This window comes from Ignavibacteriales bacterium, assembly GCA_015709675.1.
In the GTDB taxonomy this organism is placed as follows: domain Bacteria; phylum Bacteroidota; class Ignavibacteria; order Ignavibacteriales; family Ignavibacteriaceae; genus H2-BAC3.
The window spans coordinates 1672473-1730143 of the sequence record CP054182.1; the positions used below are offsets into that span (position 1 = coordinate 1672473).

33 protein-coding genes (2 of these 33 cut by a window edge) are annotated in these 57671 nt (G+C 45.9%); 30 read left to right on the forward strand and 3 right to left on the reverse strand.

What is annotated here, in order from left to right; translation table 11 throughout:
- On the reverse strand, window positions 1-911 hold the 5' portion of the coding sequence (locus HRU80_06230) for a sorbosone dehydrogenase family protein (GenBank protein ID QOJ28491.1). The gene continues 208 nt to the left of window position 1, outside the view; the window shows 911 of its 1119 coding nt (coding positions 1-911); it begins with the start codon at window positions 909-911; its stop codon lies beyond the left edge, outside the window.
- 104 nt (window positions 912-1015) lie between these two features.
- On the opposite strand from HRU80_06230, the gene HRU80_06235 reads away from it, so the two are divergent.
- The 21 genes from HRU80_06235 to HRU80_06335 all read left to right on the forward strand — a co-directional run bounded on the left by HRU80_06235 (window position 1016) and on the right by HRU80_06335 (window position 45166).
- A complete protein-coding gene (locus HRU80_06235; GenBank protein QOJ28492.1) occupies window positions 1016-2128 on the forward strand; it encodes a hypothetical protein in 1113 nt (370 codons plus the stop codon).
- A gap of 131 nt (window positions 2129-2259) precedes the next feature.
- Window positions 2260-2634: a VOC family protein gene (locus HRU80_06240; protein ID QOJ28493.1), complete on the forward strand. Its 375-nt coding sequence runs from the start codon at window positions 2260-2262 to the stop codon at window positions 2632-2634.
- Between the two features lie 86 nt (window positions 2635-2720).
- Window positions 2721-3275, forward strand: coding sequence for a DinB family protein (locus tag HRU80_06245; protein ID QOJ28494.1), 555 nt, complete (start codon window positions 2721-2723; stop codon window positions 3273-3275).
- A complete protein-coding gene (locus tag HRU80_06250; GenBank protein QOJ28495.1) occupies window positions 3272-3670 on the forward strand; it encodes a hypothetical protein in 399 nt (132 codons plus the stop codon). Before HRU80_06245 ends, HRU80_06250 begins: the two co-directional genes overlap by 4 nt.
- A 380-nt stretch (window positions 3671-4050) precedes the next feature.
- A complete protein-coding gene (locus HRU80_06255; protein QOJ28496.1) occupies window positions 4051-5427 on the forward strand; it encodes an efflux RND transporter periplasmic adaptor subunit in 1377 nt (458 codons plus the stop codon).
- Entirely contained in the window at window positions 5428-6735 is a 1308-nt protein-coding gene (locus HRU80_06260) for an ABC transporter permease (protein QOJ28497.1), read from the forward strand.
- Window positions 6728-8194 carry a TolC family protein gene (locus tag HRU80_06265; GenBank protein ID QOJ28498.1) on the forward strand — a complete coding sequence of 489 codons (1467 nt, stop codon included), beginning with the start codon at window positions 6728-6730 and terminating at the stop codon, window positions 8192-8194. The genes HRU80_06260 and HRU80_06265 overlap by 8 nt, the downstream gene beginning before the upstream one ends.
- Before the next feature lie 161 nt (window positions 8195-8355).
- Window positions 8356-9759, forward strand: coding sequence for a bifunctional UDP-3-O-[3-hydroxymyristoyl] N-acetylglucosamine deacetylase/3-hydroxyacyl-ACP dehydratase (locus HRU80_06270; GenBank protein QOJ28499.1), 1404 nt, complete (start codon window positions 8356-8358; stop codon window positions 9757-9759).
- A 13-nt stretch (window positions 9760-9772) separates the two neighbouring features.
- On the forward strand, window positions 9773-10570 hold the full coding sequence (gene lpxA / locus HRU80_06275; GenBank protein QOJ28500.1) for an acyl-ACP--UDP-N-acetylglucosamine O-acyltransferase: 798 nt from the start codon (window positions 9773-9775) through the stop codon (window positions 10568-10570).
- Entirely contained in the window at window positions 10557-11336 is a 780-nt protein-coding gene (locus HRU80_06280; GenBank protein ID QOJ28501.1) for a hypothetical protein, read from the forward strand. The genes lpxA and HRU80_06280 overlap by 14 nt, the downstream gene beginning before the upstream one ends.
- Before the next feature lies 1 nt (window position 11337).
- The gene (panB, locus tag HRU80_06285) at window positions 11338-12156 is read left to right on the forward strand and encodes a 3-methyl-2-oxobutanoate hydroxymethyltransferase (protein QOJ28502.1); all 819 of its coding nucleotides are present in this window, start codon (window positions 11338-11340) and stop codon (window positions 12154-12156) included.
- On the forward strand, window positions 12156-13289 hold the full coding sequence (locus HRU80_06290) for a hypothetical protein (protein QOJ28503.1): 1134 nt from the start codon (window positions 12156-12158) through the stop codon (window positions 13287-13289). Before panB ends, HRU80_06290 begins: the two co-directional genes overlap by 1 nt.
- A gap of 6 nt (window positions 13290-13295) precedes the next feature.
- Window positions 13296-14288: a D-glycero-beta-D-manno-heptose-7-phosphate kinase gene (rfaE1, locus tag HRU80_06295; protein ID QOJ28504.1), complete on the forward strand. Its 993-nt coding sequence runs from the start codon at window positions 13296-13298 to the stop codon at window positions 14286-14288.
- Window position 14289: 1 nt separating this feature from the next.
- On the forward strand, window positions 14290-14769 hold the full coding sequence (rfaE2, locus tag HRU80_06300) for a D-glycero-beta-D-manno-heptose 1-phosphate adenylyltransferase (protein ID QOJ28505.1): 480 nt from the start codon (window positions 14290-14292) through the stop codon (window positions 14767-14769).
- Complete coding sequence (locus HRU80_06305) at window positions 14766-19340, forward strand: hypothetical protein (protein QOJ28506.1); 4575 nt, start codon at window positions 14766-14768, stop codon at window positions 19338-19340. Before rfaE2 ends, HRU80_06305 begins: the two co-directional genes overlap by 4 nt.
- Window positions 19340-21457: a ribonuclease R gene (gene rnr / locus HRU80_06310; GenBank protein QOJ28507.1), complete on the forward strand. Its 2118-nt coding sequence runs from the start codon at window positions 19340-19342 to the stop codon at window positions 21455-21457. Before HRU80_06305 ends, rnr begins: the two co-directional genes overlap by 1 nt.
- Window positions 21458-21479: 22 nt before the next feature.
- Window positions 21480-24635 carry a PD40 domain-containing protein gene (locus HRU80_06315; GenBank protein ID QOJ30476.1) on the forward strand — a complete coding sequence of 1052 codons (3156 nt, stop codon included), beginning with the start codon at window positions 21480-21482 and terminating at the stop codon, window positions 24633-24635.
- 249 nt (window positions 24636-24884) lie between these two features.
- Window positions 24885-27569 carry a response regulator gene (locus HRU80_06320; protein QOJ28508.1) on the forward strand — a complete coding sequence of 895 codons (2685 nt, stop codon included), beginning with the start codon at window positions 24885-24887 and terminating at the stop codon, window positions 27567-27569.
- A gap of 89 nt (window positions 27570-27658) precedes the next feature.
- Complete coding sequence (locus HRU80_06325; GenBank protein QOJ28509.1) at window positions 27659-41710, forward strand: hypothetical protein; 14052 nt, start codon at window positions 27659-27661, stop codon at window positions 41708-41710.
- A 95-nt stretch (window positions 41711-41805) separates the two neighbouring features.
- The gene (locus HRU80_06330) at window positions 41806-42225 is read left to right on the forward strand and encodes a YjbQ family protein (GenBank protein QOJ28510.1); all 420 of its coding nucleotides are present in this window, start codon (window positions 41806-41808) and stop codon (window positions 42223-42225) included.
- A 109-nt stretch (window positions 42226-42334) separates the two neighbouring features.
- Window positions 42335-45166: a T9SS type A sorting domain-containing protein gene (locus HRU80_06335; protein QOJ28511.1), complete on the forward strand. Its 2832-nt coding sequence runs from the start codon at window positions 42335-42337 to the stop codon at window positions 45164-45166.
- A gap of 110 nt (window positions 45167-45276) precedes the next feature.
- Here HRU80_06335 and HRU80_06340 read toward each other — a convergent pair whose 3' ends face one another.
- Window positions 45277-45552 carry a zinc ribbon domain-containing protein gene (locus HRU80_06340; GenBank protein QOJ28512.1) on the reverse strand — a complete coding sequence of 92 codons (276 nt, stop codon included), beginning with the start codon at window positions 45550-45552 and terminating at the stop codon, window positions 45277-45279.
- 105 nt (window positions 45553-45657) lie between these two features.
- Between HRU80_06340 and HRU80_06345 the strand changes: the two genes are divergently transcribed.
- Window positions 45658-46317, forward strand: coding sequence for a hypothetical protein (locus tag HRU80_06345; GenBank protein QOJ28513.1), 660 nt, complete (start codon window positions 45658-45660; stop codon window positions 46315-46317).
- Window positions 46318-47259: 942 nt separating this feature from the next.
- On the opposite strand, the gene HRU80_06350 is transcribed toward HRU80_06345, so the two are convergent.
- Window positions 47260-48969 (reverse strand): VCBS repeat-containing protein, encoded by a 1710-nt coding sequence (locus HRU80_06350; protein QOJ28514.1) that lies wholly within the window; start codon window positions 48967-48969, stop codon window positions 47260-47262.
- Between the two features lie 121 nt (window positions 48970-49090).
- On the opposite strand from HRU80_06350, the gene HRU80_06355 reads away from it, so the two are divergent.
- The 8 genes from HRU80_06355 to dnaE form a co-directional block, all read left to right on the forward strand.
- Complete coding sequence (locus HRU80_06355; protein ID QOJ28515.1) at window positions 49091-49717, forward strand: L,D-transpeptidase; 627 nt, start codon at window positions 49091-49093, stop codon at window positions 49715-49717.
- Window positions 49698-50324, forward strand: a complete 627-nt coding sequence (locus HRU80_06360; protein ID QOJ28516.1) for a hypothetical protein — start codon at window positions 49698-49700, stop codon at window positions 50322-50324. Before HRU80_06355 ends, HRU80_06360 begins: the two co-directional genes overlap by 20 nt.
- Before the next feature lies 1 nt (window position 50325).
- Window positions 50326-52341, forward strand: a complete 2016-nt coding sequence (locus tag HRU80_06365) for a BamA/TamA family outer membrane protein (protein ID QOJ28517.1) — start codon at window positions 50326-50328, stop codon at window positions 52339-52341.
- Window positions 52342-52354: 13 nt separating this feature from the next.
- A complete protein-coding gene (locus HRU80_06370; protein ID QOJ28518.1) occupies window positions 52355-52765 on the forward strand; it encodes an acyl-CoA thioesterase in 411 nt (136 codons plus the stop codon).
- Window positions 52758-53615, forward strand: a complete 858-nt coding sequence (nadC, locus tag HRU80_06375; protein ID QOJ28519.1) for a carboxylating nicotinate-nucleotide diphosphorylase — start codon at window positions 52758-52760, stop codon at window positions 53613-53615. Before HRU80_06370 ends, nadC begins: the two co-directional genes overlap by 8 nt.
- Before the next feature lie 21 nt (window positions 53616-53636).
- On the forward strand, window positions 53637-55082 hold the full coding sequence (locus tag HRU80_06380) for an oligosaccharide flippase family protein (GenBank protein QOJ28520.1): 1446 nt from the start codon (window positions 53637-53639) through the stop codon (window positions 55080-55082).
- A 1-nt stretch (window position 55083) separates the two neighbouring features.
- On the forward strand, window positions 55084-55545 hold the full coding sequence (dut, locus tag HRU80_06385; protein ID QOJ28521.1) for a dUTP diphosphatase: 462 nt from the start codon (window positions 55084-55086) through the stop codon (window positions 55543-55545).
- A gap of 103 nt (window positions 55546-55648) precedes the next feature.
- Window positions 55649-57671: the 5' portion of a DNA polymerase III subunit alpha gene (gene dnaE, locus HRU80_06390; GenBank protein ID QOJ28522.1), read on the forward strand. It continues 1454 nt past the right edge of the window; the window shows 2023 of its 3477 coding nt (coding positions 1-2023); it begins with the start codon at window positions 55649-55651; its stop codon lies beyond the right edge, outside the window.

Below are 57671 nucleotides of genomic sequence, written 5' to 3' on the forward strand. Positions count from 1 at the left end.
CATGAGCCATGTTCAGCAATAAATATCTGATTCCTGTATTTTGCCGGGAACATGCTGCCTGTATAAAAACGCATGCCAAGAGCCGCCACATGAGGACCGAGCTCCTGCGCTGGTCTTATGAAGGAGTCAAAATCAGCGTTTTTCCCAAAATCAGGATCAATTATGTTGCTGCCATGCAAAAAGGGAAACCCGAAGTGCATTCCTTTTTTGGGCGCGTGGTTAAGTTCATCCGGCGGTATATCATCACCGAGCATATCTCGTCCGTTATCAGTAAACCATAGTTCGTTAGTTTCCGGGTGCCAGGAAAAACCCACGGTATTTCTTACGCCATGGGCAAAAACTTCCAGTTCGCTTCCATCCGGATTCATTCTCATAATGGAGGAATAGCGTTCATCCTCTTCAAGGCAGACATTACACGGAGCGCCTACTGGTATATACAGTTTACCGTCCGGTCCGAAAGCGATAAATTTCCAGCCGTGATGGGTTTCTTTAGGGAAATCGTCCCGGATGACCACAGGTTTATGCGGGGAGGAGAGTTTGTTTTCAATATCATCATACCGAAGGATTCTGTTCACCTCAGCCACATAGAGAGAGCCGTTCCTGAACGCCACACCGTTGGGCATAAAGAGACCGGAAGCAATCGTATATACTTTGTCTGCTTTATAATCCTTGTCTTCATCCACAAGCGCATAAACACTGCCGCCGGAACGGTTTCCCACAAAGAGCACACCCGAGGGGGAAAGTGTCATAGAGCGGGCGTTTTTTATGTTATCAGCATAGACGGAAATGGAGAATCCCTCCGGAAGTTTTATGTGGCTCAGTTCATTACCGGAGTCCACCCGGGGCTCTTCACCCCTGCAGTTAAGTGAGAGGAACATCATTAACGGAATCAGTAATCGTATCATATTCATGGCGCATCCTTACATGAGAGTTGGAAAACAGTATTTGTAAGTTATGCAATGTTTCTCTAATTTGCCAGACCAACAAACTATCAGTTAACTAAAAAGAGGCCCAAATGAGAACCGTTCTTTCGTTGTTCGTGCTGTTTGTTTTTCTGAGCGGAGAGATTTTTTCGCTGCCAAGATTTTCTGTAAGATCCGGGGGTAAGTGTATTGACTGTCATGTGAACCCGACAGGGGGTACCATGCGTAATGAGTCCGGCTGGAAATGGGGAAAAAACAATCTGGTAATGTGGAAATCTGACGGTGAGGAATCCTCCCAGGCAAGCAACATGATCGGGGAGAATGTTTCTTACGGACTCGATTTCCGTACTCAGTATCTCTACTCACAGGAGCAGGGGAAATCTGATTTTCAGAATATGACCGGTTCCCTTTACTTTAATGCCGAGCTGAATGATAAGATCAGTCTTTTCGCGCGGAATGATTTTGTATGGGGCATCTGGGAGGCCTACGGTATAGCGAATATATTCAAAAGCGGATATATCAAAGCAGGCGTGTTTACCCCTAATTACGGCATCCGGCTGGATGACCACACCGCCTACACCAGAGGCGGTGATCTGGGACTTACTCACACCAGTTCCGGTGGTCTTATATATGACCCGCGTTACCTTGAGACTGGTGTTGAATTTGGTTATAACTTCGGCGAACTGGCTTTCGCAACCATGAGCATCGGAAGACAGGGGGGATTTGCTTCAGCCGCTCCTTTTTCTAAAGACCCCAGTTATACTGCCCGCGTGGAATTTACTCCTGAAGTAAGTGATAACTTTACCTTTATGGCAGGGGCGAATTATGCCTCGCACAAGCAGACTCTGTTCCCGGGGTGGAGAGATTACAGTTATGCCGGCGGATTCCTCGGATTCGGCGCTGCAGGATTCACTCTGCTGGCTGAGTATGATATCGCAAGCAACTACCGCGCTGCAGATACCACATCAAATGTAATGATGGTGGAGCTCAGTTACAAAATAAAACGCGGACTTGATGCGGTTGTCCGTTATGACCGCTACGACAGAAATACAGACGGAGAGGGAGATGTTACCTCACACCTGATTGTGGGTCTGGAATATTTTCCTGTCAGTTTTATGGAGATCCGTCCGCAGTTCCGTCTCTTTACGGCGGATGACCCGACAAAAAAGAATTCAGTTGTGCTGCAGTTTCATTTTTGGTACTAAAATTAATTAGTAGTTAGTAATTAGTAATTAGTAATCAAAGTGATTTGAAATATATTTTATATCGTTTTGAAAATATCAATAACTAACATCTGCCGGCGTTATCCGGAGAGAAATAATTTTAAAGGATATATATGAGTGACAGAAATTTGATTAACTGGTTCGAAATTCCCGCGGTGGGTTTTGAACGCGCGTGTGGTTTTTATTCAAAGGTTTTAGGTGTTGAAATTGAAAGAACCAGCATGGGAGAGTTCAAGATGGGTATGTTCCCTATGTCCATGAGCACGGTATCAGGAGCCATAGTAACCGGCGAGGGTTATATTCCTTCGACGGAGGGTTCGTATATTTACCTGAATGCTAACCCTGATCTTAATGATGCTCTCGGACGCGTTGAGGCTGCCGGGGGCAAAATTCTGGTTCCGAAAACCCTGATTACTCCGGAACATGGATTTTTTGCCATCATTATGGATACTGAAGGGAATAAAATCCACCTCCATTCAAGCAGTTAATTTCCGTGATGCCAGGCCCCCTGTGGTTATTCCGGGGGGCTTTGCTATTTTTGCACGTTAGTTTTTGCTCACAATACAGGAATCAGATGGAACCCCGACAGTACATTCAGGGGATACTGAAAAGATTACATACAATTAAATCAGAAATTACTGAACTTGCCGCACCCCTCACCGCAGAGCAGTTAAACTTTAAACCTAATCCTAAAAGCTGGAGCATAGCCGAAGTTATGGAGCATATCATAACCGCTAATGCCACTTATTTTTCAGGAATTGCAGAGCTTATTTCCTCAAATCCCTCATCAAAAGCTTCCGGAACCTATTCCCATAATCTGATGGCAAGGATGATGGTTTATTTCCTTCGCCCGGATGGAATGAAACTCCCTGCTCCGCCTGTATTTGAGCCGGAAAGCAGTCACCTCGACCAGCATATAATCCAGCGACTCGAGCAGAATTTCAGGGAGATTGAATCATTCATCGAGGATGCAAAAGAGATGGATCTGGTCCGGCTGAAGATGCCTTCCCCGGCGCTTAGTCTTCTCTATTTTAATCTTGGCGGGGTATTCGATATTCTGGTTACCCATGCTGAAAGACACTATAAACAGATGAAGCGCGTTCTGGCTGCGGAGGGATTCCCCCGTTGAATGACCTGAATTCAAAGCTTCTATTAAATGTTACCCTGCCGGGAATGATCGCGGGAATCCTCGAACTGACAGGATATTTTGATGACTTTATCTGGCTTTTCTGGATTGCCTACTGGGTTTTTGCGGGGTATGTTATAAGCCGCCGCCTTAAAAAAGGGCAGTTCCTTCACGGTATGATTGCGGGGGCAGGGGCGTATGCTCTTGCTGTTGCAATTAAATTGCTTGGTTACGAGATGTATATCGAAAACTCCTCTGCCGCAATGGCGCTAATCAGTGCCCTGCCTGAGGATGTTAACCCCAGGATTTATATTGCTTCCATGGGGCTTATTGTATCAGTAATCAGCGGAACCGTTACAGGCTTTTTGACTTTAGCAGTTTCAAAATTGAAAGGCTGAACTTTCCCCTTAACTTGGATATCAGATAAGTGGTATAATATTCTGACAGTTTTCGAAATCACTCCTGTTTTCCGACTGTCACAAGGGTCCAAATGGCAGAGAGAGTTGCTTTTATTGGTATTCATAGGGTGTAATCATACATTCTGACATTAGTTAATCAGGCAGCGCTTACACCTGCCTGACCGGGCAGGAATTCTTCATTGTTCCTTCTTCATTTGTCGAATCATTTTGAAAACAAGATTTAAAACTCTCTTTCTGATAGATACCTGTATCCTTTCCGCATTCCACCCATCACTTTTACCCTGTTCTGAGCCCTTTTTACTTCTCAAAAACCACAAATTTGGGTAATTTTTGAGTTCATTTTCCGGCAAAATTAACTGATGACTGAAAACCAGGATAACACACAACGAAAAGTTTCGTTCCTTAAAAACATCCCCTTCCTTTCAAACCTGACACAACTTTTCTCCGGTGAAAACGGATCACGATGGCCATTTTCCAAAAGGGTGACCCTTGTGATTTCCGGAGTGCTTCTGACAGGGCTCATCCTGCTCACGGTATATATCATCTTCCCCGGAGTTGATCCCTCAGTGCCTTTATATAAGGTGAAGAAGGATAAATTCCTTGTGACGATTACCGAGAGCGGGGAACTGATCGCAAAGAATGCTGTGTCGGTTTCATCTCCCCGTGTGAGGGGAAATCTGAAAATCGTGTATCTGATTCCTGAGGGCTCGTATGTGCAGCCCGGTGATACCATTGTACAATTTGATCCTACCGAAGCGCTTAACAATCTTAGGGAGGCGGAATCACGGCTTGAGGTTGCAATTTCCAATAAGGATAAACTGGTTGCCAATCAGCTCAGTCAGATGACACGTCTGGAGTCTGACCTGAAGAGCGCTGAGCTTTCTTACGAACTCTCAAAACTGAATCTTGAGCAGCTGAAATTTGAAGCTGAGATTAAGCAGCAGGAAGGACAACTTCAGTTAAAGCGGAATGAACTCTCTTTTCTGAAAGCAAAGCAGGATCTCGCGTCGCAGAAGATTGTTCAGAAATCCGAACTGAATAATGTGGAGATTGATGTTCAGCAGAAACGCACCGATCTGCAGCGTGCTGAACGTGATCTCGCAATGCTTACTCTTACTGCACCCAAGGAAGGCCTGGTCGTATATGAAAATAACTGGGCTACAGGAAGGAAAATAGCCATCGGTGATACACCCTGGCAGGGAATGACTCTTATAACCCTGCCTGACCTGAGCGAAATGCAGAGTGTCACCTATGTAAATGAGGTTGATGTGAGCAGAATCCGAAAAGAGCTTAATGTTGAAGTGCGGCTTGATGCATTCAGGGATAGTTCATTCCCGGGATATATCGGCTCTGTTGCGGCACTCGGCAAGGCTAAAGACGGCAATTCAGCGATTAAAGTATTTGAAATTGCAGTTAATATCAGAACTCAGTCAGAAATTCTGAAGCCCGGAATGACCACATCCAACCGGATTATTATCAGTGAAGTACCTGATGTGCTATATATACCGCAGGAAGCAGTCTTCCAGAAACACGGCGGCCACGTGGTTTATCTGAAAAGAGCAACGGGATTTCTTGAGCAGGAGGTAACGCTTGGTGAACGGAATGAAGATTATATCATCGTTACAAAGGGGGTCAGGTCAGGAGATGAAGTAGCTCTCAGAGACCCGACCATAAAAGAGGATGAACCGCTTCAGCCGGCTGACGGAAAGACCTCCGCTTCAAACGGGAATGAATAGATGAACCGGACTGAACTGCTTAAACTGGGGCTCGCGGGGCTTCTTGCCAATAAAACCCGCGCGGGACTCACCATGCTTGGCATCATCTTCGGTGTTGCTTCCGTGATAGCAATGATGTCAATAGGCGAAGGTGCACGCGTTGAAACTCTGCAGCAGATTGAAATGCTCGGGACGAACAACATCATCATTAACAGAATTGACAATCCTCGGAGAACTCCGGGTGCCACAGTTGCTTATTCACCCGGACTGGTAATTAAGGATGCTGAATCAATTCAGGATATCAACCCCTTTGTTGAATCTGTAACTCCCGCACGTTTTCTTATGCTTCGTGTGCAATACGGCTCCTTTGCTGATGAGATGCAGATTATCGGCACAACAGAGGAATATCCCAATACCTTTAACACGCGATTGCTGGCAGGCAGTTTTTTCAAGGATTATGATCTTGAATCCGCTGCCAATGTCTGCGTGATCGGAAGCGGCATCAAAGAAGAAATTTTCCGGTTTGAAGACCCGCTCAAAAAAAAGATAAAAATTGCCAACTCATGGTTTACCATAATCGGAGTGGCTGCCCCAAAGAATATATCCTCAGCGGGGATGAAGAGTTTCGGACTTCGTGATTTCAATAAAGATATATATATACCCTTCAGCAGCATGGCCAGCAAACTGGAAGAGCCCGCCGAGTCAGGAGGAAGAAGCATTACCATTACGCGCGGGAGGGGACGGATGAATAATGAACAGGAAGCACCAAAAATTGACAAAAATTCAGTTGATCAGCTTACAGTTAAGGTAAAGAACTCCGATCAGCTCACCTCAGCCGCTGATCTTATCAGAAGGCAGCTTGAGCGCAGGCATTATGGAGTGCGGGATTTTGAGATGATACTTCCCGAGCAGCTCCTTGCCCAGAAGCAGAAAACCCAGCGGATATTTAATATCGTCATGGGTGCCATCGCGGGTATATCATTGCTTGTCGGGGGAATCGGCATTATGAATATCATGCTTGCGAACATCCTTGAAAGAACCAAAGAGATAGGAATCCGGCGGGCGATTGGTGCAACCAGGGATGATGTGCTGTATCAGTTCCTGTTTGAAGCTTTGCTGATCAGCATAACGGGGGGAATAGCGGGAATTGTTCTGGGTTTTGTGCTGACCAGTCTTATATCCACGTATGCTGAGTGGAAAACGGTCATATCCATGCTTTCTGTTATTATTGCTTTTATTGTATCAGCGGCAACCGGTGTGATTTTTGGTATATACCCGGCTAAAAAAGCTGCTGATAAAGATCCGATCGAGGCCCTCCGTTATGAATAAGTTTCCCCTTCCAGATATGTTCAGTTTTTCAGCCGCAAGAGTTTTATCTCTTATTGTGGTTTTTGCAGTTACTTCCGGTGCACAAACTCTGCTCACACTTGAAAAATCAATAGAAATTGCTCTTTCTCAGAGTTATGCAATCCGCTCAGCCGGGCTTTCGCTGCAGAGTTCAAAAAAGAACCTGGAAGCTATTGAGATGGGGATGATGACTTCGGTAAATCTGGAATTTGATCTGCCGCGATATTCCAATAATCTGAAAAGCCAGTTTAACTCCGTTACCGGAGCAGAGCAGTTTTATGAAGTCGGCAATACACAGCTTGAAGGACGGCTTTATTTTAATCAGCCGATTGTTTTTTCCAACGGTACATTCTCACTTATTGGTTCAATCTTCGGACGCGATCAGTTCAGCGGTGATAATCCTGTAACCCGGGATTATTATTCCAATTTTTCCCTCCGTCTGCGGCAGCCGTTATTCGGGTTTAATACACTCAGCTCTAATCTTGAGAAAGCCCAAATCAACCTTGAGAAATCAGAGCGGAATTACAACCGTTCCAAATCAGAAATCGTTTACAGTGTAACATCTGCTTTCTTTAATCTGTACCAGGCAAAAAAGCAGCTTGAAATTGCGGCTGAGAATGTAAACCAGAGCAGTGTTTCTTACACAACTGCGGAAAATAAATTCAAAGCGGGACTAATTGCAGAAGTAGAAAAACTGCAACTTGAAGTTGATCTCGCATCAGCGAAAAATGATATGCTGAGTGCTGAGAACAGTTATTCTGAACTTAAGGATAATTTCAAGTTACTGATAGGCCTTCCCCTGGATGAAGATATAGAGCCGGAAGGTGAAATTACGTACACGGAAATTCTGGTTGATGAAGAACTTGCTGTGAATTCAGCGCTCAAGAACCGCTCTGAAATCAGAAACTCTCAGCTTGATATTGAACTCAGCCGGCTTTCGGTTGAAGAAACAGAAGCACGAGGAAGAATATCCGGGCTTCTGGTTGCCAATTACGGGATAAATAAAAATGATGAGAAGTTTAATGCAATCTTCCGAAATCCGGCTGAAGACCGGGGCGTGACTTTCACTCTGTCAATACCGGTGTGGGACTGGAATCAGAATAATTTGCAAAGTGAGGCGGCTCAGGCAAATCTTGAACTTTCACGCCTAACCGCTTCAAATCAGGAGCAGTCCGTACGCAAAGAAATCACAACAGTGCTCAGTAAAATTAAAGCTGCCAAAGCCAGGGTTGAAGTTCTCAGCAGAAGCGTGGAAGTAGCTCAAAAGGGTTTTGACATTTCCATGGAGAGGTTTAAATCAGGAAATATAACCAGTTTTGATCTCTCACAGCAGCAGCTCCGTCTTACCAATGCAAAGCTGAACTCCCTGCGTGCACTGATTGACTATAAACTGACGCTGGCAGATCTGAACCGGAAGACACTGTACGATTTCGGAAAATAAACGGTTTTTCCTCCGGCATTGGTATAAATTCCTCATTTTAAGCTGTTTACACACCCCTCTGCCAGGAATCGCGTGACCGATTCAATTGGAATTCACCCCCTGCATCGCTATTTTTACGGGTTAAATTAGACTTATTATCCCCGAACTAAACGGAAATTCAAATGCTGGAACTGCAGAGAACAATTAAACATCCTGTTTCGATGGCGGGTGTTGGGCTCCATACCGGAACCAACTGCCACATGACATTTAAACCCGCTCCAATTAATTACGGAATCCGGTTTGTCAGAACCGACCTGGGAGGTAATCCGGAAATTCCTGCTCTCGCGGATCATGTTGTTGATATTTCCCGGGGCACAACGCTTGCAGTCGGGGAGGCAAAAGTTTTTACTGTGGAGCATGTTTTAGCCGCAATCGTGGGTCTGCAGATTGACAATATTATCATTGAACTTGACGGCATTGAACCTCCCATAGGAGATGGCAGTGCTCTTCCTTATGTGAACCTCCTGCAGAAAGCTGAATTTGTTGTCCAGGATGCCCCCAAGGATTATCTCATCATTGATCAGACTGTTGTATATAAAGACGAAAACAACCAGGTTGATATTGTGGGACTTCCGTTGGATGGTTACCGGCTTACCGTAATGGTTGACTATCAGAACCCCGCGCTCGGAAGTCAGCACACCGGTCTTTTTGATCTTGAAAAGGAATTCGTCAATGAATTTGCACCGGCAAGAACTTTCTGCTTCCTCAGTGAAGTTGAGTCTCTCTCAAAAGTCGGCTTAATCAAAGGCGGAGATATTGATAATGCAGTAGTGATTGTTGATAAACAGCTTAATAACAGTGAGCTGCAGGATCTTGGCAAAAAACTTGGCATTGAGCAGGAAATCTCACTTGGTGATAATGGTATCCTTAATAATAAAGCGCTCAGATTCAGAAATGAACCCGCCCGTCATAAACTGCTTGATTTGATGGGTGATCTTGCACTGATAGGTGTTCCCTTTAAGGCACAGATACTTGCCGCGCGCCCGGGACACAAATCTAACGTTGAATTTGCAAAGCAGGTCAGAAAACTTTATCAGCAGAAAAAATTAGTAAAGAAATATCAGCATGTCCGTCAGGAGGGTGTTGTATTCGATATCAACGCGATTCAGAGAATACTTCCGCATCGTTATCCTTTTCTGATGGTTGATAAAATAACCTCACTTGATCTTGATCAGAAAGTTACCGGAGTAAAATCCGTCACCGTAAATGAGCCGTTCTTTCAGGGACACTTTCCTGGAAGACCGATCATGCCGGGAGTAATGATTATAGAAGCAATGGCTCAGGTTGGCGGTATTCTTCTGCTGAACTCATTCCCGAATCCTGAAGAAAAGCTGGTTCTTTTTATGCAGATTAATAATGCAAAGTTCAGAAAGCCGGTTGTGCCCGGTGATCAGCTTGTGCTTGAAGTTGAAATGGTTCAGAAGCGAACCCGTTATGTGGTAATGGCAGGCAAGGCGATAGTTGATACAAATCTTGTTGCAGAAGCGGAGTTTGTTGCTGCAATAGTTGACAGAAATCAGGCATAAGGAGCAAAGCATCATGGCAGAGATTCATCCGTCTGCAATCGTCTCATCAGAGGCAAAACTTGGCGAAGGTGTGGTAGTTTCCCCGTTCGCTATTATTCACGGAGATGTTGAAATAGGAGACGGAACATTTATCGGTCCCGGAGTTAATATATATGACGGCGCAAGGATCGGCAGGAATGTAAAAATCTATCAGAATGCCTCCATTGCCCACAGGCCTCAGGATCTGAAGTTTGCCAATGAAGAAACGTATTTATATATAGGCGATCAAACCGTCATTCATGAATTCGTAACACTTCACCGGGGAACAAAAGAAACCGGCAAAACGGTCATAGGGAGCAATGTTCTGCTTATGGCCTACTCACATGTCGCGCATGACTGTCACATCGGCAACCGCTGCATTCTGGCAAACGGTGTGCAGATTGCCGGACATGTGCATATTGATGACTGGACGATTATCGGCGGTCTTACTCCGGTGCATCAGTTCTGCAAGGTGGGTTCACACGTAATGATCGGCGGAGGTTTCCGTGCAGTTCAGGATGTGCCGCCATTCATTCTTGCCGCAGAAGAACCGCTCAGATATGAAGGCATTAATATCGTTGGTTTAAGAAGAAGAGGATTTACCGCGAAAGATATTGAGGATATTAAAAAAATGTATGCTATTATCTATGATCCGCACAATAATGTTACTCAGGCTGTGGATATGATTAAAGAAATGTTCCCCGGCAATCAGCACGCAAAATTGATAACGGACTTTATCGCCTCAAGCACGCGCGGACTTGTCGGTAAAAAAACAGGCCGTGAAAGAAGATAACAGACTGCTTTCCCGTTTTACCTGGGCGATTTCAGATTCTCCGGCGCAGACCGGAAGAAAAAATATGGAGGAGGATGAAATTCTTTTTGCTTCAGTTAAACCGGGCGAAGCATTCCTGCGCTTGTATACGTGGACTCCCTACTGTATATCACTCGGTTATAATCAGTCTGAAGCTATACTTGATCATGAGCAGCTTGCCAAAGACGGCATCGAATATATACACCGCCCGACCGGCGGAAAAGCTGTCCTGCACGCTGAAGAACTGACCTACGCAGTGGTGCTTGGCCTGACCGAACGGATTCAGCCGGGGCTTATCTATGAAGAGATTAATCATGTGCTCGCAAGTGGACTTGCCGGTTATGATGACCGGCTGCAGGAGTGCGGGCTTGAGGAAATTCAGCCGGATCTGAGAACTCATGCACTGCTGCCCGAAGGGGATGCCTGTTTTTCTGTTCCGGCAAAAAGTGAACTGAAATTCCGCGGAAAAAAAATTTGCGGCAGTGCCCAGCGGTACGGCAGATATGCAGTGCTTCAGCATGGTTCTTTGCTGACCGGCGGATTTCATCTGCGGCTCCCGCAATACCTTAACACCTCAGATGAAGTAAAAACAAAAATATACAGCAGTCTTACGGCATCCGCTTCCGATCTTGGAACCATAATCGGAGAGGAGATAGACATGAAGCGCCTGCGTAAGGCAATTATCCAAAGTTTTATGAATGCAACGGAGCCGGCGGTTACCCGGCTGCAGGAAATAACAGAAAGTTAATATGAGCAGCACCTCAGGACAGTTCAGAAAAGTCACAACAAAAACCTTTACCCTCATGAAAAAGAAGGGTATTAAGATTTCAGCTCTTACTGCTTATGATTTTATCACGGCAAAACTACTGGACAGTGCAGGCATTGATCTTTTGCTTGTTGGTGATTCCCTCGGAAACGTATTTCAGGGGAATGAAACCACACTCCCCGTAACCATGGATGAGATGATATATCATACCAAAGCAGTGGCAAAGGGAGTGCAGCGCGCAATGGTTATTACGGATATGCCTTTCATGTCGTATCAGCTCAGTGTGGATGAAGCATTCAGAAACGCAGGCCGCATCATGAAAGAAACTCCTGCCGGCGGTGTTAAAATTGAAGGGGGAGAGCGTGTTGCAGAAACGGTAAGAAAAATCACCGAAGCGGGAATCCCGGTCATGGGACATATTGGCCTCACTCCCCAGAGTATACATCAGTTCGGAAGTTACCGTGAGCGCGGTACTTCGCAGGAGGAAGCAGATGAGATTATCAGTGATGCAAAAATCCTGGAACAGGCAGGCGCTTTCTGCATCGTGATTGAAAAGATTCCCGCAATGCTTGCTCAGAAGATATCTGAATCCATACAGATTCCTACTATCGGAATCGGGGCAGGGCCTTATTGCGACGGACAGATACTTGTTACACCGGACATGCTGGGACTGAATAAGGACTTTAAGCCGCGTTTTGTCAGGCATTATCTGCATATGGCTGACCAGATTGACGAGGCAATAAAGCAGTATATCACTGACGTGCGCGCGAAAGAATTTCCTTCGGAGTCGGAAAGCTACTGATGAAATTGTTTTTCCTCCGCTTCGCAAATCTGGCAGCAATGCTTCTTCTTTTTCTTTCCTTGCCTGTGCAGGGGAAAGAAACATTGTATGAAATTTACCGTCAGGCGGGTGAAGTCACCTCCATTGTGCAGTATGGTGACGAGATATGGATCAGCTCCTATGGAAAAGGGATTCACTACTATAATCTGAAAACAAAAGTATGGAACTCATTTTCAACCGAACAGAAAAATATTGATAATGATTTCTTCTACTGCGTGGCAGTCAGCGAATTATATATCTGGGGTGGTACCAGCGACGGGCTGATGATTTACGACCGTAAGCGGAAGGCCTGGCGTAAAAGAAAATTTGCTTCAGGGGGCGAATATGGAAACTGGATACGTTCTCTTCACTATGATAAAGAACAGGGGATTCTCTGGATCGGCAGATTCGTGAATCTGACACGTTTTGATGAGAAGAAAAACAAGTTTGACGATTTTGATCTTACGCAGAACAAACTTGCCGGTTCTAATAATATTAAAGTAATAAAACCCGAGGGGGAGAAATATCTCTGGATCGGGACGGAATCAGGTGTATTTCTCTACAATAAAGCTCTTGAACCATCCGACCGTTCAGCATTGACCTTTTATTCAAACAAGGGGAATGGTTTCAGAGGGGAGGGGGAGTCAGTCTCCATTGCTGATATACTTCCGGAAGATAAGTATGTATGGTTTGCTACCGAGGAGTTTATCACTCCGGACCAGCCCGATTTTAATCTTGGCGGTATATACCGCTTTAACCGGAGGGCAACCTGGGATAAGTTTGACAAAAGGACAGGTCTGAAAGCAAACGGTATAAGTGCGATTGCCCGGATGGGAAGAAATATGTTTGCGGCACAGTACGTCTTTGACAGTAATTCAAAACAGGGAGTGGGAAGGGGAGTTACCATGTTTGACCGGATAACCGGAAAACCGCTTCAGTTTGACCCTGAAGAAATTAAGCTTGAGACCAATGATGTTTCACATCTCTACTTTGATGGTGAACATCTCTGGATCGGAACAAAAATCGGACTGTGGAAAGTAAAGATGAACAATGCTTTTGCCAATCCCGAATTCCGTTCAGGCAGACAGATAAGCAATAATAAGAAAAATAACTGATCAGGTATGATAAAAAAAATAGAAACAAGCCGTCTGGAAGAATTACGCAAAGCATTTGACGGAAAAAAAATTGCAGTCATCGGGGATATGATGCTGGACTGTTATATAACAGGAACCACAAAAAGGATTTCTCCGGAAGCTCCCGTTCCTGTTGTTGAAATTGAAAATGAATTCAGCCGGTTCGGCGGTGCGGCAAACGTAGCGCTGAATATTGTTAAACTCGGCGGTATTGCGCTCCCGTTTGGCGTTATCGGTGAGGATACCTACGCTGATATGTTCTCGGATCTGCTTTATGCTTCAAATATCAGTTCAGACGGACTGATAAGAACCAAAAGCCGGCCGACTACTGCAAAGACCCGTATCATTGCGCATCATCAGCATGTTGTGCGCATTGATAAGGAAAGCACGGAGCCGATTGACGCGGAAACAGAAAGCCGTCTGCTTAAAGCATTTGAACAGATTGTGGCAGATGTTGACGGCGTGATTCTTCAGGATTACAACAAGGGAGTTCTTAATGAGTCGTTCATCACAAATGCAATATCGCTTGCCAGAAAACACAAAAAACTGATAACCGTTGACCCAAAGTTCAACAACTTTTTCGCTTATAAAGATGTGACCGTATTCAAGCCAAACAGAAAAGAAGCTTCGGACGTTCTTAAAATGAAAATAAAGAACCCGGAAGATGTGGAGAAAGCATGCTCGCTGCTTATGCAGAAGCTTAATGCTGAATATATACTCCTGACGCTTGGTGAAGAAGGTGTTGCAGTATTTAACAAGGAAGGTGTTGTGAAACGCATGCCGACCAAAGCAAGAAAAGTGGCAGATGTATCAGGCGCCGGTGACACGGTAATATCAACCCTTACCATGGCACTCAGTGCAGGAGCAACCATTGAAGAAGCCTGTTATCTTGCCAATTATGCCGGCGGACTGGTCTGCGAAGAGGTTGGTATCATCCCCATTGAAAAAGATAAACTATTTACCGCGGTGGAGGAAGACTGAGATGTCAGTACTGCTCAGCCGTGATGAAATTAAAAAGGTGAGGGAGGGGCTTAAGGAACAAAATAAGAAAGTTGTGTTTACCAACGGTGTGTTTGATATCCTGCACGCCGGTCATGTGGACTACCTCTCCAAGGCCAGGAAGTTCGGAGATGCACTCATCCTGGGACTGAATTCAGATGCCTCAGTAAAACGGATTAAAGGTGAGAAGCGGCCAATTGTGACGCAGGAAGAAAGGGCATTTATTCTGGCTAATCTTCGTGCGGTAGATTTTGTAACTTTGTTTGAAGAAGATACGCCGTATGAACTCATCAGTGAAATTGTCCCCGATATTCTGGTGAAGGGTGCCGACTGGGACATCTCGAAAATTGCCGGCAGGGATATAGTTGAGGCCAACGGCGGTGAGGTTAAAACGATACCTTTTATCAATTTTACCTCCACTTCGAATATTATTAAGACGATACTGGATAAATACAAGAGTTGAGTGATCATAAGATTGCCGATGATATTAAAAATACCGTTAAAGAAGGTATTGAAAAAATTGAACGGATAAGAAGCCGCTTTCATAAAAGCGTAAACTTCTTTATCGGCATCTTTGTTTTCTTTTTTACCGTTTTCCTCATACTCCTCTCAGCCAGCCAGACCTCAACGTTCAGAGAAATACTCCTCGGATATATCGTTGACGCGGTTAATGAATCCGCTAACGGAAAGCTGAGCGTGGGCAGTCTTGAGGGTTCACTGTTTACATCAATTGAACTCCGTGACGTGCTGCTGACGGAGAAAACTGATACTGCTGCTTATGCCGGGCTTGTGGCAGTCCGCATTTCTCCTTTCAGGATATTTCAGAAAAGAATTGCAATAAAAGAAATAACCGTTCAGAATGCTGATATCAGAATGAGCACTGATTCCTCTGGCACCCTGAATTTCGCGAGAATTTTTCCTCCTGCCAGCGAAGAAGATACAACAGAATCAGATTTTCCCTTCACAATCGTTCTTGAAAGACTTGATCTGAGCGGAGTGGATTTTACCTATACCGACTTCCGCTCCGGAAAATTCAGTTCAGAGTATGATACTCTCAACCTGAATGATGTAAAGATCAGGGATCTTGAGCTCTCCTTAAACAGTAAAGTTGATATTGACAGGAACTCATACGAGGCAGAAATAAAAAATCTGGCTTTCCGTTCGAACATTGCCGGACTGGATGTAGAGCATATGAGTGTGCGGGCGCGTATTGATACCAATGGCGCGGTACTGAGTGATTTCAATTTGCGGACAACCCGTTCAGATCTTTCACTTAACATGATACTTGCGGATTTTAATTTCTTTGGTGAGTTTGAACTTCCGGTATTTTCAGCGGCACCGATATATCTCGGTCTCTATGCTTCCAAATTTAACTTTGATGATCTGAGAGCCTTTCTCCCGTCCGTGGATATGCTTAAAGGGGAATTAGCCGGCGACATCATGGCTAAAGGCACACTTGACCAGCTTGAAGTAAAAAAGCTTGATCTTTCCTACCGGAATACCCTGCTTAAAACTCAGGGAATGCTTTATAACCTTACCAATCCCGATCTGCTTACCATAGATGCTGCGATAACGAATTCGTTTATCTCTGAAACGGATGTCCCTTATCTACTGCCGCTCTACCCTATCCCGAAAATGGAGTACTTTGATAACGTAGGTATTGATACCATTTCCTATAAAGGAACTCCCTGGGATTTTAAAACGTATGCGTCATTGCGGGTAAAAAAGGGAAAAGTGCGTGCTAATTTTGATCTTAATATCAACGGCCCGCAGCCAGTCTACGCGGTGAAAACAGAACTCCGTGATATGAATATTACTCCTCTGACGGGCTATCCGCTGATTTTGAATGTGAATTTGAAAGGGAATGGAAGTTCGTTTGATCCCGACTCCATGGCCGCGGCGATGGAGGGGGAATTGTTCTCATCGGTTATTGGCAGAAAGAGGTTTGAGCAGATTACTCTCAGGGGAAGCATTAAGGATCAGAGTCTTCTGATTGAAACCTCGGGCAGTGCGGATCCTGATTCGTTTAAGCTGACTCTGGGTACTTATTTTCCGGAGGATGAGGAACCCTACTACAATCTGAATCTTGATTATAAGAATCTGGATATTGCGGGATATATACCTGACTCAAGCGCGCTCTCATCCGATCTTACCTTTCAGATAGATGCCGAGGGGAGCAGTTTTGATCTGGAAAAACTTAACGGAAGTTTAAAGGTTAATCTGCAGGAGTCCGAATTCATGGATGACACGCTGCAGAATATCTATGCTTCTCTAAAGATTACTTCCAAGGAGGATTCTTACAAGAAATTAGAGCTGTTATCATCAGTCGGCAAGGTAGTGATTGAGGGGAAAGTAAACATTGCTGATGCGGGTATGGAAATTGTCAGGCATGTTGACACTCTGGTCGCAACGTTTAAGGGACTTGCTCTCCGCTATTTCCCAGATGAATTCGCGGAGATTGTTGAACAGGCAGGCACGGATATAAAGAAGAATTTTCAAAAACGGCTGACCAAACCCGATGCTGCCCCTCCTGCTGAGTACCCGGTTTTTGATGTGAAATACACCATTAATTCTGTTGACCTTCGTCCGATTGCGATATTTCTCCGAAACCGTGATGCTACCTTTGAAGGGGAAGTAACCGGGTCGATAAAAAATGAAAAGGAAGGATTCGAACTCACCTCCCGGGTTGCTCTTCCGTTCTTCAGAATGTGGAACGGAGATGAGGTTAATTTTGTATCTGATGCCGAAATTGATTTCGCCTTTAAACAGGATAACGCAAAAAGCGGAATCAGCGCGGTAAAAGCTTCGCTCGACGCCAGCGCGGGAAGAGTATATATCGGCACCGAATACAATAATCTGTTCGTAAAAGCGGGAATCAAAGATGAGAAGCTTTCTCTGGCAGCGGGTCTGCAGTCAAAGGCGCCAAAACTCTCAGCAGGGTTAGAGTCAGAAGTTGATCTTACCAATTCTATCATCAAATTTGACATCAGCCGGCTTGAATTTTCATACAATGATTTTGAAGTCCGGAATCAGCAGCCGATGAGTATCGGTATTCAGAAAAGCTCTGTGCGGTTTAATAACTTTAATCTGAGCAGAGGATATACCCGTCTCTTTGTTAACGGTCTGATGCAGATGGATGGTTATCAGGATTTAGATCTGCTTATCTCAAATTTTCGCGGTTATGACCTGAGCAACGCTATTCTGGGACTGCCGCCTGAAGAGGGAGTGGATTTTGACATGAATCTGCGCGGTTCCATTGAAGGAAGCTTTAATAATCCGCGCGCGCAGTTTACCGTAACAGCGGACAGCGTGACTTATCAGGGAAGAAATTTTGGCTCTCTCAAGTCACTCTTTGATTACTCAAATAAACTGTTAAAGGCCGATCTGCGGTTTATTGATCTGAAGAATACTTTTGAAAATGCCCGGTTAAAGATAAGCGCTTTCCTCCCGCTTGATCTGGCGCTTAATGCGGAAGGGGACCGTCTGCCAGAAAATAAACCGGTGCGCCTCCGTCTGCTTGCCGATGAGTTTAATCTTGCCGCGTTTGGTAATTCGCTGCCGTTTCTGAATGAACTGCGCGGTATCCTGAATGCTGATGTATCCATTGCCGGCAATTATGCCAATCTGGAAAAAACCGGATATTTTAATGTATCAGAAGGGTATTTCGTTCTCCAGAATAATAATCTTCCTTATGAAGCAACCGTTAAGATGAAGCTTGACGGAAATTATATATTGCTGGACAGGTTTACCCTTACCAATGCAGGAAGAGTTAAAAACAAAGGGACCATGGAAGGAAGCGGCAGGATCAATATAGATGGATACAGTGTTGACTCAATGCTGTTTACCTTTAACGGAAATCTTTCCGTCCTTTCCGAAGATTCACGTGCCGTGCTTCCTGCTGTTTACGGAGATTTATTCCTCGAGACCAAAGGGCCGGTTACCTTCACCCGCGCCGCGGGAGTATCTGCATTGTCTGCTTCCATTCTGGTGACCGAAGGAAATCTGATTTTCCCTCCAACGCAGTCAGCGTATTCAAGCTCGGCGGATAATTTTATATATAAATATTTTGATAATAACCCTGAAATCACCAGACGCGATCAGGAAATTCAGGATCTTCTTAATACACAGCGTATCAGGCGCAGAAGCACGGGTACGGTACAGCAGGCGGCGGCTGATTTTGATTTTAATGTCGGCATAGAAATTAAAACCGAGGCATCAATCAATTTCGTTTTTTCAGCGGAAGCAAACCAGAGTCTGCTTGCGCGGCTGGGCGGCGGTCTCATTATTGAACGAAGAAAAGGAATACAGAGCATTCAGGGAGAACTTGAACTGCAGGACGGCTCTAATCTGAAACTGATTAAAACCTTTAACGCAGAAGGTAAACTCAGATTCGAAAGTGAAATTACCAATCCGTATTTAGATATCACTGCGTTATATAAAGATTACTATACTCCTCCCGATACAGCATCGGCAACGGTTAAGGAGGAAGAAGTTGCGGTAAAAGTTATACTGAAGGGCCCGCTCAGTGATCTTTCTAAAACCTTCACCCAGATGGAAAATAACATAGCCGTCTACAAGGGGAAGACTAATATTGACAATAATACCCCGTCACCGGAGTATGATAAAGCTGATGCAATCTGGTTTATTGTTACCGGAAAGTTTAAGAACGATCTTACGGCGCAGGAAAAAACCAAAACAACGCAGTTTCTGGGAGTTGATGCTACCTCTGTTGCCGGCTCACTTCTTGGCGGATTGCTTACGGCTTATTTGGGGGACTATGTCCGTTCTTTTGAATTCAGAAACGTAGGAGCTGCAACTAAATTTAACCTCAGCGGAAAATACAAAGACCTGAGATATACTATTGGCGGATCAACAAATGTTTTCCAGGATTTCTCTACAGCCAATGTCCGGATCGAATACCCGATCATTCAGAATTTTCTGATACGGATAGAACGAAGGGAATCATCAACGGAAACCAATTACACAAATGAAATGATCAACGAGCTTGGTCTGAAATACAGGTTTGAATTTTAATGAAAAAACGTCTGATCGCCTTTTTTAACAGTAATCCTGGCAGGTCAATTAAAGCCAGGCAGCTTGCTGATGAACTGCATCTGCATGAAGAGCATGAATACCAGCATCTGAAAGAAGTTTTACACACTATGACAACTGAAGGGTATCTGCTCAGGGAGGGGAAACGTTTCCGCCTGAACAGAGGGGTGATTACGAACCGGCTAACAGGAACCCTTGAAATAAACCGGAGCGGTTTTGGATTTGTCATACCGGATGATAAAAATATCAAAGGTGATATTTTTATAGCCGAAAGAAATCTCCATACCGCCTTTTTTGGTGATAAGGTTGAGGTTCAGATATTGGCCCGGCAGAAGGGGAGCAGAAAAAATGTAGAGGGGGAGATTATCCGGGTAGTTAAAAGAAAGTGGCAGGAGATTGCCGGAACGCTGCATGCCGAGGGAGCTTACTTTTATGTGGTTCCGGAAATATCGCAGATAACCAGGAATATATACGTCAGCCCGGAACATCTGAACGGAGCAGCACCGGGCAGCAGAGTGGTGCTGCATGAAATCGTATGGGAAAACCCGAAGCTTAATCCGCATGGCAAAGTCCGCAGTGTTGCCACAGGAAAAGAGATCTTTCGCAGAGAACTGGAGATGGTTGCCGAGGAGTTCGGAATCCCTCATGTGTTTCCGAAATCAGTGATCTCAGAGGCGGAAGGATATCAGCCGCCAATAACGGGAGACCGGTATGAAGGGAGAGAAGATTTCCGCGATCATCTGGTACTCACCATTGACCCGGATGACGCAAAGGACTTTGATGATGCACTATCAGTGCGGCTGCTTGAAAACGGCAACTATGAAGTCGGGATCCACATTGCGGATGTGTCGCACTATGTGAATCAGGGAACTGAACTTGATAAGGAAGCTGAAAAACGGGGCAACAGCACCTATCTGGCTTCAGGAGTGATCCCGATGCTGCCGGAAAACCTCTCCAACAGCATCTGCTCACTGGTTCCTGATGAAGACCGTCTGACATTTTCAGTTGTGGTGGAAATGACCGCCTCTGCACGTCTGGTGAACTACTTCATCTCTAAATCGGTTATCAGGAGCAAGCGCCGTTTTGCATACGAGGAGGTTCAGCAAATCCTTGAAGGTGCCGAAGGAGACTGCAAAGAGGAACTGCTCATCCTGCACAAACTCGCTTCACAGATGCGGAAAAAGAGGATGAAAAACGGCAGTATTGATTTTTCCAGTACCGAAGTGAAATTCCGGCTTGACGATCAGGGGAAACCGGTTGAGGTGCTGTTGAAGGAGAGCAAGGAAAGCCATAAACTTGTTGAGGAATTTATGCTCCTTGCCAATAAACTGGTGGCGGAGTATATAAAAAAGAAAACCGGCAGGGGCAAAAAACTCCCCTTTATATACCGGGTACACGATAAGCCGAATGAAGAAAAGCTGAAAGATTTCGTGAATCTGCTTAAGGGGCTGGGTTTTAAGGTGCCCCCGTATTCTTCAGTGACTCCGAAGCTGCTGAACGAAATGATTGCTTCAGCCAAAGGAAAGCCGGAGGAAAGTCTGATTAATGAGGTTGGTATCCGTTCCATGGCCAAGGCCGAATATTCCGCTCAGAATATCGGGCATTTTGGTCTTGGATTTCAGCACTATTCGCATTTTACCTCTCCGATCAGAAGGTACTCTGACCTTGTGGCGCACAGGATGCTTTTTGATTATCTTCATGATCAGAAACCGCAGATTATGGAAAAGCGGCTTGAATCAATTTGTGAGCATATTTCCGGTACCGAGAGAACTTCTGCCGAGGCCGAGCGTCATTCAGTGAAGATCAAGCAGGTGGAATTCATGAAGGAAAAAGTCGGAATGGATTTTACTGGAATAATTTCCGGTGTTACCAATTACGGTATGTTTATTAAATTGGAAGAAACCTTCGCTGAAGGACTGCTCCGGCTCCGGGATCTTGAGGATGACCGGTATTTTTATGACGAAAAGAAATTCGCCCTGATAGGCAGGTTTAGCAAGAGGCAGTACCGCCTTGGGGACAGGGTGCAGGTTAAACTGGTGCGTGTGGATACAGAACGGATGGAAATGGATTTCCTTCCGGTAAGCAAGTTGCAGAATTAAAAGAATAAATTACTGTTATATGATGAAGATACTCCATATTAAACAGGGACTGCTTTTAAGCATTCTCTTTCATTCTCTGCTTTTCGGGCAGTTCGGCCAGAACAAAGTCCAGTATAAGGAATTTGAGTGGATATATATCCAGTCTCAGCATTTTGACGTCTATTTTTCCCCTGAAGGGGCAAAGATAGCGGAGTTTGCAGCCAAAGCTGCTGAGGATGCTCTGGCTCAGATTGAATCCAAACTCAACTTTAAGATCAATAACCGGATTACCTTTATTCTGTATAACTCACAGAATGATTTCCAGGAGACCAATGTTACTGATGAGTATCTGAGTGAAGGCATCGGCGGATTCACCGAACTTTTTAAGAATCGTGTTGTTGTGCCGTTTACCGGTTCATATAAACAGTTCCGTCATGTGATCCATCACGAACTGGTGCATGCTGTTATTAATGATATGTTCTACGGCGGTTCAATTCAGAATATTATATCAAACAATATCAGCATACGTCTGCCCCTCTGGTTTAATGAAGGACTTGCTGAATATCTCTCCCTCGGATGGGATACTGATACCGATATGTTCATCCGTGATGCAGCCAATAGTGAATATCTGCCGAATATACCTCAGCTCGACGGATATTTTGCCTACCGCGGAGGACAGAGTGTGTTTAATTATATCGCCCGGAAATATGGGGAAGAAAAAGTAGGGGAGCTGGTTAACCGTGTTAAGAGCAAAGGCAGTTTTGAAGAAGGGCTTCAGGCAACGCTCGGGCTGAAGTTCGAAGAGTTTAATGAACGGTGGCGCAAGGATGTGAAGCGTGAGTTCTGGCCGGATATCGCAAAGTATAAGGATCCGGATGAATTCGCGAAGAGGCTTACCGACCCGAGAAAAGACGGAGGCTTTTATAATACCAGTCCGGCTATTTCTCCCGACGGCAGGCAGATTGCGTTTATTTCCAACCGTGATTTCTTTTTTGATGTTTATCTGATGGAAGTCAGTGATCCGAAGAATGTAAGAAGAATCGTTAAGGGAAACCGTTCCGCTGATTTTGAAGAGCTGAATATCCTTACTCCGGGCCTTACCTGGTCGCCGGATAATAAAAGCATCGCTCTCGGCGCAAAGAGCAGCGGATATGATGTAATATATATCATTGACGCAGAGACCGGTGATACCGAGGTTCTGCCTCATAAGTTTGCTGGTGTAGCCAGCATACACTGGTCGCCGGATTCCGTTCATCTGGCTATTTCAGCTCATTCTGCTGATCAGTCTGATATTTACCTCTATAATCTGAATACGAACCAGTTAACAAATCTTACTTCTGATATTTATACGGACAACGATCCTCACTGGAGCTCGGACGGCAGGTATGTCTTCTTTGTTTCTGACCGGGGGAATGATGTTAGCACAGGCAACGGAAACTCCCTGAAGGAAAGAACCGGCTTCCAGAATGATGTTTATGCAATCGAAGTAAGCAGCAAACAGATATTCAGATTAACCGGGTACACGCTGAGCGATGAATCAAGCCCGGTTCCCTCACCCGACGGAACCCATCTTCTGTATGTTTCCGATAAAAACGGCATCAATAATATATATAAGAAAAAAGTCGCGTTCACCAATGATTCCTCCTACGTCAGTGAGGAGGGTTCGCCCCTGACCAATTCCATGAACGGTATTTATCAGCTTTCCCTTTCTGCGGACTCAAAAAAGCTGGTGTTCAGTTCCATGTATCAGGCATCGTACAATATTTTTTCAATGAATAATCCTTTTGAACTGCAGACCGATCTGACAAAACTTGAGCCGACCAATTATATGGCTGAACTCAAAGGCATACGAGTGCGTCCGGCAGAAAAAGAAAAGATTGAATTTGAAGATTCATCTGAAATAAAAAAAGATGATGTGAAAATCGTGACCGGCCAGGTGGTGGATTCAACCACGGCAGGAGACTCTCTCCGGATAGATACCAGCAGTATCATTTTTGGTGAGAATACCTATTTTAAACCGGATTCAGTTCAGAAGGAGAATAAAAATTTTCAGCTTACTGATAATCTGGATGCTGACGGTAATTACCGGGTGAATAAATATAAAATTACTTTCTCTCCTGATATAGTTTATGCAAACGCCGGTTACAGTACCTTCTACGGTTTGCTGGGAACAACGGTAATATCATTCAGTGATGTTCTGGGTAATCATCGCCTTATCGGGCAGACAAGCCTTCAGATTGATCTGAAAAACAGCGACTATGGACTTGCCTATTATTATCTTCCGAACAGGATGGATATAGGCATTGAAGCATTCCATACAGCGCGGTTTGTATATCTTGAGCGGTTCGGAACGGCGCTGAATCTTTTCCGGTTCAGAAACTATGGAATGTCAACATCATTCAGTTATCCGTTAAGCCGTTATTACCGCTTTGACGGCGGCCTGAGTCTGCTGAATGTTACGTCTGAAAACCTTGATAATCTTTTTGAGGAAAGCCAGAAACGCACATTTCTGATTCCATCATTCAGCTTTGTTCATGATAACACCATTTTCGGATATACAGCTCCAATTGAAGGAACCAGATACCGTTTTGAGACTTTCGGGAATGCACTATCTCTAGATAAATATTCATTCTTCTCTGTTACCGCTGATTACCGTAACTATATCAGATTCTGGACGGATTATTCAATTGCGCTCCGTTTTTCAGGCGCCTACTCGGATGGTAAAAATCCGCAGAGATTTTTCCTTGGGGGACTGGAAAACTGGATAAACCGTCAGTTTGCAACGGGTGAACTTCCTGTTGAGTCACCGTCAGATTTTGCTTTTCTGACCGGTGCACTTCCGCTCCGAGGATATAATTATGCTGAAAAAATAGGTACACGTTATACCCTGTTTAATTTTGAGTACCGGTTCCCTCTTATCCGCTATCTGCTGACCGGAGCGCTGCCAATACTTTTCAGAAACGTGCAGGGTGTGGCATTCTTTGATGCCGGTACTGCATGGAGCAAGGAACGGAATCTCCAATTATTTACCAAGGATGCAGGCGGGGAGACGATCACAAAAGACCTGCTCATGGGAACGGGAGTTGGTGCCAGGATGTATTTCCTTTACTTCCTTACCCGGTTTGACGTGGCCTGGGCTTATGACGTGAAGGGCTTTTCTGAGCCAAAGTTCTATTTCTCCCTGGGCGCGGATTTCTGATCTGAGCTAAAGAATTTCAGCCCCCGGCCGCCTGAAAACGGAGCAGCCGGGGGCTTTTTCTTTTTGTCAGAGGCATCACCTGACTCCTCCCTCTTTATTTGTATTTCGCCTTGTTATTATGCGATTTACCTCATTTATTCTTTAAAATACCCCCCGGCTTTCAGTTCTTATGAGTTAATATTGGCGGATTTTTTTATTTTCTATTATAAGGTAAAATATTTTTATTTTAATTTTTAAGAATGACAATCAATGTCTGTTGTCGCTAAAATCCTTCTTTTTGACGACGATCTCCGGTCGTTGAGCCTTCTAACAGATGGCCTGGCCGAGCGTGGTCTGATACCGGAAATTAAGCCGGTTAAAACCCTTACGGATTTCGTTAATGCGCTTGACGAGTTTAAACCGGAGGCGGTTTTAATCAATTACCGTCAGAGTTCTTATGAGAGCCTGACAGCCCTGGCTCTTACGCGGAAAAAGAACCCTCTTTATCCGTTTGTATTCATATTTGCGGATGAACCTGTTCATTACCATCTCAAACACCGTATATCTTCACAGCTGGCCAACGAAGAATTCCGTACCCTGAGTGAATCAGTTAAAGGCATATTCGATGACATCAGTCAGAGAAAGTCAATGGAACAGCGGCAGCATCTCGCGGATACCGAACTGGCTCTTGAAAAGGAAAAGGAAGAAGCAGCCCGCGGAATCCTGAAAAGCTCCCCTTCTCTGATTCTTCTTTACGATAAGGAGGGGAATTATATCGAACGTTATCTTTCCCCCGATTCTCCATTTGCTTATCCTGCGCCGGAATTTTTCGAAAAGAACCTGAATGATATCCTGAACAGCGGCGATGTCGTAAAAATAAAAGAATTAACAGGCAAAGGTTTTGAGTTCTATGAATTCACAACCGGATCAGGTGCTGATAAACGGGTGCTCATGCTTCAGGTGCTTACCACCAGCCAGGAGCAGCTGATTCTTTATGTAGCGGATATAACCCGTGAAAGAGCACTTGCAGGTGAACTCCGGAATCTGAAGCAGCTTATCAGCAGTTCGGCCAGTCAGTATATACTCCTGAACGGATCATGGGGCATTGAGCTGGTTTCACAGGGAATCGAGCAATTCCTTGGATGGGGAGAGGGGATTAAAAGCAGAAGTATTGATGACCTCCTTCCCGATCTGGTTCCGGGGCTGACCGCCCAGCAGGTCGCTATAGGGCTTGAACTTGATTCATCCTGGACTGAAGTGTATCAGTACCGGAGTGAAGATAAAAAAGAAAAGATGGCTGCAGTTTCAGCAAACAAAGTTGAGTCCGGCGGTAACCTTGCGGCAATCCTCATCTCTATAACCGATCTTTCGGAGTGGAAAGAACGGGAAAATGAGTTCAGGCTTGATTCCGCCAAGTACCGCGCAATTACGGAAAATCTCAATCTGGGCATTATTGCCCTGCGCGATCATCGTATATATTACGCGAATGAGTTCTTTTGCAGTCTTCTTGAGATGAAAGCAGAGGCGGTGATAGGATCCGACTTTAACGAAATACTGGTAAAGGAAGACCGCAAGCTTTTTGAAGATACCGTTCGCACTCTTCTGGCTGAAGAGAGAACCCATTCAGCGGCAGAACTCCGGCTGATGCATGCAAACGGCATTAGTGTGGTAAATACGGAAATCTCACTGAAGCTTTCAAAGTTTGACGGTGCATTTACGATATTCTGCGTCATCAAAGATCAGAGTGAAGCTAAGCTTCACGCCATGATTGTTGAAAATCAGATTTCCACATCATCCAATCTCAGCCAGACTTCAAGCACTCCTAAAGAGCATGATCTGAGAACTTCCCTTAACGGTATTATCGGATTTGCTGAAATTATCAGAGAACATTTTAAGGATAAAAGCGAAGAGGAGTTCCTCAATATCGCTGATCAGATACTGAATAACGGCAAACATCTGATGGAGGTGCTGGAACTTGGTCCTTCGCTTGAAACAGCAAAAGGCCAGCCAATGGCACTGGAGATCAACACCGTTCTTCTTTCTGAACTGCTCTCCAAAACTCTTGAAAGCGTGAAAGGGGGTAGCAGCAAAAAAGAAATCCGGCTGAACTTCCTTTACAGCACAAAAATTGAAGTTCTCGCTGATGAGAAAAAACTGTATCAGCTGATCCTTGCACTGATAAAGAATTCTTACGACAGTCCGGTTGAAAGCACCATTAACGTTGAGACGGGTTATGACGGGGCTAAAGGAAAAGCGTATATACGTATTAAGGATTCCGGAATCAGGATAGATGAAAAGTTAGTTCCGCTTCTGTTTAAGCCGATGGCAGGTGAAACTTCCAAAAGATATCCTGAACTGTACAAACTCGGTGTTATCGTATATCCCGCTCAGCATCTCATCCAGCAGATGAACGGTGAACTTTCAGTACTTTCAAAGGCGGAGACGGGTGTATCGGTCACGGTCTATCTGCCGGTCCCTGAAAAGAAGGAATCGGCCAAGGTTAATCTGGGCAATTCACTTGTTGCGGTTTCTACCGAGCTGGTGATGCTCACGGAGCTCAATCCTGTGATTCTGATCGTGGAAGATGATCCCGGATGCGCAAAGATGCTCCAGATAACATTCAGAAATCTGACAAAAACCGATATTGCGGTTAACGGTGATGAAGCTTTGGATTTTATTGCAGGCCGGGCGGCCACCGGGCAGACCTACGATCTGCTCCTGCTTGATATCGGGCTTCCTCCGCCATGGGACGGCATTCTGCTCAGGAAGGAAATTCTGACACGGTATCCTCAGTATGAGAATGTGCCGATTCTGGCTGAAACCGCTTTTGCTATGAAGGCGGATGTGAGCAGAATCACCGCGGCTGGTTTTGACGCATATATTGCAAAGCCGATAGACCGGCGCTATCTTATTAAAACGATGGTTGCCGCTCTCAAGAAATATAACCGGCTCTGATTGATTATATATCAGGTAAGGGCCGCTATTTCTTTTTCCCGGGGTTAGAAAAAAGGTTAGTGTTTAATTTTAGGTAACGGAACACAGTTATGATTAAGCGATTTTTAGTTATCGTGCTGATGATGGTGCTCTCCATCTCATGTAATGAAGACACCACCGTCGGGCCGGAAACCCCCGGGGGGGGGACAACCGTCAGTATTATCCTCCTTGCTCCTGCCGGAGGGGAATCCTATAAGGCTGGTGAATCGAGACCAATCCGCTGGACAAGCAATACCACGAATAATATAAAAATTGAGTTCAGCTCAGACGGCGGAACCACTTTTCAGACCATTGCCGCTTCAGTGGCGAATCTTGGTATATATAACTGGACCGTTCCGAACACTCCCTCAGCAATCTGCCTTATCCGTGTTTCCGATGCCTCAAATGCTTCCGTTAACGACGTAACCGATAATTTTTTCTCGATAGTTACCAATGTTCAGAAAACCCTTACGCTCATCCGGCCAAACGGCGGCGATACCCTGATTGCAGGAAGCAGTTATCAGGTACAGTGGACCTCAGCCAATGTTGCAAATGTATCCCTTTCCTGGTCTTCTGATAACGGGGTTTCCTGGAATGTTATTGCAAACAGTTACCCCGCAGACTCAGCTAAGTACACCTGGTCACCGGTGCCTAATATTATTTCCTCTGACTGCAGATTTAAGATTACTGAAACCGGAACCGATACCGTTGCCGATGTAAGTGAAAACCGGTTCACCATACGTAACTCACAGGCGGTTACGGTGCTCTCTCCCAATTCCGGTGAGACTCTCATTAAAGGTTCATCTCATATTATTTCATGGACCGCGACCGATATCAGCAGTGTTAAGATTGAATACTCAACCAATGACGGCAGTACCTGGAGCACGATAACTGCTTCGACAACCAATGACGGAAGTTTTGACTGGAATCCGATTCCGAATATATCAACAGATCAGGCAAGAATCAGAATTTCCGATGCCGCTGACGGAACGCCATTTGATTTATCAGACGGTCCTTTTTCTATTGCTGACCAGCCGTCAATTTCAGTGCTTACTCCGGGCAATGGTGAGACTCTTACCGCCGGATCAAGGGTAAGCATTACCTGGAGTTCAACCGGAAAATCTTCCCGGGGTGAGGACGAAGTACGCGTGAATAAACAGGGAAATCAGTCTCTGGTTAATAACGTATCAATTGCATATTCAACCAATAACGGAGTTTCCTGGATAAGTATCGTCTCCAGTATTCCGAATACCGGAAGTTATTCATGGGATCCGGTGCCAAATACCGTTACATCAACCGGCAAGATTCGTGTACGTGATGTATCAGACTCAACAGTATTCGGACTGTCACCCGGCAGCTTTTCCATTGTTCCGGCTCCGGTGAAATCTGTTACGGTACTTACACCAAACGGAGGTGAAGTCTGGGGTGCAGGTACAGATCAGTTTATCACGTGGAATAGTTCAAACATTACCTACGTAAGAATCGAATTAAGCACAAACGGCGGACAATCATGGTCCACGCTTGCCAGCAATATTGAGGCATCAAACGGTTCGTATGCCTGGCTCGGAATTCCGAGTACCCCTTCTCAAAACTGCAAAATCAGAATCAGCGAAAGTCCGGTTGCATCGGTAACAGATCAGAGCGATAATGCGTTTACCATCGCACCGCAGCAGTATATAACGCTTACGGCTCCAGACGGCGGTGAGGTTCTTACCACGGGAGGCAGTTCCAATATAACCTGGGTTTCAGAGAATATTGAAAATGTAAAATTAGAATACACAACCAATAACGGTTTTACCTGGAGTGTTATTACCAACTCAACCGAAAGTGACGGATTCTTTACCTGGACACCGGTACCGGAAGTGTTTTCCACGAACTGCAGAGTAAGAATCAGTGACGCTTCAGACGGAGTGCCCTCTGACGTGAGCAATGGTATATTCAGCATTCTTGCAGAACCGGAGATAAAGGTTACTGCTCCGAACGGCGGCGAGAGAATTCAGTCCGGCTCAGTATATGAAATTAAGTGGGTTACCAGCACTCCCGGCGGCAGCGCGAGAAGCAGCAGAAGAAACACCGTAAAGGAAAATGATAATCCGGGCGTGCAGAATGTCCGTATAGAGTTTTCAACCGACGGCGGCGCTGTATGGAGCAATATCACTGCATCCGTGCCGAACAACGGCGTATATATCTGGAATCCGGTCCCGAATATCAGTTCAGCCCTCTGTAAAATCAGAATCAGTGATGCTGCTGACGGATATCCGACCGATCAGTCTGACTCGGCATTTGTTGTGTTTAATCAGAGCGTACAGCAAATTACTATCACCGCGCCAAACGGCGGCGAACAGTTAACAGCCGGAGGAGTGACCGGTATATCCTGGACTTCAACCGGTGTATCTGCCGTTAACATTGAGTTTACCACTAATAACGGCGTGAACTGGTCATCAGTTGCTGCCAATATCCCAAGCACCGGTTTTTATTCATGGAATCCGGTTCCTGTTGTTTCATCCAATAACTGCCGTATCCGCATCAGTGATGCAGTTGACAGCATACCTTCGGTCACAAGCGCATCAACATTCACCATACTGCCGCAGCCGACCGTATCAGTTCTTTCTCCAGCGGGCGGTGAGGTTTTATACAGCGGAACAACACATACCATACGCTGGACAAGTGAAGGGCTGCCTAAGGTAAAACTTGAACTCACTACCAATAATGGTTCTGCATGGACGGTGATTACAGACAGCACCGAAAGTGACGGTTCCTATGAATGGACCGTTCCTTCTCTGGCTTCATCACTTTGTAAAATCCGTGTGAGCGCCCCTCAGGGAGGAATACCCTCATCAGTTTCCAATGCGGTATTTACCATCACGAATACCCTGCCTCAGAGCATTCAGGTAGTAAAGCCGAATGGCGGCGAAACATTTTATGCCGGTGTTCCTAATCAGATAACCTGGAATAGTTCAGGTGTTGATACCGTAAAGATTGAATATTCAACCAATAACGGCGTAAACTGGCTGACTGTAGTTAATAAAACCGCGAGCAGCGGATCATATATATGGTCAAATCTGCCTGCACTTACCTCCGCAAACGCGAAAATCCGCATCAGTGATGCCGCAGACGCCACTCCTTCAGATGAAAGTGATGCAGTATTCACCATAGCTGTTGAGCCTCAGTTACAGGTGACCTCGCCAAACGGCGGAGAAAGTATTCTGGCCGGTTCGGCTTATGCCATTACCTGGAGTACCATTCTTTCTAAATCAGCTGAAACGATCACTGCGGTAAATATTGAATTTTCGACTGATGCCGGGCTGAACTGGTCGCAGCTTGCCCAGTCAGTTCCGAATACAGGAACGTATAGCTGGAACCCGGTTCCGAATATCTCTAGCACAACCTGCCGTATTAAAATCAGTGATGCGGCTGACGGAGTGCCGGCGGATATGTCAGACAGCAATTTTACCGTATATAACGTATCCCTGCAGAGTATTACTGTTACCGCGCCAAACGGCGGTGAAGTTCTTCAGCCGGGTTCAAGTTTTAATATTACCTGGAACAGTTCAGGTATCTCATTTGTCAATATCGAGCTGACAACCAACAACGGACTCAACTGGAGTACAATTGCAGCCAATACAGAAAGTGACGGATTCTTCCAGTGGGTTCCTGCTTCAACTATTGCCTCAACAAACTGTAAAGTGAGAATTTATGACGCTGTTGACAGTCTACCGGTTGATGAGAGCAATGCAACGTTTACGATACTGCAGTCACCAACCGTAACGGTGCTTTCTCCAAACGGCGGTGAGCAGCTTACAGCAGGAGCTCCCTATCTGATTCAGTGGAACTCTCAGAATATCGGCGCCGTAAAGATTGCATTCTCCTCCAATAACGGTGCAACGTGGAATTCCATAATTGACAGTACCGAGAGTGACGGCCAGTATATATGGACGGTTCCGAATGTAAGTTCAGCACTCTGCAAGATCAGAATCAGCAATCAGACAGACGGATTCCCGCAGGATGAGTCGGATAACAGTTTCTCCATAACTACGGCTTCACCTCAGAGTATTACGGTCACCTCTCCGAATGGCGGTGAGAACTATTCCGCCGGTTCGGCACAGGTGATTAACTGGACCAGTTCCGGAGTTGATTCTGTCAAAATAGAATATACAACGAACAACGGTGTTAACTGGACAGTCATAGCCGGAAGTACCGAAAGTGACGGTTCGTATTTGTGGAGTCCTCTCCCTTCTGTTACATCTGCTAATATGAAGGTAAGAATCAGCGATGCATCAGACGGAGTTCCTTCAGATGAGAGTGACGCAGTATTCAGTATAGCGCCTGATCCGGTCATTGCCGTACTTTCACCGAACGGAAGTGAAATCTGGAGGACCGGTTCAGTTGAAAATATAACCTGGAATTCCTCGAATCTTGACAGTGTCAGGATAGAGTTTACCACCAATAACGGAGCAACCTGGACTCTTATTGCCGCAAAAGCTCCTTCTTCAGGTATATATCAGTGGACTATTCCGAATCTGAACTCACAGCTCTGCAAAGTGAGAATCAGTGATCCTGCTGACGGCGTACCGTCAGACATCTCTGATGATAATTTTATCATTACATCTGCAGTTCTTCAGAGTATCTCCGTAACAAAACCAAACGGCAGTGAGATAATCACCTCAGGTGTGCCTTACGAGATTACCTGGAACAACAGCGGACTTGACAGCGTAAAGATTGAGTACACCACGAACAACGGCCAGACCTGGTCAACCATAGTGAGCGGTACTCAGCCGGACGGTTCATATTTCTGGACAACTGTTCCTGCAATCAACTCATCAAACGCAAAGATCAGGGTATCTGACGCGTTTGACGGAACTCCGGTTGACGAAAGTGATGCGGTATTCACCATCCGAACAGAGCCTACCCTGACCCTTACTGCTCCGAACGGAGGAGACAGCATTCTTGCCGGGTCAGTATATACCATCACCTGGTCAACACTGCTTAATAGAAACATTGAATCAGTTACCGCGGTAAAGCTTGAGTTCTCAACTGATGCAGGCCTGACCTGGAGTCAGATAGCCGCTTCTGCTCCGAACACGGGCAGCTATAGCTGGAATCCGGTACCGAATGTATCAAGCACCACCTGCCGGATCAAGATCAGCGATGCACAGGACGGAGTGCCTGCGGATATGTCTGATAACAATTTTACGGTGTATAACGTCTCGCTACAGACCATAACGGTCAATACGCCCAACGGCGGAGAAATTATCCAGCCGGGCAGCACATTCAATATTACCTGGTCGAGCAGCGGAATTGCAAATGTAACAATCGAACTGACCACCAATAATGGACTCACCTGGTCATCCATCGTGAGCAATACCCCAAGTGACGGACTGCATCCCTGGACCCCTGCTTCGGGTATCTCTTCCACAAACTGCAAAATCAGGATTTATGATGCAGCCGACAGCATTCCTTCAGATGCAAGCAATGCCGCGTTTACAATTATCTCCTCACCAGCATTGAATATTCTTTCCCCGAATGGCGGAGAAGTATATACATCAGGAAGCCAGCAGACGGTAACCTGGACATCGCAAAATGTCGCGAATGTTAAGATTGAGTTTACTTCAAATAACGGTGCAACCTGGGATGAAGTGATTGCCTCGACACCGAGTGACGGAGTGCATCAGTGGACCGTTCCTGCCGGAATCAGTTCTGTGCTTTGCAAAATCCGGGTCACTGATGCGGTGAACGGCAGTCCCTCTGATGTTTCTGAAGAGGTGTTCACTGTTGTTCCTGCTCAGAGCGTAACAGTTACCTCGCCAAACGGAGGGGAAACGCTGATTACCGGAACCAATCAGGTAATTACCTGGACCAGCACAGAGATTGACTTTGTAAAGATTGAATATACAACCAACAACGGAGTCAACTGGACTGCCATCTCGGCAAGCACGGAAAGCGACGGATCCTATCTGTGGAGTCCGGTGCCATCAGTGATAACGACTAATGCGAAGATCAGGATTAGTGATGCCTCTGATGGAACACCAGCTGATCAGAGCGATGCTGTGTTCAGTATATCAGCAGATCCGGTGGTAGAAGTAATTTCACCAAACGGGGGTGAAACCCTTCTGACCGGAGCGGTGCAGAATATCCTCTGGAGTTCATCAAATCTTGATAATGTTAAGATTGAGTTCACCACCAACAACGGTTCAAGCTGGACGGTCATCGCTGCAACCACACCTTCAACCGGTACCTATGCATGGACCGTACCAAATGTAAACTCACTGCTCTGTAAAGTAAGAATAAGCGATCCTGCAGACGGAGAGCCGTTTGATATATCCAACGGCAGCTTTACGATAAGCAATGTTCCGGTTCAGACGGTAAGAGTAAGTTCACCAAACGGCGGTGAAACTGTTACATCAGGCATTCCATACGAGATTACCTGGAACAACAGCGGATTGGACAGCGTAAAGATAGAATACAGCACAAACAATGGCCAGACCTGGTCAACCATCGTGAGCGGAACACAGCCGGATGGTTCATACTTCTGGACAACTGTTCCAACAATCAACTCATCAAACGCAAAGATCAGAGTATCTGACGCATTTGACGGAACTCCGGTTGACGAAAGTGACGCAGTGTTCAGCATTACAACTGAACCAACACTGCAGCTGACAGCGCCAAATGGCGGTGAAAGTATTTCAGCCGGTTCTGTCTATACCATAACCTGGACAACTCTGCTCAGCAGGATGACGGAAAATGTAACAGCCGTGAAACTTGAATTCTCAACTGATGCAGGCCTGACCTGGAGCCAGATAGCTGCATCCGTACCTAATACCGGCAGCTATAGCTGGAATCCGGTACCAAATGTATCAAGCACCGCATGCCGGATTAAAATCAGTGATGCTGTTGACGGATCACCGGCGGATATGTCCGATAATAATTTTACCGTATATAATGTAGCGCAGCAGTCAGTAACCGTTACGGCACCAAACGGCGGTGAAATTATTCAGCCGGGAAGCACCTATAACATTACCTGGTCAAGCAGTGGTATATCATCGGTCGGAATACAGCTCACCACGAATAATGGTCTGACATGGAGCACCATAATTAGCAGTACCGAAAGCGACGGTTTCTATCAGTGGGTTCCGGCATCCAGCATTGCATCCACCAACTGCAAGGTTCGGATTTATGATGCTACGGACAGTCTGCCGGTAGATGAAAGCAATGCATCCTTTACTATACTTGCTTCACCTGCAGTTACGGTTCTCACCCCAAATGGCGGTGAAGCGCTGAACTCCGGTTCACAATATGCTATAACCTGGAACTCTCAGAGCATCGAAAAGGTGAAGATTGAATTTACCTCGAATAACGGTGCATCGTGGACTTTCATTGATTCTGTAACCAGCAACGGTCAGTATCTCTGGACGGTACCTGCTGTTACTTCAGTTCTTTGTAAAATACGGGTGAGCGATCTTGCCAACGGCTTCCCGCAGGATGTTTCGGATGAAGTGTTCTCCGTAACCACTGCGGCTCCGCAAAGTATTGCAATAACTTCACCAAACGGCGGAGAGGTTCTCGCTTCAGGAGCGAACCGCCTGATAAGCTGGACAAGCAGCGGTGTGGATTTCGTAGAAATCGAATATACTACAAACAATGGTGTGGACTGGAATACGATTACCGCTATAACCGAGAGTGACGGTGCTTATTTATGGAGTCCGGTACCTTCAGTTGTAACTAATAATGCACGCATCAGAATTTCTGACGCTGCTGACGGAACACCGGAAGATCTGAGTGATGCAGTATTCAGCATAGCACCTGATCCGGTGGTAGAAGTAATTTCACCAAACGGAGGTGAGACGCTTCTGACCGGAGCGGTGCAGAATATACTTTGGAGTTCCTCAAATCTTGATAATGTTAAGATTGAGTTCACCACCAACAATGGTTCAAGCTGGACTGTTATAGCAGCAACCACACCTTCAACCGGTACATACGCATGGACCATACCGAATGTTAACTCACTGTTGTGCAAGATCCGCATCAGCGATCCGGCCGATGGAGAGCCATTTGATATATCCAACGCTACATTTACGATCAGTAATGTACCTGTTCAGACAGTAAGAGTTTCCTCACCCAATGGCGGAGAGACAGTAACTTCCGGTATTCCTTATGAGATTACCTGGAACAACAGCGGCCTTGACAGCGTAAAGATTGAGTACACCACGAACAACGGCCAGACCTGGTCAACCATCGTGAGCGGAACTCAGCCGGATGGTTCCTACTTCTGGACGAACGTTCCTGCAACTAATTCTTCAAATGCAAAAATCCGCATTAGCGACGCAGCGGACGGCACACCAACCGATGAGTCTGATGCAGTATTCACCATCAGAACCGAACCGACACTTACCCTGACTGCACCAAACGGTGGTGACAGTATCCTTGCAGGATCTGTATATACTATCACCTGGTCAACAGCCCTGAGCAGAATGACCGAAAGCGTAACTGCGGTTAAGCTTGAGTTCTCTACAAACTCAGGACTGACGTGGAGCCAGATTACAAACTCAGCACCAAATACCGGCAGTTACAGCTGGAACCCGGTGCCTAATGTCTCCAGCACAACCTGCCGCATCAAGATCAGTGATGCCGAGGACGGAACACCTGCTGATATGTCCGATAATAACTTTACGGTGTATAATGCAGTCCAGCAGTCAGTAACGGTTACTGCTCCGAACGGCGGAGAGATTATTCAGCCGGGCAGTACCTTTAACATCACCTGGTCAGGCAGCAATATATCAAATGTCGCAATTCAGCTGACCACAAATAATGGCCTGAACTGGAGCACTATAGTAAGTTCAACTGAAAGTGACGGCTTCTATCAGTGGGTTCCTGCTTCTAACATAGCATCAACAAACTGTAAGATCAGAATCTATGATGCAACCGACAGTCTGCCTGTTGATGAGAGTGATGCATCATTCACAATACTTTCTTCACCTGCGGTTACGGTTATTTCACCAAACGGGGGAGAATCGCTAAACTCCGGATCTCAGTACACAATTAACTGGAATTCCCAGAGTATTGAAAAAGTAAAAATCGAGTTCACTTCTAATAATGGAGCATCATGGAGTTTTGTTGATTCTGTGACCAGCAGCGGCCAGTATCTCTGGACCGTTCCGGCAGTAAGTTCTGTTCTCTGCAAGATCAGAGTAAGTGATCTGACTGACGGATTCCCCGTGGATGTCTCAGATGAAGTATTCTCTGTTTCTACGGCCGCTCCTCAGAGCATTGCTGTTACATCACCGAACGGCGGAGAAGTTCTCTCCTCTGGTGCAAACCGACTGATAAGCTGGACCAGCAGCGGAATTGATTTTGTTCAGTTAGAATATACAACTAACAACGGTGTTGACTGGACAACGATCACCGCAAGCACTGAGAGTGACGGTGCTTATTTGTGGAGTCCTGTGCCTTCAGTTGTAACGAATAACGCACGCATCAGAATTTCTGACGCAGCGGATGGTTCGCCTGAAGATCTCAGTGATGCAGTATTCAGCATTGCTCCTGACCCGGCTGTTGAAGTTCTCTATCCTGACGGCGGTGAAACTTTCCTGTCCGGATCAGTGCAGAATATTTTATGGAGTTCATCAAATCTTGATAATGTTAAGATTGAGTTCACCACCAACAACGGTTCAAGCTGGACGGTCATTGCGGCAACCACACCATCAACCGGTACCTACGCATGGACCGTACCGAATGTAAATTCACTGCTCTGTAAGATCCGCATCAGCGATCCTGCAGACGGCGAACCGTTTGATATATCTAACGGCAGCTTTACGATAAGCAATGTTCCGGTTCAGACGGTAAGAGTAAGTTCACCAAACGGCGGTGAAACTGTTACATCAGGCATTCCATACGAGATTACCTGGAATAACAGTGGACTTGACAGCGTAAAGATTGAGTACACCACAAACAACGGCCAGACCTGGTCAACCATCGTGAGCGGTACTCAGCCGGACGGTTCATACTTCTGGACAACTGTTCCTGCAATCAACTCATCAAACGCAAAGATCAGAGTATCTGACGCGTTTGACGGAACTCCGGTTGACGAAAGTGATGAGGTATTCACCATCAGAACAGAGCCTACCCTGACCCTTACTGCTCCGAACGGAGGAGACAGCATTCTTGCCGGGTCAGTATATACCATCACCTGGTCAACACTGCTTAATAGAAACATTGAATCTGTTACCGCGGTAAAGCTTGAGTTCTCAACTGATGCAGGCTTGACCTGGAGTCAGATAGCCGCTTCTGCTCCGAACACGGGCAGCTATAGCTGGAATCCGGTGCCGAATGTATCAAGCACCACCTGCCGGATCAAGATCAGCGATGCACAGGACGGAGTTCCTGCGGATATGTCTGATAACAACTTTACGGTGTATAACGTCTCCCTTCAGACCATAACGGTTAATACACCCAACGGCGGAGAAATTATCCAGCCGGGCAGCACATTCAATATTACCTGGTCGAGCAGCGGAATTGCAAATGTAACAATCGAGCTGACCACCAATAATGGTCTCACCTGGTCATCCATCGTGAGCAATACCCCAAGTGACGGACTGCATCAGTGGGTTCCTGCTTCAGGTATTTCCTCAACAAACTGCAAGATCCGTATATATGACGCGTCTGATAATACACCGGTTGATGAAAGTAACGCGGCATTTACCATTATCTCTGCACCGGCAGTATCAGTTCTTTCACCTAACGGCGGAGAGCAATACAGCGCGGGATCAAGCCAGCTGATTACCTGGAACTCTCAGGGCATTGAAAAGGTGAAGATTGAATTCACCTCCAACAACGGTGCATCCTGGACCTTTGTGGATTCTGTTACCAGCAATGGCCAGTATCTCTGGACCGTGTCATCCGTAACTTCGTCACTTTGCAAAATCAGAATAAGCGATCTGACAAACGGATTCCCGGTTGATGAATCAGACGAGGTATTCTCCATCGCTACCTCATCACCGCAGAGCGTTACGGTAACATCTCCAAACGGTGGTGAGACCTATGCTTCCGGTTCAAATCAATTTATCGCATGGACCAGTTCCGGAGTTGATTCCGTAAAGATTGAATATACAACCAATAACGGAGTAGACTGGACAACCATTTCAGCAGGAACCGAAAGTGACGGCTCCTACCTCTGGACCCCGGTGCCGTCTGTTCAGACTAACAACGCGAAGATCAGAATTTCTGATAAATCAGACGGCGCTCCTTCTGATGAAAGTGATGCTGTCTTTAGTATAGCCCCGAATCCGTTTGTAACCGTCACCGCGCCGAATGGTGCTGAATCACTTATAGGCGGAAGTGATTATATCATCAGATGGACATCCGGTAATCTTGCAAATGTGAGAATTGAGTTTACTTCTGATAACGGAGCTTCCTGGAATACTGTTATCGCATCAACCGCCTCTACCGGCAGTTATGTCTGGACAGTGCCAAATGTGACCTCTGAACTCTGTAAAATCAGGATAAGCGATCCGGCAGACGGTGAACCCCAGGATATATCTGACAATATGTTCAGTATATCAGTAACATCACCGCAGACAATTACGGTAACCGCGCCCGATGGCGGTGAATCATTCCCGACCGGCTCAAGTCAGGTTATTACCTGGACGAGCACCGGTGTAAGCAATGTGGAGATTGAATACACTACCAATAACGGTGTAAGCTGGACAACTATTACCGCTTCTACCGAAAGTGACGGATACTACGTATGGAACTCAATTCCTGCTGTTACTTCGAATAACTGCAAAATCCGTATATCCGATGCCGCAGACGGAACTCCATCCGATGAGAGTGATGCGGTCTTCAGTATTGCGCCGGAACCAGCCATCACCGTCTTCACGCCAAATGGCGGTGAATTATGGTCGTTCGGTACATCGCAGGCTATTACCTGGTCGTCTGAGAATCTTGAGAAAGTGAAGATTGAATTCACCACCAATAACGGATTCACCTGGACGACAATCGTTGACAGCTTAGCTTCGACAGGCACCTATAGCTGGAGTATTCCGAATCTGAATTCATCACTCTGCCGTGTCAGAATCAGTGATTATGCGGACGGTGTACCTTTTGATATATCAAACAATAACTTTACGCTCACTAATCAGATTCAGCAGACGCTTACGGTTACCTCACCAAACGGCGGTGAAAGCTTTGAGTCCACCTCATCGCAGAGTATAACCTGGCTGAGCGCTGCAGTGAATAAAGTAAAAATCGAATATACCACCAATAACGGCCTGACGTGGCTGGTGATAGTTGACAGTACTGAGAGCGACGGACTTTATGAATGGAATCCGCTGCCTTCTGTAACTTCAACCCTCTGCAAAGTAAGAATCAGTGATCTTGCTGACGGTTCGCCAGTTGATGAAAGTGATGCTGCTTTCTCTATTACTCCGGTTAAGTCAATTACCGTAACATATCCTAACGGCGGTGAAAACCTTATTGCCGGAACGCTCTATAATATTACCTGGACTTCGCAGGGTGTCAGCAATGTGCGCATCGAATACCGTATAGGCAATACCGGTGATTATGAAGCGATTGTTGAAAGCACGCCAAGTGACGGAAGTTATGAATGGAGTCCGTCTATACCGGCATCGTTCTATAAACTGCGCATCAGCAATGCAGAAGGTACCATTCCTTCAGATGAGTCAAACGGTACATTCACTGTCCTTGATGAACCGTCAATTAATCTTCTGACTCCTGACGGCGGACAGTCACTGATTGCCGGTGAGCAGTATAATATAACGTGGATATCAGAAGGCCTCAGTAATGTTAGCATCGAACTAACTACCAATAACGGTGCATCATGGACTGTTATCGTTGACAGCACCGAGAGTGATGGTATATACACATGGACGGTAGATACCGTTAACTCGGCACTGTGTAAAATCAGAATAAGTGATGAAGCAGACGGCCTGCCTGCTGACCAGTCAGCAGCGGTATTCCAGATTTCACCTGCTATAACACAAAGTGTAACAGTGACCTATCCAAACGGCGGTGAAGCGCTGCCGGCGGGAAGTGCCGCGAATATTACCTGGATCAGCACCGGTATTGATTCTGTTAAGATAGAATACTCAACCAATAACGGCCAGAACTGGATTACCGTCAGTTCAGGAGTCTCAGCCAGCGGTATCTATAGCTGGAATCCTGTGCCTGCAACCATTTCTGGTAACTGCCTTATCAGAATCAGCGATAAGAATGACGGATTCCCGTTTGATATGAGTGACGGTGTGTTTAGCATTACTTCCGAGTCAGCAATCAGAGTACTTTCGCCGAACGGAGGAAATAACTTCCTTGCCGGAACCTCACAGCAGGTTCGCTGGACTTCACAGAATGTGACTAATGTGGATCTCCACTATACCACGAATAACGGCGCCTCATGGGATACGATCAGAACCGGCATCCCGAGTTCAGGTGTATATATCTGGAGCATTCCTGCCGGACTGAATACCGAGCAGGGCAGAGTTCGCGTCCGTGATGCTGCAGACGGCAGCCCGTTTGACGAATCCGACTCGAACTTTACGATTGCTTCTGATCCGTATATCAGGGTAACATTCCCGAATGGCGGGGAGTTTATCGTCTCTGATACGGTTATTACGTGGATATCCGTTGGAGTGCAGAATGTTAACATTGAGTATTCGCTGGATAACGGCGTAACCGGATGGAATACAATTGTGGCCAATACCCCATCAACCGGCGCTTACCGCTGGACATATATTGGCCAGCTTTCTGCCAATGCTCGAATAAGGATTACTTCAACGGCTGATGCTTCTATCAGTGATATGAATGATGCTCCTTTTAATATCGGATTTGACTACGGCAGACCGGTTATCCTGAATTCAGCAAGCGAAGTCTGGAATCAGAATGAATCATATAATCTGCGCTGGATGTCTGAAACCGCCGGCGCGGTGAAGATTGAATACTCATCCGATAACGGAATGAACTGGAATGTTCTTGCTGAACGCTATGACTCCAAGTCAGGCGAGAACAGCTTTGCAGCAGAGCACCGTTCGTTCAGCAGCAGGCGCGTTCTCTTCAGGATTACCAATCTTGAAAGAGGCCTTACATCAGTTAGTCCGCCTGTTGAGTTAAAATAGCCCGGCACTTAAAAAAGGGAAGACAAAGTCTTCCCTTTTTTTATTCAGAATGAGCATTCAGATTTGGATATGGTGAAAGAAAGAAGAGGAAATAGATGAAAATACACACCGAGATACTTTCCGTTAAGTCAAAAGGGGAGACACAGCTGACAGATATTACATCCGGGGTACGGCAGATTTTACAGAAGTCCGGCCTGAGGGAAGGCATCATTACGGTAAGTGTGAAGGGCTCCACGGCGGGCATTACCTCCATTGAATATGAACCAGGACTGCTTAAGGATTACCCGGAATTCTGGGAAAAGATTGTACCTGAGAAAAACCGGTACCACCATGACGATACCTGGCATGACGGCAACGGACACAGTCATGTAAGGGCATCGCTTCAGGGATCATCCTTTCAGACGTCTGTGATCAATGGTGAACTCTTCACGGGAACCTGGCAGCAGATTGTTTTGGTTGACTTTGATAACCGGCCGCGGCAACGAGAAATTGCAGTGACCCTCATCGGTGAGTGATGAATAGAAGGGAAATTAACTTGAAAAAATTATCCTCTATGGGTAACTTAGAGGTCATTTTAGAAAATATGTACAATCCCCCTGAGGGTTTAATAGTAAAGGACAAACGATGAAATTTATAAGAAATATGGCAGCACTATTCCTGTTTCTGCCTTTTTTTCTTTCTGCTCAGATTACCTGGACTCCTTATTTTGCTTCCCATTCAGATTCGGTAACGGTTATTTTTGACGCCTCTCAGGGGAATGCCGGACTGCTCGGTTATACCGGAGATGTTTATGCCCATACAGGAGTTATTACCAGCGCCAGTACATCAAACTCTGACTGGAAATATGTAAAAACCAACTGGGGAGTGAATACCCCTGAAACAAAACTAACCCGCATCGGCACGGATTTATACCAGTTTAAGATTAAACCTTCCGTGCGAGCTTTTTACGGTGTGCCGGCCAATGAAGCCATTCAGAAAATCGCATTTGTTTTCAGAAGCGCGGCATCTCCATACCGCGAGGGGAAAACTGCTGAAGGGGGAGACATTTTTGTTAATCTCTCAACAGGAGGTCTGGATGTTGCAATCACGCTGCCTGAATCTGACCCGACAATACTTGCCCTGAACGGCTCTCTTCCCATTCAGGCGCTCTCGACCGGCTCAACTAATCTTGCCCTCTATATAGACGGCAATCAGGTCAGCACAACGGCATCCTTTACCATCAATTATAACTATACCGGCTCAACCGCAGGAAAGAAATGGGTAAAAGCCGTTGCCACCTCCTCAACCGGAAGCACCAAGGCAGACTCCTTATATGTCGTTGTCCGCCCTCCGGTCACCGTGCAGGCATTACCCGCAAATATGAAGGACGGTGTTAACTATACCTCGGTTACATCGGCAACACTTTCACTCTACGCTCCTCACAAAGAGTATGTATATATCATCGGCGACTTCACCAACTGGCAGGTTGATCCGAATCTCTATATGAAGAAAACCCCTGACGGCAACCGCTTCTGGGCGGAGATTCCCGGACTTTCCCCCGGTGTAGAATACGGCTTCCAGTATCTGGTTGACGGCACACTCCGTGTTACCGATCCCTATGTTGATAAAGTGCTTGACCCCTGGAATGACCGGTATATAAGCAACGCAGTCTATCCCGGTCTTAAACAATATCCGGCTGGCAAAACATCGGGTATCGTTGGAGTATTACAGACTGCACAGAGCGCGTATCAGTGGCAGAATACCAGTTTTACCCGTCCTGCTAAAACCGACCTTGTTATATACGAACTGCTTATCCGTGATTTCACCACGGCGAGAACGTACCAGTCGGTTATTGATACCCTCTCCTATCTGAAACGCCTTGGAATCAATGCAATTCAGCTTATGCCGGTGATGGAATTTGAAGGAAACGAAAGCTGGGGATATAACCCGATGTTTATGTTTGCTCCTGATAAATACTACGGCCCCAAGAATAAACTGAAAGAACTTATTGATAAAGCCCACGGCATGGGTATGGCAGTGATTCTTGATATCGTTCTTAACCATCAGTTCGGACTGTCACCGCTGGTGCGCCTCTGGTGGGATTCTGCAAATAATCAGCCCGCTGCAAACAGCCCCTATTTTAATCAGGTTGCGCGTCATCCGTTTAATGTCGGCTATGATTTTAACCATGAAAGCCAGGCAACCAAAGATTTTGTTGACCGCGTTAATACCTACTGGCTCACTGAATATAAAGTTGACGGATTCCGTTATGACCTGAGCAAAGGATTCACCCAGACCAACAGCGGAAGCAATGTTGGTCAGTGGGGGCAGTATGATCAGTCGCGCATTAATCTGCTCAAGAGAATGGCGGATGTGGTGTGGCAGACCGATCCTGGTGCGTATGTAATCCTTGAGCATTTTGCTGATAACAGCGAAGAAACCGTGCTTGCCAATTACGGAATGATGCTCTGGTCAAACCATAATCATTCCTATAACGAAGCAACCATGGGTTGGCTTGCTAATTCAGACTTCTCCTGGATTTCCTGGAAAAATAAAGGATGGCAGCAGCCCCACGGCATAGGATATATGGAAAGCCATGACGAAGAACGGCTGATGTATAAAAATCTTCAGTACGGGAATGCCTCCGGCACATATAACATAAAAAATCTTGCTGTCGCACTGAACCGTCAGAAACTTGCGGCGGCATTTTTCTTCACTGTTCCCGGTCCCAAGATGCTCTGGCAGTTTGGTGAACTGGGCTTTGATTTGTCTATCAACTATCCATGCGGAACCGATGCCTGCCGCCTGAGCAACAAACCCCCGAAGTGGGATTATCTGCAGATACCGGAGCGGGTAAAACTGAACAAGGTATATTCAGCGCTGGCGAATCTGAAGGTGAATTATCCGGCATTCAGGACAAATGATTTCACCATAGCAGGAAGCGGCGCGGTTAAAAAGATTCATCTCTATCATTCCTCAATGAATGTTGTGGTGATTGGAAACTTTGATGTGACAACACAGTCAGGAATTCCCGTATTCCCGAATGCAGGCACCTGGTATAATTATTTTGACGGCACTTCGATGAATGTGACTGACCCGAATATGTCAGTACAGCTTCAGCCGGGGGAGTTCCGTATATATACTTCTGTCCAGCTTCCTGCTCCTGAACCCGGGCTGCTTACCAGTGCGGAAGAAATTGCAGGAGAGATTCCTTCCGAGTATGGTTTATCGCAGAATTATCCGAACCCTTTTAATCCGGAAACAACCATCCGTTTCGCGGTGAAGCAGGCGGATATGGTAACCATTGATGTATATGATGTGATGGGATCAAAAGTTGCATCAGTGCTCAATGAGTATAAACCGGCCGGTACTTACGAAGTAAGTTTTGATGCATCAGCGCTCTCTTCCGGAGTTTATTTCTACCGGATGACCGCAGGAGGATACAGCGAAATGAAAAAATTAGTGGTGCTGAAATAATCCAGCATCAAAAAAAGTTTTTTTGCAGAATTCTTGCAGAGCCACGCCGCGGCGTGGCTCTTCTATTTCAGGAAACGGGGAAATTTAGAAAGTGGTGAATTTCCGTCTGGTCATGCAGCCGGCGCGGATGCCGTCTCTGAGGCAGGTTTTGTTTCTGCGGCCGGTTTGCTCTCCGGTGTGTTTCCGCCGGAAGCAGCGGGAGCTGAGTTTTTGTAATCGGTCTGGTAAAAACCCGATCCTTTAAAAATAGGTGCAATGCCTGAACCGATCTTTCTTTTTACCGGTGCGCTGCATGAGGGGCAGTTGCTCAGCGGTGCGGAGCTCATGCTCTGGAAATGTTCGAACTGGTGTCCGCAGGAACTGCAGACATAATCATATGTTGGCATAGTTTTCCTCGTATCTGTTTTTAACTGGTCGCAAAATTAATGAATATCTCAGAATTTTTCTCTATTTTACCTTTTTGATGCATAATCTTTGTTAACGATTTACCAATGAAAAAAGTTCTCGCGATTTTCTTGCTTATCCTCGGTCTTCAGGGGTGCCTGAATTACGAACAGGATATTTCCCTCAACCCGGATGGCTCAGGAACCATGATTCTGACCTACTGGATGAAAGTTTCTGACCCTCAGAATACCGTGCTACTCGATCAGACCGGTCTGTTTAATGTGGATACGATCAGGAATCAGTTCTCCACCCCCTTTACGGTTGTGAATGATATTTCCGTGGTTACTGATACCGTTGATTCAGTCTCCCGGGCAACAGTCCAGCTGGAATTCACTCATATTGACTCCCTTAACCAGACCGAAGCGTTCCGGGGCTCAAATTTCTCCCTGAAAGACGGGGCTGCCGGTCAGAAGGTGTTTTCCCAGTTTATCTCCCCCATCGTTACCGGATTCGGTTTTACCGGCGATGATTATACAGTTACCTATAAGTATAATTTTCCCGGTGAAATCATTCAGCACAACGCTACCTCACGGGAAGAAAAATATCTTATCTGGAACTACACCATGGCTGAAATTGGGAAAGGGAAAACCATTTCCGTTACCTATCGTGCCTACAAACTGAAGGAAACCCCTTACTGGATTTATGCTCTTTCAGGAGCGGTGCTGCTCATCGTTCTGGTGTTCCTTTTCCGTAAAAAACGGGGCTGAGGATTTCGTCTCCCTTCCGGATGAAAACGGGAATGTGTTTTTATTGAATACATTCCCGTTTTTGTTTTAAAGGCGGGAATATGTTTGTGTAGAGACGATGCAATCGCCGCGATAAATTTTATATATACGAATGATTCATGCGATTGCGCCGTCTCAAACCCGCTTAAAATATTCAGATTGACGTATATAAAAAGGAATCCCCATATTCTTCCCTGAGAGGCCGCAAATGCATAAGACCGCAAAAAAGTAAAGCATCCGGTCAGCATTTACGACGTCTCTACGAAAAAAATATTTTTAATTCATGCGTAGAGACGTTGCAATCGCCGCTGTGGATATATGTAAGTGGTAAATGCCGGACGGCGATTGCAGCGTCTCAAACCCGTCCATGACAATCAGGGCAATGGATCAAACCCATTCGCGACAATCAAGGCGGCGTATTCGAAAAGGATTCCCGTGTTTTTCCCTGAGACGCCGCAAATGCATCAGATCGCAAAAAGTAAGGCATCCGGTCAGCATTTGCGACGTCTCTACGAAAAAAATATTTTTAATTCATGCGTAGAGACGTTGCAATCGCTGCGACAATTTATATATATACGAAAGATTTATGCGATTGCGCCGTCTCATTGTTTGTCGGCTGTTTGTAACCTCCCAAACCCATTTACGACAATAGGGGTGGTGAAGAAACCATGATTCCCCTGTTCTTCCCTGAGACGCCGCAAATGCATCAGATCGCAAAAAGTAAGGCATCCGGTCAGCATTTGCGACGTCTCTACAAAAAATTGAACCAAACAAAAAAAAGCCCCGGACATTTCCGGGGCTTCTTAAATGGTGAATTATCATTTAAACCAATTCATACTTCATAATTCATCATTCATAATTATTTCAGATAATTACCTTTTAAACCAATTCATACTTCATTCCGTCGCAGCGGATCATTATTCATTATTTCAGCAGTGTCATCTTTCCCGATGCTGAAAATGTGCCTGCCTTCAGGCGGTAGATATATACACCTCCGGGAAAGCTGCCTGCATCAAAGCTTATCTGATGCACACCTGCCGTCATCTCTGCATTGTTAAGAAGTACTGCCACTTCCTGACCAAGGATGTTGTAGATACGCAGGTCTGCTGAAACGTTTTTGGGCAGAGAAAAACTTATTACCGTTGATGGGTTAAAGGGATTTGGATAATTTTGTTTTAACTCATAATCCTGAACAATGTTACCCGGTTCTTCAGCCGATACAGGCGGCCTGTAGCCCCGTATCTGCCCGCCGGTTCTCTGTGCATTGCCTTTGTAAGTCAGCCAGCTTTTTTCTGCGTTAAAGATACCCGGAGTATCATAACCATACACTCTCCGGTTAAGCGAGCCGGCAAAAATTTCCGTGTCTCCGTCACCGTCTATATCTGCAAGTGTTGGTGATGTTTCAAACCCGGTGACCACATGAACATTTTCTGCGATGAGTGGAAAACCGGGAACAAGCTGGGCAGAATCAGTAAAAGCATAAATGGCGCCTTTGCTGGTCGGAACAATCACATCACCTTTGCCGTCTCCGCTGACATCTCCTATCGCTACCGACCCGTCAACCCAGGTGGCGAAAATCCTTTGGGGAAAGCCGGGGAGCAGGGTGCCGTCTAATTTCCAGGCCCATGCCAGACCGCTGTCAACTGCTGTTACGGTTCCGTAAGCAAGTTCCGGTATCGAGTCTCCGGTCATATCTCCTATGGCAACGCTTGCAAAATAATGGCCTGAATAGACAGGAATGGGGAAGTTCGGGAAAATTTTTCCGGTATAGTCGAAAGCATATATACCGTTAATTCCGCCCAGGGTCATGTTCAGTTTGATAATAATTTCCAGATCGCCGTTATTGTCAAGATCATAAAGTGAGGGAGCTGCCCCCGGAGTGGAATAGGTTATTTTCATCGGCCAGCCGTCAAGAGGGCGTCCGTTTCTGTCCACCACATTGAGCGCGGCAATGGTAGAGTCCGCAATCCGTCCGCCTGATATATATACAATTTCGTTGTGGCCGTCATTATTGATATCTCCGGCAGCAGGCGCGCTGTCGCCTCCGTAGGTGATATCCAGCGGAAATCCTGATATATATTCGAACTGGGACCCGTTATAGCGGAGCACATGAAGCTTCGCCTGGTCAAAAGGGGAGTCGCGGTAGTAGGAAGTGATAACAATATCCAGTTTTCCGTCCTCATCCATATCTATCAGTGCCGGAGTTGTTGACTCATGCTGCGTTCCGAGGAAAAAGGGGGAGCCGGCAAGCTGCTGTCCGTTGGACTTATAAATAAACAGCATGCCGTTTTCATCGCCAAAGACCAGTTCCATCTTGCCGTCTCCGTCAACATCACCGGCTGCGGTAATCTCGATCGAGCCGGAATTCTGCAGCTGACCGGCGGGTACTGCCTGAGGAAAACCGATCTGGTATGCCCCGTTCGCTTTCCAGACAAAAAGTTCAGGGGTGGCAAAGCTCTTGGTAACAGAAATATTCAGAATTCCGTCGCCGTCAAAATCAGCAATCGTTGGGGAGTTTGAATAGAGTCCCCAGTCACCGCTTGCGGAACGGGGCCAGCCGTATTGATATGGAATGGTCTGAGCGGAGAGCTGCCAGATGAGGATGAATGGTAAAACTAAAGCAAACAGACGCATCGTTGCCTTTCCTGGATTATTTAACTTCTTAAATTTACAAATATTCACCTTTTTTCCTTACCCCTTTTCGGGTTATTTTTGCGCATTCAATCAGGTAATTTGCGGTTTTCAGCGCCAGTTCATGTTCAAAAAAATTCTCTTTGTCTCCGGAGGCATCATTATCTTTATTTCCGGCACATTTCTTTACGGTATCACTTCAAATTTTCGTACCGTAACCCTGCAGGATGCTCTGAGGCAGAAGGGTTTGACTGAAGTTACCAACCCGCAGATTGTGATTATCAGGAATCAGTATCTCCTCCGGCTGTATTCTGACTCTGTGCTGGTGAAGGAGTACCGTGCGGTGTTCGGGACCAACAAAGGAGTGAAACGGTTATCCGGTGACCGGGGGACCCCCGCCGGTGAGTATATTATCTGCCGGATTGATACAGTTCATCAGTATGAATCTTTTTTACAGCTTAACTACCCGAATATGGATGATATGGTTGCCGGCCTCCGGGATGGTTACTTAACCCAGGAAGAATTTAATCAGATGCGGTTCAGGTATTATTACCAGGACTGCCGCCCTGACAGCGGCAGCAGGATGACCGCCATCGGTATTCACGGCATCGGTCAGCTGAATTTTTTATTTAAGAATCTCCCATTTGTTTTTAACTGGACAAACGGCTCCGCCGCAGTCAGCAATGAAAGCATCAGGGAGCTCTTGTCTGTTGTGAAAAAAGGAACACCTGTTGTTATCAGGCCAAATTAAAATCATTGTAATTATATTTCTGCTGTTTACCGCTTTATTGCTTGTCAGCGGATGCGAATCAGAAAAACCAAAACCGGAAGACACTCTCAATGAGTATCTGAAACAGGAAGGGAATGCCCGGCTCTTTCTTGAAAAAAATCTCGGACTGGAACTCCGCTATGGATTTTATCTCCCTCTCACTGCCAATGACACGTATCGCTTCTGTTATCTTGAAGAAGAGGACAGCTTTGCTGAATGGGGCATAAGATTTGTGCTCGTGGAACTGCAGGATACACTTCCCGTTGTTGTATATACAAGTCCGGTGTTTGACGGCTCTCTTAAGGAGTCGGCGGTAAGGCCTGTCCGTCTGCCGGGTTATACTTATGATCTCATTTTCTATAATTCAGGAAGTTATTTCCTTGGTTCAGGCGGCGGTGAAGTCTATTCTTACCTGGCTGATTTTGAAGAGAAGACTTTTACCCCCTGTTTCCTTGAAGTTTCCGGAGATGGTTCCGTTGTATTATCGTTTCCCGGTGACGCGCCGGAAGAACTGAGGCAGTTTTTTATCAGGGAATTCAAAAAAGATTATCCCATGCTGATTGTTGAACCAGACGGAAACGGCAGATAAAATGCTGCGCTTTCCGGCTATGCTGCTGATGATTATCATTTCTCTCGCCGCAGTTCATGGAGTGCAGGCGCAGAACCGTATGCAGTTTGAGCTGAATTCCATCAGTTTCAGGGGTAATGCTAAGGTCAGTTCCGGCAATCTGGCGCAGGTAATATATACCGTGGAGACTCCCATGTGGCTGTGGAAATTCCTGAATACCTTCAGCGGCTTTGGCGCTCCGCCGGTCTGGTTTGACAGCACAACCATTCAGTATGATCTGAGGGCACTTTCCGATTATTATACATCAAACGGATTTTTTCAGTCGGAATTCAGTTATGAATTTATCCTTGATTCGGCTGATAAAAAAGCAGACCTGACGTATATCATTAATGAAGGGCCGCAGTCAAAGTATGGTGAAATTGAATTTTTCGGACTGCCGAAGAATGATCCGGTGCTGATTTCTGAAGCAATGAAAGGATTCAGCCCTGACTCCACGCAGTTTTTTAATCAGGCAGCAATTAAATCAGGAATAGACAATATCACCGTTTTTTTTGAAAACAGCGGTTATATGCTAGCCCGTTTTGACAGTACTATCATACTGCGCGATACGCTCACCAACCGCGCGCACCTGCAGATTTATCTTTTTCTGGGCAGCAGATATTCTATCAGCGGTGTCTCAGTTGAAAAGAAGGGGGAGGGGAGTGAGGCGGTGGAAGAAGACATGCTCATTGACCTGGTGGGCATAAAAAGCGGGGATATCTATAATCTTGAGAGAATCCGTCTCAGCCAGGTTCGTCTTTACCGGACAGGCCTTTTCTCCAGTGTGGCGCTGAATCCTCTTTTTAGTGACACGGTAAACAGTACCGTGCCTCTGATGATTTCTGGAACTATTGGTAATATACATGAGCTGTCTCCTGAAATTCTGATGAATAATCAGTCCAATACGTTTAATGTGGGCGCGGGCGGAACGTTCGTTAAAAAGAATTTTCTGGGGGATGCACGCAAACTCAGCATCTTTGGTTCAGCGGGTTATCGCGATTTCTTCCGCACAAATTTTGACCGGATGATCAAGACCTTTTCCCTGCAGGATACTACCATCAGGGGGTACGTTGAAAATACTCTCCGGATTGAACAGCCGTATATATTTAACCGCCCTATACTCGGTACGTTTGAGACCTACTTCAGAATTAACAAGGAAGACAACTCCAACAAGAGAAACTACGGAGGCAAGCTCAGCTTCGAGTTTGAACTGCCGAGATATACGTTTATTAATTTTATTACCGCGTATTATAATCTTGAAGTGGCTGACGAACTGTTCCCCTCACTCTCCGGACTGAAGCAGATTAATAAAACCCTTTCAATACTCGGCGCGGATCTCCGCTCATCGCATGTTGATAATCCTCTCTTCCCTTCAAGCGGTTATAACTTCAGCTTTCTTGTTGAAGAAGCAAACCTGCTGGATTACGGACTTACAAAACTCTTCGGCAGTGAGTATAACGGCTCTCTCTTTTACAAAACAGCCATAACCGGAGCATACTATTTTAATCTGAACTCCCGGCGCAGTTCAGTGCTTGGTGTTAAACTGAAAACAGCGCATCTGCAGGCATACCTCGGCGATGATGCCGGCATTGCAACCACCCGGAGATATACAGCAGGGGGCAGCAATTCAATTCGGGGCTGGGCAGCCCGCCAGCTTGCGCCTGCTGAAGTGATTCTGCTGGATGGTGAACAGGTCATTGTGCAGGGGGGTAATTTTATTCTTGAAGGTTCGCTGGAACTCCGCCAGAAAGTCTTCGGTGATTTTGGTGTCGCGGCATTTGCTGATTATGGCAATGTCTGGAAAAATCATACAAAGTTTAATATACCGGAAGTGGCTGTTGCCGGCGGTATCGGCTTCCGTTATTATTCCCCGTTTGCTCCCTTCCGGCTCGATTTCGGATTCAAATTGTATGACCCTTACGACAAGCGTCCTTTGGGTAAAAAGCGTTTTATCACCGATCTCATGGAATACCATTTCGGTATCGGAGAAGCATTTTAACAAGGATATCAGTATGAAAACACACATTACCAATGTCAGGGTGCGCTATGCGGATACCGATCAGATGGGTTTTGTATATAACGGAAAGTATTTTGAATATTTTGAAGTCGGAAGGACAGAACTTCTGCGCGATAACGGCTTAACCTATAAAGGCATCGAAGAAAGCGGATATATGCTGCCGGTGCTGGAAGTTGGCATCCGTTACCGCAGTCCCGCGTTTTATGATGAACTGCTCGAAATACACACTATCACCAAAGAAACCCCCTCAACCCGCATACGGCTGGAACACAAGATATATGTTCCGGAACGGCAGAAACTGATCTGTGAGGGATTTGTTGAACTGGTTTTTGTTGACGCAAAAACGCGCAGACCTATGCGCGCACCGCAGTCATTCACCGAAGCAATGAAAAAGTTTTATGAATAACGATATCTTTTATCACCCTTCCATAGATCACCTTATTACGCTCGCGATTAAGGAAGACCTTGATACCGGCGATATCACCGGCGAAGCGATTTTCAGCAATGAAGCAGCAACAGGACGCTTTGTTGTAAAGCAGGACGGTGTTGTATCCGGTCTGCCCATGATTGAAATCGTCTATAAAAAGCTGCATCTGCAGAGCAGTGTTGAATGCTTTTTTAAGGATGGTGATCATGTTAAAAAGGGGGATATTGTGGCTGAAATGCATGGCGAAGCAAAAAAACTTCTGACAGGGGAGAGAACCGTTTTGAACTTTTTGCAGAGAATGAGCGGTATTGCCACAAAAGCATCCCGCTTTATCGGGGAGATGAAAGAATATAAAACCAAACTCCTTGATACCCGTAAAACGCTCCCCGGTCACCGACTTCTTGATAAGTATGCGGTTACCTGCGGCGGCGCAAGCAATCACCGGATGGGTCTTTATGACATGTTCCTGATCAAGGATAATCATATTGCAGTTGCCGGGTCGGTTACCCGTGCAATCAATAACTGCCGTGATTATGCTGTCCGTCAGAATCTGAATGTAAAACTGGAAGTTGAAGTTGATACACTTGCCCAGTTTTCCGAAGCGCTGGCGCTGAAGCCGGATATCATCATGCTTGACAATTTTTCCCTCGAAGATATAAGCAAAGCGGTTGACATGAACAGGGGAACCTGCCTGCTTGAAGTATCAGGCGGTGTGCGGCTGGAGGATGTTCACTCCATCGCGGCGCTTGGTGTGGATTATATATCAACCGGCTCACTTACTCACTCAGTTGAGGCGCTTGATATTTCACTTGATGTTGAGCTCGGTTAACCGGAAGCGCCTGAGTAACTGATGTTTGACAAGATAAAGCAGCTTTCCAAAGAAACCGCGCTCTACGGTCTCAGTACCTTTGTGGGCCGCTTTATTAATTTCTTTCTGGTGCCGTTTTATACCAATATTTTTCCTCCGTCAGAGTATGGTATTGTCACCAATATCTATGCATATATAGCGGTCATGAATATCGTCCTGCTTTACGGCATGGATTCAGCATATCTTAAGACAGCTTCTCCTCTGGAAGGGGAAGAACGGAAAAAGGCATTCTCAACCGCCTGGCTGGGAGTGCTCATCTCCTCCTCCCTCGTTGGAGTTCTCCTAACGGTATTTTATGGATGGGGAACGGGAGTGGTGTCTCTCCCGGCGGATCAGAGCAGTATATATCTGCTTGCCGTCGGCGTGCTGGTGTTTGATAATCTGGGCGCTATTCAGTTCATTCAGCTCCGCCTGGAGCAGAAAGCGCTGCTATTCTCTTCCATCAGGATTGTGAACATCATCATTATGGTGGCCCTTAATTTTATTCTGGTGCTTGGCTATGATTACGGTGTAGAGGCAGTGTTTATCAGCAATCTGGCAGCATCATTCTTCTCCTTCTGCGTTGTATCGCTCTTTACCTTTAAGCATTTCAGCTTCAGTTTTGATATTCCGCTTTTTACAAAGATGGCAAAGTTTGCCCTGCCCTATCTGCCAGCCGGACTGGCTTCTGCCTTCCTGCAGGTAATTGACCGCCCGATTATTGAGGGGATACTCGGGCTTGAAGCGCTCGGCATATATCAGGCAAACTACCGGCTCGGCATTTTTATGATGCTCTACGGCTCAATGTTTCAGTTTGCCTGGCAGCCTTTTTTTCTGAAACACGCCAAAGGGGAGGATGCACCGGTACTCTATGGAAGAATCTTTACTCTCTTTGTCCTGATTGGTTTTGTCATTCTGCTCTTCTTTACCTTTTTTATAGAAAATCTGCTTGCCGTTTCGGTTAAAGGAGTATCACTGATCGGAAGGGAATATACCTCTGCCTCCGGTATCATTCCGGTTATTCTCGGGGCATATCTGTGCAATGCCATATATATCTTTTTTAACGTGGGTATACTTCTTCGTGAAAAAAGCACTATTGTACCCCTGTTTGTCGGTCTCGCGGCAGTGTTAAAGATCAGTCTGAATCTGCTCTTCCTTAAAAGCGGGGGGATATATCTTGCTGCATGGGCCAGTTTTGGTGCGTATGCGTTTCTTGCCCTCTCGTTTTATTTATACTCAAGAAAAACATTCCCGATTCAGTTTGAAACCAGGAAACTTCTGCTGCTAACGGTTATTTCAGCTGTGTGTATCACAGCGGCTTATCTGCTTGCAGATTATCCGGTATGGATTAAAGGAGCGGTCTTCCTTCTTTTTCCGGCTTTGCTTGCGGCAGCAGGATTCCTAAATGCATCGGAAACGGCGCGGCTTAAACAACTATTCAGGAGATAAGATGAAACAAAAAGAAATCCCCGTTTATTTTAAGAGACTCTCCCCTGAGTTTGCAGATATTCCGCTCCCCGCTTATGCTACCGAGGGGAGTGCCGGACTTGATATCCGTGCTGCAATAAATGAAACGGTTCTGCTGCAGCCTGGCGGGTTTACTAAAATTCCTACCAATCTTACTGCTGAAATTCCTGCCGGTTATGAGATTCAGGTACGCCCCCGCAGCGGTCTGGCGGCAAAACATGGTGTTACGGTATTAAACTCCCCCGGGACCATTGATTCCGACTACCGGGGAGAAATTCAGGTGATTCTTATTAATCACGGACCGGAGCCGTTTGAGATTCACAGGGGGGACCGGATAGCTCAGCTCGTTCTGGCGCAGGTCGTCCGGATGGATGTTGCGGAAACCCTGTCGGTGAGTGATACAAAACGGGGGAGCGGGGGATTTGGCTCTTCAGGCAAAAAATAATCTTTTCAATTTACAAGTAGAAAATAATTTTTGGGATGTGTAAGTTTACGGAGTAAGCTATTTCTCCTTTTTTCGTTCCCGGCGTTAACCAATTCAGAATCAGATGACAGAATTCATTCATTTACATAATCACACACATTACAGTCTCATGGATGGCGCGGCCAGCGTTAAAGCGCTGGTTATGGCTGCCAAAAAGCAGGGGATGCAGTCTGTTGCCATTACCGACCATGGCGTGATGTATGGTGTTCCTGAGTTTTACAGGAAATGTAAAGAAGAAGGCATCAAACCGATTATCGGTATGGAAGCATATATTGTGCTTGACCGCAGTAGGTCTGAGAAGACTAAGCAGGAAGAAGTAAACGGCAGGAAGAAAAAGCAGTACCAGCATCTGATTCTTCTTGCAAAGAATATGACAGGTTATAAAAACCTGATAAAGCTTTCAACCATCGGATTCCTTGAAGGATATTATTACAGGCCCCGTATTGATATGGAAGTACTGCGGCAGTATTCCGAAGGGCTAATCTGCACAAGCGCATGTCTCGGCGGAATTGTCTCCCACTTTATTGCAGAGAATGAACCGGAGAAAGCGGAGAAAATCGCACGGGATTTTAAAGAACTCTTTGGTGATGACTTTTATCTGGAATTGCAGGATCACGGCCTCGAAAAAGATAAACTGATTCTGCATGCCGTTCCACGTCTGGCAAAAAAACTTGATATACCGCTGATAGCAACCAACGACTGCCATTATATATCAAAGGATGACGCGCTTGCCCATAACGTGCTGGTGCATCTTTCTGATAAAACGGGCGAGGTGGATTTCAGAAAACTCCGTTACGGCACCGATCAGCTGTACTTTAAGAGTGCGGCCGAGATGAAAAGCCTTTTCCGTGAGTGGCCGGCATCAATTGAGAATACCCTGGCAATTGATGAAAAAATTGACCTGAATCTTGATAATAAAGAAAATCATTTCCCCGAATTTCCGATTCCGGATGACTCACCGGCCAAAGACCTTGACGGATATATGGAGTATCTTGCTCATGAAGGTCTCAAAAAGAAATTCCATGAAATAACTCCGGAGATTAAGCAGCGCTTTGACTTTGAAGTAGCCACAATCCGTGATATGGGATTTTCCGGTTACTTCCTTATAGTGCAGGATTTTATTAACGCAGCAAAAAACATGGGAATACCAGTCGGACCGGGGCGTGGAAGCGCGGCAGGAAGTCTTGTCGCCTATTCACTGGGTATTACGAATGTTGACCCGCTGAAGTATAATCTGCTGTTTGAACGGTTTCTTAATCCCGCCCGCCGCTCCATGCCTGATATAGACGTGGACTTTGCTGACGATCAGCGCGGGGATGTGATAGATTACGTAAAACGGAAATACGGGGATGAAAATGTCGCGCAGATTATTACCTTTTCCCGGCTCTCTTCAAAGCAGGCAATCCGTGATGTGGCACGTGTGCTGCGCCTGCCTCTTACCATGGTGGATAAAATCACCAAGGTAATTCCGGCAAAATTCGGTAAAGTGCTTTCCATTGATGAAGCGCTTGAACTGCCTGATCTGAAATGGATTCGCGATTCGCAGGAAGAGGATATAAAAAATCTTATCACCTTTGCCCGCAAACTGGAAAACCTTAACCGGAATCACTCCAAGCATGCGGCAGGGGTTATTATCACCTCAAAGAAAGTTAGTGATATAGTTCCGCTTTCACGGGCGGAGGGGCAGACAGAAATTGTAACTCAGTTCAATATGAAAGAACTGGAAAGCAGCGGCCTGCTCAAAATGGACTTCCTCGGCCTGCGGACTTTAACTATTATACGTGACGCAATTAAGATGGTTGAGGAAATTCACGGGGTCACGATAAATATAGACGACATTCCTGATAACGACGCAAAAACCTTTGAACTCTTTTCACGCGGTCAGACAACCGGCATCTTTCAGTTTGAATCTGCCCCGATGCGGGAGTATCTGCGTAAGCTGAGGCCGGAAAGCATCAGTGATCTTGCGGCCATGAACGCACTCTACCGCCCGGGTCCGATGGAGTTCATTGATGACTTTATTGACCGCAAGGCAGGCAGAAAAAAAATTGAATACGCGCATCCTCTGCTTGAAGGTATCCTCAAAG

Coding starts and splice junctions, on each gene's coding strand:
- HRU80_06240 (QOJ28493.1), top strand. CDS start 2,260: ATGAGTGACAGAAATTTGATTAACTGGTTCGAAATTCCCGCGGTGGGT.
- HRU80_06345 (QOJ28513.1), top strand. CDS start 45,658: ATGAAAAAAGTTCTCGCGATTTTCTTGCTTATCCTCGGTCTTCAGGGG.
- HRU80_06255 (QOJ28496.1), top strand. CDS start 4,051: ATGACTGAAAACCAGGATAACACACAACGAAAAGTTTCGTTCCTTAAA.
- HRU80_06320 (QOJ28508.1), top strand. CDS start 24,885: ATGTCTGTTGTCGCTAAAATCCTTCTTTTTGACGACGATCTCCGGTCG.
- HRU80_06355 (QOJ28515.1), top strand. CDS start 49,091: ATGTTCAAAAAAATTCTCTTTGTCTCCGGAGGCATCATTATCTTTATT.
- HRU80_06245 (QOJ28494.1), top strand. CDS start 2,721: ATGGAACCCCGACAGTACATTCAGGGGATACTGAAAAGATTACATACA.
- HRU80_06340 (QOJ28512.1), bottom strand. CDS start 45,552: ATGCCAACATATGATTATGTCTGCAGTTCCTGCGGACACCAGTTCGAA.
- HRU80_06325 (QOJ28509.1), top strand. CDS start 27,659: ATGATTAAGCGATTTTTAGTTATCGTGCTGATGATGGTGCTCTCCATC.
- HRU80_06365 (QOJ28517.1), top strand. CDS start 50,326: ATGCTGCGCTTTCCGGCTATGCTGCTGATGATTATCATTTCTCTCGCC.
- HRU80_06290 (QOJ28503.1), top strand. CDS start 12,156: ATGAAATTGTTTTTCCTCCGCTTCGCAAATCTGGCAGCAATGCTTCTT.
- HRU80_06380 (QOJ28520.1), top strand. CDS start 53,637: ATGTTTGACAAGATAAAGCAGCTTTCCAAAGAAACCGCGCTCTACGGT.
- HRU80_06335 (QOJ28511.1), top strand. CDS start 42,335: ATGAAATTTATAAGAAATATGGCAGCACTATTCCTGTTTCTGCCTTTT.
- HRU80_06370 (QOJ28518.1), top strand. CDS start 52,355: ATGAAAACACACATTACCAATGTCAGGGTGCGCTATGCGGATACCGAT.
- panB (QOJ28502.1), top strand. CDS start 11,338: ATGAGCAGCACCTCAGGACAGTTCAGAAAAGTCACAACAAAAACCTTT.
- HRU80_06260 (QOJ28497.1), top strand. CDS start 5,428: ATGAACCGGACTGAACTGCTTAAACTGGGGCTCGCGGGGCTTCTTGCC.
- HRU80_06235 (QOJ28492.1), top strand. CDS start 1,016: ATGAGAACCGTTCTTTCGTTGTTCGTGCTGTTTGTTTTTCTGAGCGGA.
- HRU80_06265 (QOJ28498.1), top strand. CDS start 6,728: ATGAATAAGTTTCCCCTTCCAGATATGTTCAGTTTTTCAGCCGCAAGA.
- lpxA (QOJ28500.1), top strand. CDS start 9,773: ATGGCAGAGATTCATCCGTCTGCAATCGTCTCATCAGAGGCAAAACTT.
- HRU80_06315 (QOJ30476.1), top strand. CDS start 21,480: ATGAAGATACTCCATATTAAACAGGGACTGCTTTTAAGCATTCTCTTT.
- rfaE2 (QOJ28505.1), top strand. CDS start 14,290: ATGTCAGTACTGCTCAGCCGTGATGAAATTAAAAAGGTGAGGGAGGGG.
- rnr (QOJ28507.1), top strand. CDS start 19,340: ATGAAAAAACGTCTGATCGCCTTTTTTAACAGTAATCCTGGCAGGTCA.
- rfaE1 (QOJ28504.1), top strand. CDS start 13,296: ATGATAAAAAAAATAGAAACAAGCCGTCTGGAAGAATTACGCAAAGCA.
- HRU80_06350 (QOJ28514.1), bottom strand. CDS start 48,969: ATGCGTCTGTTTGCTTTAGTTTTACCATTCATCCTCATCTGGCAGCTC.
- dut (QOJ28521.1), top strand. CDS start 55,084: ATGAAACAAAAAGAAATCCCCGTTTATTTTAAGAGACTCTCCCCTGAG.
- HRU80_06270 (QOJ28499.1), top strand. CDS start 8,356: ATGCTGGAACTGCAGAGAACAATTAAACATCCTGTTTCGATGGCGGGT.
- nadC (QOJ28519.1), top strand. CDS start 52,758: ATGAATAACGATATCTTTTATCACCCTTCCATAGATCACCTTATTACG.
- HRU80_06330 (QOJ28510.1), top strand. CDS start 41,806: ATGAAAATACACACCGAGATACTTTCCGTTAAGTCAAAAGGGGAGACA.